Origin of the sequence: Streptomyces sp. NBC_00464, assembly GCF_036013915.1 — a bacterium.
In the GTDB taxonomy this organism is placed as follows: Bacteria; Actinomycetota; Actinomycetes; order Streptomycetales; family Streptomycetaceae; genus Streptomyces.
In genome coordinates, this window is record NZ_CP107899.1 from 2,410,702 (window position 1) to 2,466,784 (window position 56,083).

Sequence of the window (56,083 nt, forward strand, 5' to 3'; positions counted from 1 at the left end):
CGCCAGGTTGGTGAACCACACCCAGATCAGGAACACCACCAGCCCGGCGAGTGAGCCGTACAGCCTGCTGTAGGACCCGATGTACGTCGCGTACAGCGCGAATCCCGCCGAGGCGACCAGCCACAGCAGCGCTGCCAGCACCCCGCCCGGCAGCCCCTGCCGCATGCCGCGCGCGGAGGCCGGTCCGGTCCGGAAGAGGACCATGATCAGGCAGGCGACCAGGCAGAGCAGCACCGGCCACTTCAGCACCGCCCACACCGCGTCCTCCAGATGCGCGAGCCCGATCCGGTGCCCCAGCCAGCGGGCCAGCGGCCCGGAGAGCACGAGGGCGAACGCGCTGGTCATCAGGAGCAGCAGCAGCCCCATCGCGGAGACGACGATGATGTGGGCCTTGCGCAGGGCGGGCCGGGTGTCCGGCACCCCGTGCATCGCGTGCAGCGCCCGCCGGAACACGGCCAGATAGCTGGACGCGGACCAGACCGCGCTGACGGTCCCGGTCGCGACCAGCAGCCACACCGCGGTGCGCTGCTGGGTGGCGGCCTCCAGCGGCTGACGCAGCGCGGCACCGGACTCCGCCGGGGCGAAGGCGGTGATGTCGGCGATCAGCGCGTGCGTGGCGTGGGGATTGGCGAGCCCGATGACGGACACCGTCACCAGGAGTGCGGGGAGCAGCGCGAGGATGGCGTAGTACGTGAGGGCCGCCGCCCAGTCCGAGAGGTCGTCGTTCCACAGGGAGACGGGCGTCCGCCGCAGCGCGACGGGCCAGCTTCGCGGCGTCCCGGGGCGGCCGGGGCGCCCGGCTTCGGGACGGCTCGGCCCGGGACTGCCGGGGCGCCCGGCTTCCGGACGGCTCGTTTCGGGGCGGCCGTCCGTGCGGGGTGGTGCCCCGGCGGCGGTACCGCTGGTCTTGCTGAACACGGATGAGGCTCCGGGGAGGTAGGAGGTTCGGCACGGTCGGGTACCTCGCGCGCAATGCCGTGGGGACGCCGTGTACTGCCCATCCTCTTCTGCTCGCGTTGGCGCCCGGTACACCCGATTCCTCCAGATGGCGGGCGGGGGCGCCCACGGGGCGGGCCGGCCGCCTCTCACACCGTCTGAAAACTCTCCCGCGCCCAGGCCGCCAGCAGCCGCAGAGCGGTCTCGGAGGCGGAACCCTCCTCCACCGTGTACGCGATCAGCGCCTGGTCCGGGTCGTCGGGCAGCCGCAAGGTCTCGAACCCGAGGTCGAGGCGGCCCACGACGGGGTGGAGGTACGCGTACTGCCCGTGGGTCTTGTCCTTGAGCCGGTGCTCGGCCCAGACCTCACGGAACTCCGGGCTGCCGGCGCCGAGTTCGTCGATCAGCTCCGCCGTCGCCGGGTCGCCGGGGTGGCGGGCCGCGTCGAGGCGGAGGTAGGCGACGACGTCGGCCGCCTTGCCCCGCCAGTCCGCGTACAGGCTGCGCATCCCCTCGTCCTGGAACACCAGCCGGGCCTTGTTCCGCTGTCGTGGCGGGAGCGCGCCGAAGTCGGTGATCAGGGCCGCGGCCAGGCTGTTCCAGGCCAGCACGTCGGTGTTCCTGCCGACGATGTACGCCGGCACGTCACCGGCGGAGTCCAGGAGCCGGCGCAGCCCCGGCCGCACCTGCTGCGGCCCCGGTGTCCGTGCGTTCTGCCCGGGGCCCGGCCAGGGGCGGGCCAGCCGGTGCAGATGGTCACGCTCCACGGCGTCCAGTCGCAGCGCACGCGCGACGGCGTCCAGTACGGCCTCGGAGAAGTGGAGCGTACGCCCTTGCTCCAGCCGGACGTAGTGGTCCACGCTCACGCCGGCCAGCCTGGCCAGCTCCTCCCTGCGCAGTCCCGGAACCCGCCTGCGGCCCCCGTAGTCCGGCAGCCCCAGCTCCTCGGGTTGCAGCCGGGCCCTGCGGGACCGGAGGAACTCACCCAGTTCTGCGCGTCGGTCCAGTGCCATGGGCCCAGTATTCCCGCCCTGTCAAAGGAGTTCGCCCCCGCAGCCTGGTCATCCCGTGCCCAGGCACGGGCAGGCCCTGGGTGGCCCGGTCCCGGGCCGCCAGGGTGGGAGCACGACGAGGCGACCGGCCCCGTCCCCCCACCCCTGAGGAACACAGACCGTCATGACCTCCGCCCGTCTTCCCGGTGCCGCACTCGGCAGCACCGGCATGCACATCTCCCGCCTCGGCTTCGGCTCCTGGGCGATCGCCGGCTCCGGCTGGCAGTTCGGCTGGGGCCCCACCGACGACACCGAGTCCGTCGCGGCGATCCGTCACGCCGTCGACTCCGGCGTCAACTGGATCGACACCGCCGCCGTGTACGGCCTCGGCCACGCCGAGGAGCTGATCGGCAAGGCCCTGGCCGGCCTCCCGGAGACCGAACGCCCCTACGTGTTCACCAAGGCCGGGCTCGTCCGGGACCCTGCCGATCCCCAGGGCTCTCCGCGCCGCGTCATGAAGCCCGCGAGTGTGCGCCGCGAGGTGGAGGACTCCCTGCGGCGGCTCGGGACCGACCGCATCGACCTGTACCAGGTGCACTGGCCCGACACCGGCGAATCCCTGGAGTACGCGGGGGACGGGTCCGGGGCCGTGTCCCCCGACGCCACGCCGCTGGAGGAGTACTGGCAGGTCATGGCCGACCTGAAGGCGTCGGGGAAGGTCCGGGCCATCGGACTGTCGAACCACTCCCCCGAGCAGCTCGAAGCCGCCGAACGCATCGCACACGTCGACGTGATCCAGCCGCCGTTCTCCGCGGTCAACCGCTCGGCCGCCGCCGAGATCGCCTGGGCCCGCGCACACGGCATCGGGGTCATCGTCTACTCGCCGCTCCAGTCCGGTCTGCTGACCGGCACGTTCTCGGCGGCGCGCGTGGCAGCGCTGCCCGCGGACGACTGGCGCACCGCCCACCACGACTTCACCACGGGCCTGCCGGCCAATCTGCGGCTCGCCGAGGGCCTGCGCCCGGTGGCGGCCCGGCACGGCGCCACGGTCGCGGAGACCGCTCTCGCCTGGGCGCTGGCCTGGCCGGGCATCACGGGCGCGATCGTCGGCGCCCGTACACCTGCCCAGGTCGACGGCTGGTCCGGCGCGGGTTCCGTCCAGCTGACCCCGTCCGACCTGGACGAGATCGCCGCCGTCATCACCGCATCGGGCGCGGGCGCGGGCCCGGTCCGCCCGTGAACTCCCCCAGCCGGCCCACCGAGGAGCCCGTCACCATGTCCCTTGTCGTCATCGCCGAATGCCTGGCGCAGCCGGGCCTGGAGGACCGGCTGCGCACCGCTCTGGAAGCCATGATCGAACCGTCCATGGAGGAGCCGGGCTGTCTCGCGTACCGCCCCTATGCCGACCCCAACCGTCCCGCCCGCATGGTGATCGTGGAGGAGTGGACGGATGCGGCAGCCCTGGCCGAGCACTTCACCACCGCGCACTTCCGCCATGTGAAGCAGGTCCTGGACCTGGTCCTCGCCGAACCGATGACGATCCGGCGGCTGACCGGGGCCGGGGACGCCACGAGCTGACCGGGGCCCCGGATGCCACGAGCCGGGCAGGGCGCGGACGTCACGAGCCGGGCGGGGCGCGGACGCCACGAGCCGGGCGGGGCACGGATGCCACGGGCCGCGGGGCCCGAGCGCGGCCGGCCGGCCGGCAGCACGACGGATACTGGCACCGATGGCATCCGACCGCGCGACGCGCCTGCACCGACTCGCCCGTACGCTCACCGAACGGTTCGCCCTCGACGCCCACCGGCAGAGCCGGCGACAGCCCCACCGGCACGGCGTGGTCGAGGCCGAGTGGTCCGGTTCCGTACCCGCGTGGACGTTCGTGTGGACGGACGGGCCGACCGTCGCGCAGGTGCGGGCGGCCTGCCGGGAGGACGATCCGGAGGCGAGCGACGGCCTTCGGTACGTGCGCACGCTCTCGGAGGACACCGTCGCGCTCGGCGTCGTACGTCTGACGGTCTCCCCCGTCGACGGTACGGGCCGTCGCCCGCTCGTCCGTCCGGCCGACGTGGAGGCGCTGTTCCGGGACGAGCCGTTCCCGACGCCGAGCACGGAACGGGAGCGCGCCCTCGTGTACGCCGTGGTCTACGAGCTCCACGACGCCCACCGCAGCAACAGGTCCCGGCCCGAGGAGATCTGCGGTTTCGTCGGCCAGTACGGCCTGGCGATGTTCCTGCGCCGGTCCGGAACCGGGCTGACCCCCGTCGAAGTCCTGACCGCCCACTACGCGGCGACGCACGCCCACCCCGCGTGGCGTCACCGGTTGTCCCCGATGGACGCGGACGTGCTGGTCAGGGCGGTCCGGGCGGACCCGAGGGCATCGGCGGAACTCATCACCGCCGCCCTCGCCCTCCTGCCCGGCCTGCCCGCCGGGTTCGACGGGGCCGGGGACGAGCTCCGGGCCCGTCTTGCGCGTACGGCCCCTCCGGCATAGCTCCCGGCCGCTGCCCGCCCACCACTGTCACACCCTCGTCGTACGCTCGCGTCATGAGCGTCTCCCTCTACTACAACGCGCACCGCGCGACCCCGCTGACCGAGGCCGAGTCCGCCTCCGTCGACCGCGTTGTCGCCGCGCACATGGCCTCGTTCCCGTACGAAGACGAGGAAAGCCTGTACGTGTACGACGGGGCTTCCTCCGAGCCGTCGGAGATCGTCACCGGGTCCACCAAGATGCCTTTCGATCCAGGCCGGTTGATGCCCGTGATCGCCCATGTGCTGGATTCCGTGACGGAGTTGCGCCGGGCCCTGCCGGACGCCCGATGGCGCGTACACATGGACGATCTCGACGTCCCGTGGGACGAGGCCGAGGGATACGCCCTGCCCGGGATGCGCGACGCCGACCTGATCGCGGAGCTCGCGGCGGCCGGCGGCGAGGACGGGGCGGCGGGATGAGCGACGCGAGCAAGGGCGCGGGGGCGGCTCCGGACGCCGTGCAGCCCACGCCGGAGCAGCGGCGGCTCATCGAGTTCGGCGAGGCGCTGTACCGCCGCATCTCACCGGATGCCGGTCTGGGCCATGTACTGCTGCCCGACGACGATGCGGTGGCGGTCGTCCACCAGGTGCGGGGCGGCGGGACGATCCTCGTGGGGGCCGACCGGTCGGTGCTGTTCTCCGGATCGGCGCGCGACATCAGTGCCGCCCTGATCGACTTCCGGGCGGGCGTGCGCACGCCCGTGGAGCGATTCGGGTGAATAACGGCTCGGACCGGACCGAGGGGCCGCACTAGGGTGGGGCGGCAGGCGACGGGTCCGGGGGGCACGTGGAACAGCGGGTGCGCATACACAAGGCGAGGCTGGGCAGCAACGAGATCCGGGTGATCCGGCCCGCCCCGCCCCCGGCCCGGCTGGCGCTGCGCGACGAAGGCCATTGGCTGTCGATGCACGCGGACCGCAAGGGCTCCGAACAACTCGTCGCCCTGTGGTCCCTGGCCGCCCGGTCCGCCCGGTCACTGGTCCACCTGCCGATCCGGGCCAACGCGGCCCCGGACGGAGTCGTGAGCGACGGCGTCCCGGCCCCGCTGGACCTGGTCCTGCTCCATCACAGTCTCCAGTTCCCGACGGGTTCGTGGAAGGAGATACGGGCACGGCTCGGCACCGGCACACCACAGGTCGCGGAGACCCCGGACGACGACTTCCCCGACGAGAGCGCCATCGACCACCAGCGGCGGCTCCACCCCGCGCACCGGGACCACCTCCGCTTCGACATCGCAGCGGGCACCCTTTTCGTCGTGGGCAGTTCCACCGCGTTCCGCGAGCACGGCACGGCCCTGCGTGGCCTCGTCGAGGAGGCCCCTGCGCACATGCACCGCCGCCCGAACGCCGGCCACTGCTGCACCGACCTCAGAGCCGGTCCGTGGTCCCGGCCGCGGACGCGCCGGAACGTGCCGGCCCTCCTGCACGTCCAGTACTGCGCCGACTGGCGCGTGTGACGACGGGAAGCCAGGGCAGGGACCGCGCCCCGCCGGGCACCACAACGGAAGAGCCGGACCAGCATGACCACAGGCACGGGCGACGGGCACGGCGGAGGGGCGGAGGGCACCCGGTGGACAAGGCGAAATCCACAGGTACGTGCTACCCGATCAAGGCGTCGACCCTATTCTTCGGCAACACGGGCGATGTGCTCCTGGCCAACGAAACGACGCGGCCCAGCGGCCTGTAGTACGTGCGCCAGGTTCACGGGTTGGGCATCCGCGACGCCCCGGGGGCTGAGCCGGGCACGCGCGCGAGCCGTGCTGTCGGAGGCGGCTTGTACCCTGCACTCATTCGACGATCGGACGATCACGGGTACGTGCATACGGGCGCGGGGCGGGCGTCCAGGGGCGGGAGCGCGGGGATTTCGATGAGTGACACACCTCCGATACGAAGCCGCAGACCGGGCCTCCCGGTCGGTGCGCTCATCATCGCCGGGGTCCTCCTCGTCGCGATCGGGGCCGTCGGCGCCTGGCTCCAGCGCGACGCTCCCGGCCGGAGTGCGGAGCCGCGTACGGAGTTCACCGCGAAGAACCCGCCCGCCGGTCTGCCCAAGGCGCTCACCACCGGCCAGCAGCTCCACTGGTCCCGCTGCACCTCGCCGCCCACCGCGCGCACGGACTACGACTGCGCAACCATGAAGTCCCCCCTCGACTACCGGAAACCGGACGGCAGGACGATCGACGTCGCCCTGATCCGCCACAAGGCCACCGGCCCGAACGCCCGGCGCATCGGCTCGCTCCTCCTCAACTTCGGCGGCCCCGGCGTGTCCGGCGTGAGTGAACTGCCCGAACACCTCAGCCAGTACCAGCCGCTCCTGGACCGCTACGACCTGGTCTCCTTCGACCCGCGCGGCACCGGCGCGACCATCCCCGTGCACTGCGGGAAGACCGCGGACGACACCCGCTACGACGGGTCCGAGGCCTGCGCCAAGCATTCCGGGGCGCTGCTCCCGTACGTCGGGACCTCGCACACCGCGCGCGACCTCGACCTGATGCGCTACCTCCTCGGCGACGAGCGGCTGCACTACTTCGGCGTCTCGTACGGAACGGCACTCGGCGCGGCCTACGCCCACCTGTACCCGTCGCACGTCGGACGGCTCGTCCTCGAAGCGTCCGTCGATCCGACCGAGGACCTCGACGAGGAACAGGTGTCGCAGGTCAAGGCGGTCCAGGCGGCGTTCGACCGGTTCGCCGTGCACTGCGCGGCCCGTATCCGCAACTGCCCGACAGGCGACGGGCCCGCGGAGGCCGAGCAACGCATGGCGCGCCTGGCCGACCGGCTGGAGAAGAAGCCCGCCCCGGCCGGCGGCGGAAGGAAGATCGACGCCGACGACCTCGCGTACGCCGTCAGCGACCATCTCGACCTCGGCACGGACGGCTGGTCGCCCCTCGCCAAGGCCCTCACCGCGCTGATCGACCACAACGACGGCCGTCCGCTGAGCGAGCGCGCGGAAGACATCGGCTCCGCCGACCGCGCGGCGACCCCGCACACAAGCAATGTCGCCGCCCGGACCGCGATCACCTGCGCGGACTCCAGCCTGCGCCCCGGCTTCGAACGCCTCGACAGGGACGAGGCCCACGTCAGAGCCGCCTCACCCGTCTTCGGCGCGGCCTGGTCCAGCGGCGTCTACCTCTGCTACGACTGGCCGTTCGACGGCGAGCGCACCACGCCCCAGGTGAACGCCGACGGCGCGGCCCCCATCCTGGTGGTCGGTGGCACCGGCGACCCGATCACCCCGTACCCCGGCGCCCCACACATGGCCCGCGCCCTGGGCGACGGTGTGGGCGTGCTCCTGACGGCCGAGGAGGAGGGCCACGGCACGTACCCGCAGAACCGCTGCGTCACGAAGGCGGTCGACCAGTACCTCCTTACGGGCCGCACCCCGGCCCCGGGGACGGTGTGCCGGGGCAGCATGTCCTGAGGCCGTACGGATCCGCCGGGCGGCCGTCAGCACACCGGGCACGTCATTGAGTCAGGCACGAGGGGATCGCGGTGGACCGAAGAAAAGTGATCGGGATCGGGGTGGGGCTGGCGGTCCTACCCACGTGGTGGGCCCTGCGTCAGGTCACGAGCGGGACCAAGCGGGACTGGCACACCGACACCGCACCACTGGAGCGGGCGTTTCCGCTGCTGGGACCGCTCACCGACGCCAAGTGGGTGAGCAGCCGGGACAACGACCGGGGCATACCGTCGCCGGAGCTGGTGATCTCGGGCTTCGCCCGGCTGACACCGGGGAAGCTCGCCGAGCTGACTGCGGCCCACGCCTTCGTCTCCGAGGCGCCGGCCGATGGCCTCTCCTCGTGGTTCGAGAAGCCGCTCAAGGACGAGGGGCCGGAGAATCCGCAGTGGGTCCGGTCGCACGAGCTCGACCGCGACGGCAGCGGCTACTTCACCAAGCTCTGGTTCGACCGTCGCAGTGACACGGTCCGGTTCCGGGCACTCAACCCGTACGGCCAGCCCGGATACTGAGCCGTGATCCTTCTGCGGAATCGCCCCGGCTGCGAACGGAGGGCGGGAGTGGCACCGACGCCATCGGGATGTACGAGGACTGTCGATTGATGCGGGTGGTGGTGCTCCGTGCTGGAACGGAGCCGGCGCGGAACACCACCACTGCGCGTAGCGTGTCGAGGCATGACGCTGCTGGACCTGCCTCAGAACACGGCGCTGCTCGACCTGCTGCAGCAGCAGAGCGTTCCGCAGGAGGGCGGTTCCCCCGTCGACGGGGGGTGGGAGCTGCACACCCACCCCGATCTGGTCGAGAGACTTGAGGATCTTGCTCCCCAGTGGCCCGTCCTGGCGACGTTCGGTGTGCCGGTGCTTGCGGCCAAGGGCATCGCCGGGGTCGTCGCCTGGGGCACGGGCACGCTGCTGGTGCGCCTTCCCGAAGCGCCGGCCGAACCCCTGGAGCTCGCAAGGCCCTTCCCGCCCCTGACGGATCCGGGCCAGGGTTGGTACTCGCTCTGTGCCTGGCAGAGCGAACTGCCCTCGGCGGAGTCCAAGCGCCTGTTGACACTGCTGATCCAGCATGCGCTCTCGCATGCGGCAAGCCTGTCGGAGGACGACAGCATCGACTGGCAGGGGCGCCCGGTGCAGGCTCCCGGCATGCCTAGGGGCAAGACCCGGGGCAGAGGCCCCGGCAAGGACAACGGCAGACGACAGGGCGGCCACGGTCGGCGGCGCTGAGGCGCGGAGCGACTCCTGATCAACGGGTCGGTCCTGGCGGGATACTTCCTCCGGATCAGCGAGGCGCGTAGGCAGGCGACGGTCTACCGCATCAGGACTCGGAGCGAGACCGCGTCCAAAGCCCGATCACGACTCGATACCCGCCTCAGCGCCCTTCGTCCGGATCAGCGGAGAGATCGATGGTGAACGCCACCCGCTCGAGCCCGGGGCCGTCGTAGTCCGGCTTCACAGCGGAGGCCGTGAAGCCCAGCCGGGTGTGAAAGGCCTGCGACGCGGTGTTCTCCGGGCTGGTGATGCACTGCACGTAACGGCGCCCGTGCGACCGGGCGAGCGCGAAGAACGACCGGTAGAGGACCCGCCCGACGCCCTGCCCGTGCAGCACCGGGTCGACGCCCACGAAGTGCACATAGGCGGTGTCGGGCTCCGTCTGCGACAGGAAGCCGACCAGGAAGGCGGCAACCTCGCCATCGCCGCGTTCGACCAGAAAACTGGTGGTGGTGAAGTGCTGGAAGTACAGCCGGGGCAGCAACAACGCACGTTCGGTCGACCCCGCCTCCCCCTTGAGTCCGCCCCACCACGTGTCCAGCACGGCGAGCACACGGAGATGGTCCTCGTCGGCAAGGTGCCGGGCCGTCAGGCCGGCCGGAAGCTCATCGATCATCCGTACAGTCTGTCATCCCGCGCGAGGCGCGACGTGGGAACGGTTGCGCAACGACTCAAGAGCGCACACGACAAGTGGCGTGCAGCCGACCGCAGTTACGCCGGGCCGCAGTCGCGTCCGGAGCGCCTCCCCGCACCGCCACCGCCCTGCCGCGGAGCGGGACGCCGGACGGCACCCGGCGCCACCCGGCGGACGCACGTCGCCGCGGACTTATCCACAGGGCGGTCCGTCTCCGCGCCCGTTGCGGAATCGTGGCTCCATGACCACAGCAGGCAACACCCCACCCTCCCCGGAACCACCGGCACTCCGACGGACCGAGGCCGTGCCCGAACTGGCGGGCCTGGCACCGGGAGGCGTCCTCTTCACGGCCCGAGCCCTCGAAGCCGGCTGGACACGGAGGCAGCTGCACCATCGGCTGCGGCAAGGGCAATGGCAGCCGCTCGCCCACGGCGCCTGGGCTGCCCCGGGGCGCCGGATCGACTGGTTCACCCGGGCCTGGGCCGTACAGACACTCCAGCCGAACCTCGTGTGCAGCCACCGCACCGCAGCGGCTCTTCACCGCCTCGAACTTCTTCACGGCCCGGCCCAGGAGGTCTACGCCGAGGCCGAGTTCACCGACCCGCGCCCCGGCCCGTACCGCAGCCGCCCCGGTACCCGAATCCACCGTTCTCCCCTTACACCGGCCGACCGAACCGTGCGACGGAGCCTCCGCGTCACGTCCCCGGCCCGCACGGTGGGCGACCTGATGCGGCAACTCCCTCGCAACGAGGCGGTCGTGGTCGCGGACTCGGCCCTCTCCGCCCGCCGGGTGCACGGAGTCCGCCGCCCTCCCCTCCTCCCCCTCCGCGCACTCCACGCCGAACTCGCGCACCCTCGTCGCGGCGCCACCCGCGCCCGCACCCTGCTCCCGCTCCTCGACCCCGCCTCCGCCTCCCCCACCGAAACGGTCACTCGCCTCCTCTTCCACGACGCCGGTCTCCGCCCCGAGACCCAGGCACTCCTGCGCACCCCGACCGGCCTCTGCCTCCGCCCGGACTTCTTCTTCCGGGCCGAGGGCCTGGTGGTGGAGATCGAGGGCTACGCCTTCCACGGCACCCGCGAAGCGCACACCGAGGACCTCCGCCGCTTCAACGAGCTCCAGGGCTGCCCGGAGATCCGCCGCATCCTCCGCTTCACGGCAACGGACGTCTACCGCCACCCGAAACGCGTCCTCGCCGAGATCGTCACCGCCCTCCAAGCCCTCCGAGCCCTTCGCGTACCCGAAAGTTGGGAGTGAATTGGGCGCCCACGGGCACCTACAGGGCTGCCCGCACCGCAGCCATCGCGCCCATTCCTCTCCCAACTTGCCCTCGGAGCGGGAGTGCGTGCGGGAGTGGGTGCGGGATAGGGACGGTGTCTGGCACCGCGACTAGTACGGAGACCGGCGCCCGTACGTATGCGGCGGCGGCCCCGCTGTCGAGCCCCCGACGCCCCGGTCCCCGACGACGAGTCCCTGGGGACTGGGTAACGTCACCCCCGTGAATCTCAACCTCTTCCACGACGTGCCTGAGGGCCTCACCCAACGAGCCCGGTCGTTCGTTGGCTCGCATGGCGTCAAGGTCGATGTCCAGCCCGTCGAGGAACACCGGCAGTGGTGGCTTGGGCGAGATGTCCCAGCGGCAGTCATCGACCGTATGGCCGCCTATGAAGAGCAGTGGGGCGGGCTGGTGCTGCCACCCTCACCGCGGTACGACGGTGGACCCAGGTACCTCGAAGCCGACTCGCCCGAGGGCTCAGCCTCCGATGGGTGGCGGTTCGAAGCCGGAGTGCAGCGGACCGCCGTCCCGTACGCGTTCATGATCGGACCATCCGGCGAGTTCGGCATTCACGCAGGCAAGTGGGTGCCCCTCCATGCCACCGTCGCGGGCTGGGTGGAGTCGCTCGCGCTCACTCACCACGTGTCCGGGTGCGCACAGCAAATCGTCAAGGTCACAGGCGACGAGGTCGACGGCATCGTGCTGGACGGGTACAAGCCGGTGCGCGAAGTACAGGGCATGGCCGACACCTGGTGGCGATCGGCCGACTCACTTGTGGCGATCTATTCAGGGGAGGCCGAGGCTCTCTCCTTTCCGCGGATCCGCACGGCGTTGATCTACTCCGGCCTGGACGATTGGGGCTTGCGAGGAGGCGTCGAGGACAGCGACGACTGAGGACGCCAGGAGCGTTCGAGAGCCCCGCTGTCGTCGACCCGCTCGGCTACCTCTGCCGCGTTGGCGGCTCTGACGGATCCGGCCTGCGCACCAAGGGGCGGATCAAGGTCGAGCGATCAGCCGAAGCCGGTCCTTCGGCCCGCCCGAGGTCATGAGCCACAGTCGCGGATGACGGGTGGCGGGTGCCGCACCGTGCGAAGGGTCGCGTGGATCACCTCAACGAGGAAGAACCACCCAGGACTTGGTACCCCGCTGCGGCTGCGGTGCCTCGCACATGCCCCACTCGCCTCCCCAGTCGTCCGCGACCGCCGCAAGCAGCCAGAGCGCGCGTCGGCGGCGCGCCTCGCAGAGGGCGGTCAGGTCGGAATCGGGGTGGTGCGGATGCTGGTCCCAGACGAGGAGGCGGACCGCGTCGTCGCGGTGGCGCAGGGATACGTAGAGCTCCCGGCCGGGGCTCATCCGCGCGGTGACGGAGACGAGTTCGGTGACCGCGTACGTCACCGGCCAGACGTACGGGGCGAGCCCGTGCGCCTCCAGCGCGGCTGCGGTCGCCGCACGGGCGATGCGTGCGCTGCGGATGTCGCCGGGGAGGGTGAAGCTCAGGGCGAGCCCGGAGGCGGTGCGGCCCGAGCCGCCTTTCGGGCGGAGGTAGGGCTGCGGTGAGCGGGTTGGGGCGGACTGCGCGTACGCGTCCGGGAACGGCATCCGCGCTTCGGCGACGGCCGGGCAGAGTGCGGCGAGTGGAGATGAGTGCATGGCTGACTCCCCGTTACGGGTGGCGAGTTGGCGGTGTCTCTCTTCCTCGTGGGTGCGCACGGATGGCTCTCGCGTTTCGGACGACGAACAGTGGCCTGTCTCCCTGGCACGGACCCGCCCCTCCCAGGGAAGGAGGTTGCGGGCAGGGCCGTGCGATGCACTTCTTGCTCGGCTGTGCGTGAGCGGTGCGTTACTGAATGTAGTGTACGGCGGGTCATATTGGCCACCTCGTCTCGGAAATGTGCCCCTTGCGTGGTTCAAGAAGGCTGAGGCACGGCAGACTTCGCAGCGAAGGACACGGAAGGACTGGCATGGCATCGCGAATCGCGCCGACCGAACGTCAGAAGCGCCTGGGGCGCGAACTCCGGAAGATGCGCCTGACTGCCGGAGTTTCCGCCCAGGCCGCCGCAGGCATTCTCCGAGTCGACCGCTCCCGGCTCTCCAACATCGAGCAGGGCATCAGGGCCATCAGCGAGGAGCGCCTGCTCGCACTGGCTGACGCATGCGCCTGTCAGGATCAGGCATTTGTCGCGGCCCTGGCCCGGATGACGAGAACGACAGAGCGGGGCTGGTGGGAGCGGTACCGGGACTTGCTGCCTGCTGGATTGCTCGACATCTCGGAGCTGGAGGCCGGAGCGCTACGCATGCGCACCGCGCATTCGGTCCACATCCCGGGCATCCTCCAGACGAGCGATCATGCCTTGGCCGTCTTCCGCGTGGTCATCCCCGCACTCCCGGAACACGAAGCGGCCCTGCGGCTCGCTCATCGCGTGGAGCGGCAGAAGATCCTGGATGGCACGGCCTCACCCGAGTACATCGGCGTCATCCATGAAGCCGCTCTCCGTATGCAGTTCGGCGGGCGCAAGGTGGCTCGTGCGCAGCTTGAGCACTTGCTGGCCGCTTCCGAAAGCCCACGCATCACGCTGCGCGTCATCCCCTTCGAAGCGGGGGCGTTCCCCGGCGCGGGTCAGACGGTCAACTACGCAGAAGGGCCGGTACCTCAGCTGGACACTGTCCAGGTGGACAGCACGCACGGCCCCGAATTCCTGTACGAAGACTCACAGTTGAGCAAGTATCGTTCCCACCTTGACTGGATGGAACGGATCGCACTGCCGGAGGACAAGTCGCGGAACTTCATCCATGGCATCGCACGCCACCTCTGAGGGAGTCACCATGCAGGACGTCACGTGGGAAGAACCATTCTGCGGCGAAGGCGCCAGCTGCTACCGCTTCGGGACGGACCGCGAGGGCAACAGCTACATCGCCGTCGCGGGCACCGAGGACCACTACCTCACCGACAGCCGCGAATCGCTCCAGCAGATGATCCGCGACATCAAGGCCGGCAAGGCGGACCACCTGTTGTGAGACGAGGGCCTCAGGGCTGATCGGGTCCGGCAGCGTCCGTGTCCGCATCCTCCCGGACATTCCAGAACGACAGGAGTTCCGGCCACTGCGGGGCGGGACCGGTCAGCGGACCGGCCGCAGGCGCGCGCAGGGCCGCCAGGGTGAGGTCCAGGTAACGGGCCCGCAGTTCGTCCACCCGCTCCGGTGAGCCGGGCAGCCGGCTGCCCAGGAGCTGGAGCAGCAGCACCAGGTCGGCCAGGGTGACATCGGGTCGCAGGAAGCCCTCGTCGACGGCCCGGCGGACCAGTGCCCCCAGGGCGTGCTCCAGGCGGGCGGAGGCGGCGTCGACCTCGGGAGAGGAGGCGAAGCGGCCCCCGATGACGGGCAGCATGCTGACCTCGCCGCCCTGGGTCAGTGCGGCCCGCAGCGCACTGACCAGCGCGTCCCAGGGGCCGAGGCGCTCCGCCGCCCCCTCGACGAGAGCGGTCCACCGGTCGAGGCCGTCGACCTGGACGTGCCGGGCGAGGTCGTCCTTGGCGGGGTAGCGCCGGTAGAGGCTGCCCATGCCCACCCCCGCACGCTTGGCGATGACGGAGACGGGGGCGTCCCAGCCGAATTCGGCGAATGCGGCGCGGGCCGCACGCAGGACCCTGGCGTCGTTCGCCTCGGCCTGCACCTGGCGGCCACGCGGGCGGCCGGCGGGGGTTCGGGAGGGGGTGGGCATGGGATCCGGTTCTCCGCTTCTCTCGTCTCGTCGCGTACGGACGGGCCGTGCGCGCGACCGGGCCGCAGGGGCGGCGCGAGAGGTCGGCGCCTTGGGCCCGGCCCCGTATCCGCACCTACACGGCACCCGCCTTCGCGGTGTCGACCGCGCCGGTCGGGGCACCCGCGCTCTCGTACGGATGGACGCGCAGCGCCACCGTGAGCACGATACCGGCTACCCCGAGCCCGCCGGCCAGCCAGAACCCCTGGCCGAAGGCATCATCGGTGGGCAGGCCGGTGCTCGAGACGATCGACGACTGGAGCAGGACGGTGGCCAGCTGGCTGCCGATGGCACTGCCGATCGTGCGGACCACCGTGTTGAGGCTGTTGCCGGCTGCGAGGTCGCGACGGGGCACGATCTTCGCGACGAGCGAGGCGAGGGCCGCGAACCCGAACCCGGAACCGAAGCCGACCAGCACGAAGATCACTCCGATCTGGAGCACGCTGCCGTGCCAGACAGCCATCAGGACACCGCCTGCGGCCATGAGTGCCATGGCCGCGAACAGCGGGGCGCGGGCCCCGAAGCGGTGACTGAGCATCGGGCCGAGACGTCCCGCGATCATGGTGCCGATCGCGCCAGGCAGCAGGAGCAGACCGGCCTCGATCACGGACAGACCGTGCCCGTAGGGGGCACCGGCTGATTCCGGGGTCTGGAGCAGGGGCGGCAGCAGGACGTAGAACAGGAACGGGATCGCCCCGATGAGCAGCGTCGCGACGGTCGTGACGAACATCGGGCCGTGGCGCAGCAGCCGGATGTCGACCAGGGGCGCGGCACGACGCGTCTCGACCGTTCCGAGGGCGGCGAGCAGGACGGCGGCGAGGACGAAGAGCCCGATGACCCGGCCCGATCCCCAGCCCCAGGCGCTGCCCTGGGTGACGGCGAGCAGGAGCGCGGACATCGAGGCGGCGAGCAGGATGGCGCCCGGGAGGTCCAGGCGGGCAGGGGTGGCGGTGTGCCCGGTGCGCTGCCGCGAGGTCTCGGGGACGTACACGACCACGAGGAGCAGGGCTATCGCGATGAGCACGCTCTCGACGCCGAACATCCAGCGCCAGGACGCGCTGTCGATCAGCAGTCCACCGACGACCATGCCGAGCCCGGCGCCGCCGCCGATCATGGCCGAGGTGAGGCCGAAGGCGCTGACGGTCCGCTCGGGCGGCATCTTCTCGCGGATCAGGGTGAGCGCGAGCGGGAGCGTGGCCATGCTGATGCCTTCGAAGGCCCGCATCACGATGAGGAACGGCACTCCCGGGGCGAAGGCCGCACCGAGGGTGGACAGCAGGAAGACGCCGAGCGAGACGAGCATCATGCGCCGGTGACCGTACCGGTCGCCGAGCGATCCGACGACCGGCGTCAGGACGGCCGAGCCGAGCATGAACGCGGTGATGAGCCACCCCGCGGTGGAGGGGTCGGTGTCCAGCTCGCGCGTCAGGACCGGCAGCGCCGGAACGATCATCGTCTGCATCAGCGCGTACGAGCCGACGGAGACGAGCAGCGCGGTCAGGAGGGCACTGGGGCGCAGCGCGCCCCGGTGCCCCGTGGACGGCGGTACGGAATGAGACATGGCAGGCCTTCGGGCGGAGGAGGGCGGACGGTGGTACTCCGCCAACCTATCGGAGCGGAGCGCTCCGTTCAAAATGATTGGCTGCGTGCACCCTCACACCTCATGACGGGCAGCACGGGGACCGGCACGGTGCGTGAATGGCCCCAGGGCCTGCTCCGCCTCTCCACCGGGCCGGGAACGCCGCAGCGGCGGCACACCGTGTGTGCCGCCGCTGCGGGACTGCGCGACCGGCCCGAGGCCCTGCCGAGCGATGGAGCCGGTCAGCTCTTCGAGCCCTCCGCACGCGCGAAGGAGACCTCCACCCGACGGTTCTTCTTGCGGCCGTCCTCCGAGGAGTTGTCGGCGATCGGGTACTGCTCACCGTAGCCACGGATCTCGTACGAGATACCGGTGCCGGCCAAGGCCTTGTCCAGGACGTTGTGCACGGCCTCCGCGCGCTCCTTGGAGAGCACGTCGCCGTGGGCGGAGGAACCCAGGTTGTCGGTGAAGCCGAACACCCGGACCTTCTTGGCGTCCTGCTTCTTGATCTCCGTGGCAATCGCGTTGATACGGCCGTTGGCCGCCGAGCTCAGCTTCGCGCTGTCCTTGCCGAAGAGGACCTCGGCCTGAAGTGCGAACTTGATGTCCGAGTTGGTGTCCTCGCGGCGCTCCTCGCCGCCCATGTCCTCGATGACCGACTTGATGTCGAGGATCTTGGCGGGGGCGAGCGTCGCCCCCTCGGGGAGCTTGAGGTCCGAATCGTTCGCGTCGATCTTGACGGACGGATCCGCAGACGCTGAGGGATACGGGCTGTCGTCCGCGAATGCCTGCGGTACACCCACGGCTCCGAACGCGAGCACACCGGCCAGAACCGTGATCGCCATCCGGTCGGACACTCTGCGTGTGGTGGTGACGGTGCCGTTCATCAGGAGATCTCAATCGGCGCAGGGGCGAACCCGTGGAACAGGAGGTCGACCTTACTGGTGGTGTCCGGAGGGGACGGGAACTGAGCAAAGAACGTGATGGTCTTCCCCGTGTCGAGGAACGCGTTGAAGCCCGTGGTCGTCAGTGGACGGTTGTCCGTGTCCCTCAGGACGTAGTAGCGCTTCTTCCCCACCGAGTCGACCAGGGTCATGTCCGCCAGAGAACGGTCCTTGAGCGCAACGGCAACCTCCTTGCCGTTCCAGCCAATGGGGATGGTGTAGCTCTTGCCCGAGTTGTTCTTGAGCTGTCCGGTGACCGTGAGGAACCCACCACTGTCACGCTTGGCCGAGTTGATGGCCATCTCGATGCCGTCATCGTTCTTGGATGTCACCAGAACGGTGCTCGTGTCCGGGACGGTTTCCCCGCCGCCGTTGCCCTTGTCGGACTGGGACGGCGAGGTAGAGGCCTGGGACGCGGCGTCCTTCGGCTTCTCCCCGTCGTCACTGCCGCAGGCGGTCATCGAAAGCGCCAGAACAGCTGCCAGAACAGCAGCCCCCCCGGCGCGGCGCATGGTCCTCACGTGCGGATAGCTCATCGGTCCAGTTCCTTTGCGTTTGTCGTGGTCAGTCTTCGGCCAGGCGAACGTCGAAAAACAGGGTCATATCAGGCATGGCAGCCAGACCCTGGGGGCTGACCACCCACACAAGCCCGCTGACACAGCCGACCGTACCGATGGACGACGACGTAATGATCGGGTTCGGGACGAACTTGCATCCTCGATTGTCGAGGACTGCGACGGCCTCTGCCTCCGCCTGCTTCCCCTCAGTACCCGGTACAAGGTTCGCGCTCATTTGCTTTCTCGACTTCAGCTCGACCTCGTAGCCCCAGCGCATATCGCCAACGGGGTGACAGTCGACGTCGGTGGCGTCGTTCATGCGGCCAAACGCCTGCCCCATGGGACAGCCGTCCAACCCGACGTAGGGGGCGTTGAACACCTCGGTGTAGAAGCCCCTGTCCATGACGTGAGCCATCAGGTCCAACTTGAGCAGCTTCCGGGAGTCCTTGGCCGCTGCCAGAGCAGTGGCGTCGGCGGCAGTCTGAGCCCCGTTGCGCTTGACGTCAGCTTCACCGAACGCAAAGAAGACCAACGCAAGGAAGAGCAGGCCCGTCACCGCTGTGATGTACAGCGGTGCGGCCTGCCCTGCCTCGGACTTCACTCGACGGATCACCCGTTGAGAACCTGGTTGATCTTCTCGGTGAACTTCGCACCGATGGTCGAGCCGAGGTTCGTCTGCAGCAGCGCCACGACGATCGCCACCACGAGGATCGTGATGCCGACGTACTCGATCGCGCCCTGACCCTTGTCGCTGCGACGCTTGAGCGCGTCCACCGCGGTGTTCTTCCAGCCGTTGATGTAGGTCTGCGTGGTGGCGGCGGCCTTCAGGGTGATGTTCGACATGGTGTTCCCCTCCGAGTTCGGCCGACCGGGAATCGGCCGACGGTGCTGCGTACGTCTTCGTGTCGTTCGCGCTTCCGGCTTCCTCCTGGCCGGTCTCACTTTCGACATGAGAAACGTACGTCGGGGCAACACCCACTCGCATGGGCCTGCGGGCCCAACTCCGGGCCCATTCGGTCAGTTGGGCCTCAAAGCCCGCCCCGTTCTCAGCCATGCCTCGTCGACCCCCCGGACGACATGCGGTGCCAGACGGCGATGGCCTCGCCCCGGCTGCCGGCATTCAACTTGGCGAAGATGCGGTTGATGTGGTTCTTGACGGTCTTCTGGCTGATGAAGCAGGTGGCAGCGATCTGCTGATTGGTCATGCCCGACGCGATCAGGTCCATCACTTCCACCTCCCGTTCACTCAGCTCGGCCTGCACTCCCAGGGGGGCCACACCAGGCAGCCCTGAGGAAGAATGTCCCACAGATGATTGCGGAAGCGAAGCCTTTTGCGGGAATCCGTGCGCGTTCAACTCCCGGCTCACGCCCCCGGCCTGGTGGCTCACCCCTCCACCGGGACCCCACGGTCCGCGCGTGTCGTGTGCGGGTGCAGACACTTGCCCCGATGGGGCAACCGGGCGGTAGCCCGACCCGGTGAAGGCCGTACCCAGGCCTTCAGGCAACGGTCGGCCGTCCTGGCCGCCAGTCCCTCCACGTACCGACTCCAGCAATGCGCTGCTGGCCGAGTACGTGAAGTGGGCCCGGCCCTCCTTCGTATCGCGAACGGCGGCCACCAGCTCGTCCGCGGTGAACTCGCCGTGCACCAGGTACCCGCCGGCCCCCAGACGCAGCGCCTCGTGGACGATCTCGCTCTCCCGGCTGTACGTCATCATCAGCACCGGAGCCAGCCGCGCCAGGTGGGGCAGAGCCGAGATGCCGTCGACGCCGGGCATGCGTACGTCCAGCAGCACGACGTCCGGCCGGTGCCGCACCGCCATCTCGTACGCCTGACGGCCGTCACCCGCCTCCGCGACCACGTCTATGTCGTCGCGTCCGTGCAGGAGAACGGTCAGGCCCGCCCGTACGACCGGGTTGTCGTCGGCGACGACCACTCTGAGCGCACGTGTCGCAGGCATCGCTTCCTGGCTGGGCAAGGCCGGGAATCCACCGGGAGAATCAGGTGTGGGGACACCGGCTGTGGGGGGCGAACTGAGCGGGCTCGGATGCGAGGACGTGTGCTGCGAGACGTGCGGCTGCTGCGTCCACTGTTCTCCGGAACTGCGGGAAATCTCGTCCGACATGGCGCGGGCCTCCTCTCTCAAGGATGGGGACTGTGTGGGGGGTACTCAGGAGCGGATGTGCGGATTCAGTTGTGTGGTCGGACGGGTTGGCCGGGTACCTGCGTGAGCAACGGTGGGTATCCGGGAGGGGCGGCAGACGCAGGTGGCGCCAGGTTCATTGCGACCAGCGACAGGTCGAGGCGAACCTCGGTACCCCGTTCCGCCTGTCCCCTGCCGATCCGGATGCGGGCTCCGATGGAGGCGGCGCGCTCGACCATGCCGACGAGGCCGAAGTGCCCGGCCTTGCGCAGATCTGCCAGGGAAGTACCCCGGGGCAGGCCCTCGCCGTCGTCGTACACGCTGATGCGCACCACGTCGCGGACCAGCCCGGCGGAGACCTCCACATAGTTGGGACGGGCATGGCGCTGGGCGTTCTCCATCGCCTCGGTCGCGATGGTGAGGGCCTGACGGGCCACGGCATGCGGAATGGGCGGGACGGGTCCCTCGCCGAGTCGGCGAAAGACTGCCTTCACGGCGTGGCGGCGATCGAAGTCCGCAGTGCGTGCGGCCAGTTCGTCCACCACGTCCACTCCGCCGTCGAGACCCGACTCCCTGCGGAGGTCCGAGAGGAGTTCCCGGGACTCCGCTGCGGCCCGGCGAGCCGCGCGTGCGACGAGCTCCGCCTGGTGCTTGACCGTCAGCGGGTCCATGCGGTCGGCGGTGCTGGCCAGGCCGTCGGCTGCCATGGCCAGGCCGTGCAGGGTCTTGGCCACGGAGTCGTGCATCTCGCGGGCGAGGCGGGCGCGCTCCTCCTCGACCGCGCCGTTGACCGCGAGACGGGCCCGGGTCTCCGTCAGAGCCTGGGAGGCGGCGCCGAACCTCAGGAGGAGACCGCGCAACGAGCTGCCGACCGCACCGGCCATGATGCAGAGCCCCACCACAAGGAGGGCCGAGGCATCCGCATCGGCCTCCTCGCTGACTCCATAGGCTGCGGCAAGCAGCAAAGCCTGAAGCGCGGCAAAGATGGCGCCGCCCCGCCAGCCATAGACCAGGCCGGCGAGAAGCGGGGTGCAGACCGTGACGTACGAGAGTGTCGAACCGGGGCTCGCAGCGAACAGCAGCAGCGCGCCGAAGAGCATGTCCGCGGCCAGCAGCAGCGGATGACGCAACAGGACCGGACCGAAGCGCTCCCAGTCGCGCATCAGTACGTACGAGACCATCACGGTGACGAGGACCGCCGCTCCCACCAGCCAGCTACCCACCTCTTCGTGCACGCCGTCGAGGGCGAACGGGGTGGCCAGCAGGGTCATCGCCAGCCGGAAGCCGAAGAGTTGCCGGCACAACGCCTGCAGCGCGTTCAGCTGGATGGGCAGGGCCGGCACCTGGCCGGGGGTGCTCTCCGGCGTCTGTTCATCGGGGCCGCCCGTCAGGGCGGAGCGGCTCAGGCGTGTGCCCATCCGGTCCTCTCACCTCCTCGTCAGTTCAGGTCTCTTCCTCGTATGCGGATGAATCAACCGCCGAACACATCCCCGATGTTGACTTGAGACGCGTAGTAGAAGCCGACGACGATGAGGATCATCGTTCCGGGCAGCATGAAGCTGGTGACGATCAGCGTGGCCTTGGGAACGGCCTTCGCTGCCTTGCGTCGCGCGTTCTGGGAGTCGGTCCGACGCATGTCGTTGGCGATCTGGATCAGGGTGTCCACGATCGGAGCACCCAGCTCCTCCCCCTGCTGGAGGGCCGAGACGAACATCGACACCTGCTCCGACTCGTTCCGTTTGCGGAGCTGATCGAAGGCATCGCGGCGGCTGACACCCATGTCCATCTGGCGCAGGGTGATGCGGAGTTCGTCGGCCCACGGCCCCTGGTACTTCTCCGCGACCCGCTCAAGCGCCTGCCGAAATCCCAGTCCGGCCGAGACGACCACCGCGAGGACGTCGAGGAAGTCCGGGAGCGTCCGGTCGATGTCGTCCTTACGACGCGAGATGGCGGACCTGATGATCACGTCCGTCCAGAAGAGGCCGTAGACAAACAGGATGATGGCCAGAATGAGCTGTCCGTTCATGAGCATGGCCAGCGCCGCGAGCGTCCCGAGGCCGCCGTAGAAGGCGCGCCGCGCCGCGTAACGGTCGACCGTCATACCCGCGGGGTTGCCGGCCATGTCCAGCTTGCGTCGCACTTTGTCGACGCGCTTGGGGCCCATCATCGACAGGACTCGGGGCGCGTAGCGCATGCCCATGCGGTCCGCCAGGCCACCCGCGACCGTGGTGCGGCTGGCGCCGACCTCCAGCGCGAGTTCCATGTCGCCGGGGAGCTTGGCTTCTGCGCGATACATGCGGATGCCGTGGAACGCTCCGTAGACGGCGAGTCCGAAGACGGCCGCGATCAGAAGATCCATGATGTCCTCTCCTTGTTGATTGGGGCCGTCAAATCCGGACGCGAGTGAGTCGACTGATGAGGAAGAAGCCGAGAGCGTAGAGGCCGGCGGCGGCGAGGACGGCGATCCGGCCGGGCGTGGAGGCGGTCATGTCGTCCAGCGCGCCCGCCCGCATGCTGTTGATGATGAGCAGGAAGCCCAGTCCGAGGATCGGGACGGCGACCGCGGTCACCTTGACCTGGGACAGGAGCGTGGTGACTTCTCGCCGGGTCTCCTTGCGCTCCTCCAGCGTGCCCGTGAGGTTGCGCAGCGAGGAGACGATCGTGCCGCCCGCCCGGTTGGAGAGGATCAGGGTGGAGACCAGCACGGTCAGTTCGCGCGACGGAAGCCGCTCGACGAGCTCGTTCATCGCGTCGTCCAGCGAGTGGCCCACCGCCAGCCGGTCGGCCACCCGGCGCAGCTCCTCGTGCGCCGGCTCGTCGAGTTCGTCCACCGCCATGCTGATGGCCGTACGGAGTGCCAGGCCGGCCTGAGTTGCGTTGGCGAGGACGCGGGTCAGCTCGGGGAGCTGGTTGATGAATGCCTCGGTGCGCTTGGCGCGCTGGTAGTTGAGGAAGGCGTTGCCTCCCCACAGACCGATGAGCGCGGCGATGAGTCCGAAGAACGACGCGAAGATCGAGCCGACCACGAAGTAGAGGCCGAGCAGTGCCGCTACGACGTAGACGAAGTACTCGCCCGGTGTGAGGTCGAGGCCGGTCGCCGCGATCTTGCGTTCGATGCGCTTGCCCAGATCCGTCTGGCGCAGCCACCGGTCGACACCCCGGAAGCGACGGGTGCGGCCGCCTATGGTGAGCTGGCCCGTCTGGGACATCCGGTCGACCAGAATCTGCTGCTGAGCTCTGCCCGACGTGAAGATGTGCACGCCTATGACGGCGAACAGACCGGCGAGGAGCGTCACACCGATCGTCAGGAGCGGAAGATTATCCATGTCGGACGAGGCCTTCTGGGTGAGCGGCGGGCTGGGGACGTAACGGCGGCCGGCAAGGAGATCACGCGGCGGACTTGCGCATGCTCAGCTGCTCCTCCGCCTCGGCGACACCGAAGGCCGCGGGGACGGCCTCACTCGACATGTAGAGGCGGTCGGCCACTCGACGGGGCAGGGGGTAGTAGTCGAACTTTCCGTAAATGCGGCCGTCCGCGGCCATCGGCTGGGCGTTGAAGCGGCAGACGGAGACGATGCGGTAGTCCTCGCGTCCGTGCGAGTCCACGATCGCGATCTCGGTGATCCGACGGGAACCGTCGGCGTGACGGGTCAGCTGAACGATCACGTCGACGGCGCTGTTGATCTGGTCGTGGATCGCCACGAACGGGATCTCGACCTCGGACATGGAGCTCAGCGTCTGCAGACGCATCAGCGCGTCCTCGGCGTTGTTGGCGTGGACGGTGGCGAGCGAGCCGTCGTGACCGGTGGACATCGCCTGGAGCATGTCGAGGGTCTCGCCGCCTCGGACCTCACCGACGATGATGCGGTCGGGGCGCATACGCAGGGAGTTGCGGACGAGGTCGCGAATGCTGATCTGGCCCTTGCCCTCCACGTTGGAGGGGCGGCTCTCCAGCGTGATCACATGGGACTGCTGGAGCTGGAGCTCGGCGGAGTCCTCGATCGTGACGATGCGCTCGCCGTTCGGGATCAGCCCGGACAGCGCGTTGAGCAGCGTCGTCTTGCCGGTGCCGGTGGCCCCGGAGACGATCACGTTGAACTTGGCGCGGACCAGTCCGGCGAGCAGCATCAGCATGTGCTCGTCGAGCGAGCCGAGCCCGATCATCTCCTGGAGCGTGAACGCCTTGGGGAAGCGTCGGATGGTGAGGATCGGGCCCTTGAGGGAGAGCGGCGGGATGATCACGTTGACACGCTCGCCCGAGGGGAGTCGCGCGTCGACCATCGGATTCGCCTCGTCGACGCGGCGGTTGACCGTGGAGACGATGCGTTCGATGGTCTGCATCAGCTGTTCGTTGGACGAGAAGCGCATCGGGAGCAGTTCCAGGCGCCCGCGCCGCTCCACGTACACCTGCTCGTGTCCGTTGACCATGATTTCGCTGATGGAGGCGTCTTCGAGGAGCGGTTCCAGGATGCCGAGTCCGAGGGACTCGTCAACGACCCGGCGGATGAGCTGCGAGCGCTCCATCTGGGAGAGGACAGGGCCCTCGCGGCTGATGATGTGGCCCAGGACGCGTTCGAGCCGCGCCCGGCGCTCGGCCGCCGCGAGGGCGGACATCTCCGCGAGGTCGATCTCCTCCAGGAGCTTGGCGCGGTAGACCTGGACCAGTCGACTCTCTTCGCTCAGCCCGCGCGTCGGCTCGGGACCGGTAATGCGCGCCCGCAGGCTCATGTCCTCAACTCCCTGATGTGGTGCAGCGGTACTGGATCAGTCGCGCGGCATGGTGGCTGTCTTCGTGACCTTTCCGAACTTGAACATCGGCAGGAGAGAGGGGATGTCGATCCGCACCCGCACGGTCACGCTGTTCACACCTGAGGTCACGAGAATCCTGGGGTCGTCGTCCAGCCAGTCACTCAGGGAATCCCGGGCGACCGACCCGGCGCGCCCCACCTGGTACTTGTCCGAGCCCACCCGCGCCCCCGCCCGTGCGGCCGTGCCGGCCTGCTGGGCCGCGTATACCGCGATGCCGAGCTGAACCACGGCCAGGGATATGACGAGCAGGAGGGTGAGCACACCCACGTACTCGATGGCGGCCTGGCCCCGTCGGCCGTCCGAACGGGAGGCGGTCGTGCGTCCGGTGCCGGGCTGCCGCGCCCATGTGCGCCTCACCATCCCCACCCGCCCTTCTCCCTCTTGGCCTTGGCGTCGCCCGTCGCGTGCCACGGCACGTTGAACACCCCTGGGAAGATGAGGGGCACCTTGACCTCCACCTTCGCGGTGACCAGGTCGCCGCCGCCGGAGTTGCAGCGGATGACGTCGGTCTCCCAGGCGTCGGGCACGTCCTCGCGTACAGCCTGCTCGCATGCCTGCCATGAGCTGCCCTCAGCGACCGCTGCCGCCCTGACGCCCTTGTCCGCCGCGTTGCCCGCGAGCACCCACGTGTAACAGACCAGTCCGGCCTGCCACATCACCGCCAGCGTCACCAGGATCAACGGCAGCGTGCCGACGAACTCGATCGCCGTCTGGCCCCGGTCGCTCCGGGTGCGTCGGCGTCGCTCACCAGCGACGGCTGTCTCAGCCCTCGCGGTGTCCGGATCCGCCGGCGGCCGGCCCGTTCGTAGAAGATTCATAATTCAACGGTCCCCCTCGGTCTCTTCGCTTCACTGGTCACTGCGCTGGTCTCTTCGCTGATTGCGTCACTGATCGCATCACTGGCCGCGTCACTGCGTGCCCGGCCGCTCACTTCGTACGTCCCCGCCGCGCGCCGAACGAACCGCGGTCGCCCTTGAACTTGCCCTGCTTGTCGGCGCCTTCCGCGTTCTTCACCAGGCCGAGGTCCCCCGCCAGCCCCCACAGCGCCTGCTTCACCGTGGACTTGGCCTCCAGGTCCTGCATGCGGCCGGCGTCGACCACCGCCTGGAGTTCCTTGAAGTTCGCGGGGATGACGACCCGTGCCACCTTCGTGGCCGTGATCTTCTCGATCAGCGGTGGCTGGATCTCCGTGTTACGCGTGTAGCGGTTGACGACAGTGACCGTCTCCTCGGCCTTGCGGACCTGCAGGCGGTCCCAGAGCCGGACCATGCGCTTGGCCGCGCGGACGGTGATCACGTCCGGGGTGGTGACCAGCAGGGTCCGGTCCGCCATCTCGATGGCAGCGGCGTTGGCCGAGTTCATGTGCGTACCGCAGTCGATGATGACGACCTCGAAGCGGTGGCGCAGGGCGCCGATCGTCTGACGTACGACCCGGTCGCTGACGTCTTCGCCCCGCTCACCCTCGCCCGGTGCCAGCAGCAGGGCGATCCCGGTGTCGTGGCTGTACAGGGCGTCCTGGAGCACGCGTGGCGAGATGTCCTGGATGGTGGAGAGGTCGACGATCGACCGGCGGAACTGCACGTCCAGATAGGACGCCACGTCCCCGGACTGGAGGTCCAGGTCCGCCAGGGCGACGGTGTGGCCTGACGCCGCTGCGGCGAGGGCCAGTTGTACGGCCACCACCGTCGCGCCGACACCGCCCTTCGCGCCGCTGACGGTGACGACCGTGCCGCCGGGGCCGGTGAACATCTCGGCGCCCGCGCCGAGGTGGCGGCGGACTCCGACGGACCAGCCGGCGGCGGCCTGGACGCGCTGGGCCAGCTCCTCGTACGAGAGGGGCAGGCCGACCAGGCCGCGGGCGCCGGAGTCCATGGCCGCCGAGTAGAGCCCGGGGCTCATGTCGGCGGTGACGAGTACGACCCCGACCGCGGGAAAGCGCAGGGCCACCTCCCGGATCAGCTCAAGCGCCGGCACCGGGCCGATCCGCTCGTGCACGAGCACGACCTCGGGCAGCTCGTCCAGTGACTCGGCGGCGAGCCGGGCCAGTGTGTCGAGCAGGGAGGTCGAGTCGCCGAGCGGCGCCGCCGGCTCCGCGTCGGGGAGCTGGCTGAGCAGCGTGGTGATGGACCGGGCGGCGTCGGCGTCACCGACTGCCGGGAGGATTCGTGTGCTCATCCGGTCCTCACTTGTTCTTGTCTTCGTCGAGGTTGTAACTGCCCTCGCCGGGACGGAGGGTGGTCGGGCTGTCGTCGGGCAGCAGGGCCAGCCGTACGTGCTCCGCGAAGGACTCGGCGTAGGCGACGCGCTGGGCGTCGGTGGTGTCCAGGGCGAAGGTGATCGGCACGGCCTCGGTGGGGCCGCCGCGGTCGTCGCCCTTCGGGTCGAGCGAGGTCAGCTGGCCGACGTCGAGCACCTTGGCGTTGGGGACGATCACGCGCGAGGTGGGCTTGTCCTTGTCGGTCTGGCCCTCGAAGGTCGCGTAGATGTTGACCAGGTTGCCCGGCCGGATCTTGCCGGCGACACCGGTCGCGGCGTCGATCATGATGGCTATCTCCTGCTGACCGTTCTCCAGCTTGGGGCGCTTGACGAGCATGTCGTCCTGGAGCAGGGAGCCCTTGCGGAGGCTGGTGACGGCGATCTTGCCGGTCAGCACCGAGAGGTCGGTGACCGCGTTCTTGGACAGCCAGCGCTTCGGCATCTTGACCTTCTCGAACTGCCCCGGTTCCAGTGGCCGGTAGGGGGCTATGTCCGTCTTGACCTGGTAGGCAGTCACCTCCGGGCCGACCTTCGAGTTCACATCGCTGATGACCGAGAGCACGCCGGCGAACGCACCGAAGGCACAGAGGACCGAGAGGAGGAGAAGGATGACGCCGCGGCGTTGCCGTGAGTTCATGAGCGGAGCAACCTCGTTGGGAGACGTGGGCCGATGAGCGGAGTGAGGGACGGGCTGAGGGGCGGAGCGGGGTCGAGCCGTCGCAGGTCTCGCTGTGGCGTCGCCCGCGGGGACGGGCCGACGCCGTGCACTGTTCTCCGGGGGGTGGGTGCAGCAGGGGAGCCGCCGCCGTCGCGGTGGCTCACGACCCTTGGCGCATCGGTGTTCCTTGGCTCAGGACACCGGATCCGCGCGTTTGGTTCTCCGGCGGTTTCAGTGGGGCCGAGCAGAGACCACAGCGGTCACCGATGAGTTCATTTCCGCACCAGGTGCAGACCTCCCTGCGAACCGAGGAAACCAGCTGATAGAGCAGTGAAATATCGGGCAGAAAAGCGGCGAATTCGATCATCTTCGAAGTCCCCCACCAGGAAGGCGATTCCGCGGGCAACGGGGCCTCGTGCACCGCCTGCACGTCCCAGGCCGGGGCGACGGTGGCCGTGACCCAGTCGGATTGCAGCGACCCCTTCGCGACCAGCAGGTGGGTCCCGAATTCGGGTCCGGTGAGGTCCCCCGAGCCGATCTTGATCAGCTGGGGGTTGGGGTTGGCCATCACGCCGAACTGGGACCCGGGGACCCAGGACTTCGCGTGGGTCTTCAGGCTGACCGGCACCCGGTCGAGCTTGGTCACCGAGTTCAGGAGCGCACCGGAGTGGATGTAGTGGGAGAGCAGCCTCGCCGCGGAGGCGACGACCCCGGCGCTGAAGTCGCAGATGGACAACTGCCGCAACTGGCGGACCAGTACGGCAAGGCCCAGGGGGGGCAGATCCACCTTGAGCAGCGCAATACGGTCACTTTCCATCACCGCGCGGATCGCGTGCAGCCGCCGCTCATGGGTGGGCTTGATGCTGGCGGGATAGACCGCGATGACGTAGCCGTGCTGCTCCAGGAGCACGTGCATGTCGCTCACCGCCTGTTCGAGCGACTGCTCCTCGGGGGCGCGCAGAACCACCGCTGTGGGCGTCTGCTGATCGGCCGGGGACAGCACCAGATCAGCGCTTGTCACTGCTATTGCTGTCGGCACGCTGTTCCCCGTTCGGCTCCGGCCGCCGCATACCGCCGGCCGCAATCGCTCACGTCAGGTGCTCCTCACTCAGGCGCTCCTGCGTCAGCACTTTATCCACGTAATGCGAGGTAGAGAACACCTTCCAGGACCCAGTGCGGACGGGCCCACGAACCCCCACCGGGCGTTCGCGTGACAAATCGCCCCAAGTGACTAGTTGTTAAAGTCCGTACCATTTAATCGAATACCCATTCCCCACCAGGGTTATTCATGATCCTCATCAGTCTTTATGCACGTCAGAGGCGTGGGAGCGCATTCACGCGGCAGGCCACTGCGTTCCCGGTGGGCCCAATGTGAACTCTGGGCCCGGATTGGGGCCCCCGGGCCCAACGCGATCGACACCGATCGGCACCAATCGGCCCGGTCAGTGGGGCCGGTGGGGTCCGACGGGATCGCCGTCCGCACACCCTCGGGAGTCGTTCCCGACTCCCCCTCAGGAGCTAACGGCCGGGGCCCGGAACTCCGTCCGGAACCCCTTCCGCCGGACGCCGTTTGTGACGGTTCACTGCCAGAGGTCTTGACAACTTGATTGGTCTGGACCAGTTTTATCGCCCAGCGGTGGCCACCGTTCCTCGATTCCACACCCCGGCACCCCCGTGTCCGGCCCCGGCATCCCCGTGCCGTTCCCCGCCATCCCCGACTCCCCCACGGAGGCAGCAAGTGGAACGTTCCCCCGCAACGAGCCTGCCGATCCACCGCAGAAGACGGCACAGCCGCCCGCTCCTCGGATCCGCCATGGCCGTCCTCGCCGCGGGCGCGCTGACCCTCACCGGTCTCGTCAGCAGCGCATCGGCCGCCGACGTCAACGTCGCCAAGAACGCCGGCTTCGAATCCGGCCTCGCCAACTGGACCTGTTCCGGCGGCAGCGGTGCCACCGTCTCCTCCCCCGTGCACGGCGGCACCTCGGCGCTCAAGGCCACCCCGGCCGGCCAGGACAACGCCAAGTGCACCCAGACCGTGGCCGTGAAGCCCAACTCCACCTATGCGCTCAGCTCCTGGGTCCAGGGCGGCTACGCCTACCTGGGCGCCAGCGGCACCGGGACCACCGACGTGTCGACCTGGTCCCCCGGCTCCAGCAGCTGGACCCAGCTCTCCACCAGCTTCACGACCGGGCCCAGCACCACCTCCGTCACCGTGTACACGCACGGCTGGTACGGGCAGGCCGCCTACCTCGTCGACGACCTCTCGGTCACCGGCCCCGACGGCGGCGGTGGCACCGACCCCGCCCCGACGATCCCCGCGGCCCCCGGCGGTCTCGCCGTCGGCACGGCCACCTCGTCCTCCCTCGCCCTGTCCTGGAACGCCGTGTCCGGCGCGACCGGCTACACCGTCTACAAGGACGGCGCGAAGACCACCACCTCCACCGGGACCTCCGCGACGATCACGGGGCTGGCCGCCGACACCGCGTACCAGTTCGCGGTGACCGCCACCAACGCGGCCGGTGAGTCCGTCAAGTCCGCCACCGTCAGCGGCCGTACGGCGACCTCCGGCACGGGCAACCCGAACCCCGGCACCTCCGTGCCCAAGCACGCGGTCACCGGCTACTGGCAGAACTTCAACAACGGCGCGACCGTGCAGAAGCTCAGCGACGTGCCCGCGAACTACGACATCATCGCGGTCTCCTTCGCCGACGCCACGACCACGCCCGGCGCCGTCACCTTCAACCTGGACTCGGCGGGCCTGAACGGCTACACCGTCGACCAGTTCAAGGCCGACATCAAGGCGAAGCAGGCGGCCGGCAAGAACGTCATCATCTCGGTCGGCGGTGAGAAGGGGTCCGTCTCGGTCAACAGCGACGCCTCCGCCACCAACTTCGCCAACTCGCTCTACTCGCTCATCCAGGAGTACGGCTTCAACGGCGTCGACATCGACCTGGAGAACGGCCTCAACTCCACGTACATGACGAAGGCGCTGCGTTCGCTGTCGCAGAAGGCGGGCTCCGGCCTCGTCATCACGATGGCCCCGCAGACCATCGACATGCAGTCCACCTCGGGTGAGTACTTCAAGACGGCGCTCGGCATCAAGGACATCCTGACCGTCGTCAACATGCAGTACTACAACAGCGGTTCGATGCTCGGCTGCGACGGCAAGGTCTACTCGCAGGGCTCGGTCGACTTCCTCACCGCGCTCGCCTGCATCCAGCTGGAGGGCGGTCTCGACCCGTCGCAGGTCGGCCTCGGCGTCCCCGCCTCCACGAGTGGCGCGGGCAGCGGTTACGTGTCCCCCTCGGTCGTGAACGCGGCCCTGGACTGCCTCGCGAAGGGCACCGGCTGCGGCACCTTCAAGCCGTCGAAGACCTACCCGGGCCTGCGCGGCGCGATGACCTGGTCGACCAACTGGGACGCCAAGTCCGGCAACGCCTGGTCGAACGCGGTCGGCCCGCACGTCCACGCCCTGCCGTAACACCGCCCGGACCGGGTCCTGTTGATCCCGTCCGGCATCACTGACCAGCAGCGCCGCCGCTCCCCCGGTGGCGCTGCTGCATGTGCGGGGTGCGGCGGGCGTCCCGGGCCTGTATCGGACCCGCAACAGAGTGTCCGGGAGTTGCCGCAATCCATGGCTGTTCGGGGAGCCTCGTGGCACCGTTGCCCGGAGGGTGCGACAGGGGGAGTGACATGGCCGGGGCGCGGGTTCAGGCGCTGGGTGGGGACGATCCGGCGACGCTCGGACCGTACCGGCTGATCGGACGGCTCGCGTCCGGTGGCATGGGGCGGATCTATCTGGCCCGCAGCGGTGAGCGCGGCGGGCGGGCACTGGTCGCCGTGAAGACGCTGCTGGCCGAGGGGGACGTCGGCGACATCGACCGCCGTCGCTTCGCGCGCGAGGTGGCGGTCGCGCAGCGGGTCGCCAGCGCGTACACGGCGCGCGTCCGGGACGCCGACCCCGACGCGGAGCGGCCGTGGATGGCCATCGACTACATCGCAGCACCTCCGCTCTCCGAACTGATACGCAACTGCGGGGTGTTGCCCGCCTCCGCCGTACGGTGGATCGCCGCCGGGACCGCGGAGGCCCTGGTCACCCTGCACGGAGTGGGCATCGTCCACCGCGATGTGAAGCCGCAGAACGTGCTGCTGCCGCTGGACGGCCCCCGGGTCATCGACTTCGGCATCTCGCACGCCAGCGACCTCACGCTCACCGGCCTCACGCTCGGCACGATCGCCTTCACCTCGCCGGAGCAGGCGCGCGGCGAGGAGTCGACCGCCGCGTCCGACGTCTACTCCCTGGGCGCGACGCTCTTCATGCTCGCCACCGGACGGCCGCCCTACGGTACGGACGGCGACACCCTGCGGCTGCTGGCCCGCGTCCAGCGCGGCGAACTCGACCTCGGCGGGCTGCCGAAGGAGCTCGTGGCGACGATCCGGCCGTGCCTGTCCCTCGACCCGGACCGGCGCCCCGAACCGGCGGAGTTGCTCGCCCGATTCCGCGAGGCCCAGGCCGGTCTGCCGGCTTCGCACAGCGGCACCCGGTGGCTGCCGCCCCGGTGGACGGCGCTGATCGGCGCGTACGCGACCCAGGGCCTGGAACTGGCGAACGACCGGCGTACGAGCCGGTCGAACCCGGCGAGCCCGGTGCCCCCCACGCTCGTCCAGCGCACTCGCGTGGTGCCGCCCCCGCCCCCGACGCTCGTCTACCCGCCGGAGCGGCAGGCCCGCGCGGCCCGCGACCGGGCCCGCCGCGACCGGGCTCGGCCGGACCTGGCGGCCCTCTCGGAGCTCGCGGAGCGGCAGCGGGCCGAGCAGGCCGAGCAGGAACGCGCCGAACGGGAGCGCGCCGAGTCCGCCCGTATGGAGGCCGATCGAGTGGCCGCCCAGCGCCTGGAAGCCGCGCGCGCCCGGCGCGAGCGGGAGCGCGCGGCGCAGGAACACGAGCGTGCCGAGCGGGAGCGGGCGGCGCAGGAGCGGGCCGTACGGGAGCGTGCGGCAAGGGAGCGCGCCGCACGGGAGGCGGCCGAGCGCGCATCGCGGGAACAGGCCGAGCGGGAGGCCCGCAGGCGGGCCGAGCGGGAGGCGGCCCGTCGTGCGGCTCGGGCGCGTACGTCCTCACCCAGCACCGCCCCGCCCACCCCGGGCACCACGCGCCCGACACCCCCGCGTACCGGTTCCTCGGGCAGCTCATCGGGCCTGGGCTGGCTGATCGCGGTGGCTGCCGTCATCGCCCTGCTGGTCTGGCAGCCCTGGGAGACGACGGGTGACGACGGCGGCAGCGGTGGTGGTTCGTCCGCGGGCAGCAGTTCGGGCGCCGCATCGTCCGGCAGCGACCTCGACACGCACACGGACGACTCCGGCACCGACACCGGGAGCAGCACCGGCAGCGGATCCGGCAGCAGCACCGACAACTCCGGCAGCGAAACCGTGGACGACCCGACGCCGACGCCGACTCCCACTCCGACCCCCACCCCGGACGCCACCGACCGGGCGTTCGCCGCGGTGCGCGCCGGTGACTGTCTCAACGTGTACAACGACGGGCACAACGACATGAGCGCCGACCGCCCGGTCCGCGTGAGCTGCCGCGCCTCGAACGCGTACATGCACGTCAACCGCGTCAGCACCCTCTCCGGAGGCTCCAGCTCCTGCGACACCGGGGCGGGCTTCACCTGGTGGAGCAGGTCCGGTGACGACGGGGTCGACAGGACGCTCTGCCTCGACCGGGTGTACCAGGTGGGCCAGTGCTTCCCCGCGGACGTCACCGGGGCCACCAGCGCCGATCTGACGGTGGTCTGGGGCTGCAAGGCGTCGACCGTCCCCGTGGCCGGCCAGTCGATCCTGCGGATCACCGGGTTCTACCGGGCCCCGAAGGCGGGCGAGAACTGGACCTGCCCGTCCGGGGGCGGCGAGCGGTTCTGGTACTGGCCGGTGAACCAGGGCCGGAGCATCATCTGCGCGTCGGCGGCCTGAACCGGCCAGTACCCATCCGGACGAGAGGACCGAGAGGGACCGAGAAGCCCGAGCGGACCTGGAAGCCCGAGAGACCCTAGATCACCAGGCTGAGCAGCGCCGCCACGACGAACCCGGCCACCGACAGGACCGTTTCCAGGACCGTCCAGGACTTCAGGGTGTCGCGCTCGGAGATGCCGAAGTACTTCGACACCATCCAGAAGCCGCCGTCGTTGACGTGCGAGGCGATGATCGAACCGGCCGAGATCGCCATGATGATCAGCGCCAGGTGCGGCTGCGAGAAGTCCTGGTCCTCCACGAGCGGGACCACGATCCCGGCGGTGGTCACGATGGCGACCGTCGCCGAGCCCTGGGCGATGCGCAGCACCGCCGAGATCAGCCAGGCGAGCAGGATGACCGGCAGGCCGACGTCGTTGAACGTGTCGGCGAGCGCGTCCGCGATGCCGCTGCTCTTGAGGACGGCGCCGAAGATGCCGCCCGCGCCGACGACGAGCAGGATGTTGCCGACCGGCTTGAGGGACGAGGTCGACACGGATTCGAGGGACTTGCGGGACCAGCCGCGCCGGATGCCGAGCAGGTAGTAGGCGAGCAGCAGCGCGATCGTCAGGGCGACGAACGGGTTGCCGAAGAACTCGATGACGGAGCGGAGCGTCGAGGGGTCGAGCGCGATGGAGGAGAACGTCGCGGCGAGGATCAGCACCAGCGGGGTGCCGATGATCGCGAGGACGGTGGAGAGCGCGACGGGCGCCTCGTGCGGGGTGACCCCGGCGGCCCGCTGCTCGGCGACGACGGCGGCCTTGGCCTCCTCGGCGGCCTCGACCATGTCCTGCGGGACCTCGACGAAGATCCGCTTGCCGATCCAGGCGGCGTAGCCCCAGGCGGCCAGCACGGACGGGATGCCGACGACGGCGCCCATCAGGATGACCCAGCCGAGCGAGACGTGGAAGAGGCCGGCGGCGGCGACCGGGCCGGGGTGCGGCGGCAGGAACGCGTGGGTCATGGACAGGCCCGCCAGCAGCGGCATCGCGTACAGCAGGATCGACTTGCCGGAGCGCTTGGCTGCCGCGTACACGATCGGCGCGAGAACGAAGATGCCGACGTCGAAGAAGACCGGGATACCGAAGATCAGACCGGTCAGGCCCATGGCGAGCGGGGCGCGCTTCTCACCGAAGAGGTTCAGCAGCCGGGTGCTCAACACCTCGGCGCCACCGGAGACTTCGAGGATCGCGCCGAGCATCGTACCGAGGCCGATGATGATCGCGACATGGCCGAGGATGCCGCCCATGCCGGATTCGATGACGGAGACGGCGGCGGACTTCTGCACCGTACCGAAGAGCTCGGTCACGGAGAGGCCCGCGCCCAGGCCGACGGCTATGGAGACGGCGAGCAGGGCGACGAACGGTTGCAGCCTGACCTTGATGATCAGGAAGAGGAGGAGCGCGATACCGAGGACGGCGACGGTCAGCAGACCGGCCGTCCCGCCTATGAGGAGGAGGAGTCCACCGGTGTGGGGTGGCGTCTCGACCGGTGGGGGGCTGGCGGCGAGCAGCATGGGTAACTCCGTTGTCGTCCATGGGTTCTGGGTACGGCGCGCCCTGAGGGGGGAGCGCGGCACGGCGCCCCGGTGGGGTGGGGCGCCGTGACCGGCATGGTGGTGCGTTGGTGCGGGTGCGGCAAGGGGATCAGGCTCAGCCGAGGACCGCGAGGGCGTCGATCTCGATGAGCAGGCCCTTGGGCAGGCCGACGTAGACCGTCGTGCGGGCCGCGGGGGCCTCCTTCAGGTTCTGCTCGCCGAAGTAGGTGTTGTAGATCTCGTTCATCTCGGCGAAGTGGTCCACGTCCGTGAGGTAGACGCGCATCATCATCACGTCGTCCCAGCTCGCGCCGCCCTCCTCCAGGATCGCCTTGACGTTGGCGAAGGTCTGAAGGGTCTGCTCGCGCAGGGTCGGACCGGCCGGGGTGGGGGCCTGGCCCTCGACGGCGGGCAGGAAGCCGACCTGGCCGGCGACCTGGAGGATGTTCCCCTTCCGCACGCCGTGCGAGAACTTCGCGGGCGGGGCGGTGTGGGTGCTCGGGGTGAGCGGGGTCTTCACGGTCTTGGCGGTGCTGTCGGTCATCGCTGATCAGACTTTCTTGGGTCGGTTGGTGCCGGAGTACTCCCGGCTGATGGTGTCGGCGGTGCGACGGACCAGGGGGAGCAGGGTGAGGAGTTCCTCGGCCGTGACGACCACGTTCGGTGCGGAGACCGACATCGCGGCGACGACGCGCCCGTCGGCGCCGCGAATGGGGGCGCCGATGCAGTTGATGGACTCCTCGTGGCCGCCGAGGTCGGTGGCCCATCCCTGTTCGCGCACGGTGGCGAGCTCCTTGAGGAAGGCGCCGGGGCCGGGGGTCGAACGGGACGTGTACATGGGGTAGTCGAGCTTCTCCGCGATGGCGCGCCGCTCCGTCTCGGAGAGGTCGGCGAGCAGGAGCTTGGCGACGGCGGCGACGGTGATCGCGACGGGCTTGCCGATGCGGGAGTACATCCGGACCGGGTAGCGGCTCTCGACCTTGTCGATGTAGAGGACCTCGTTCTCCTCGTACACGGCGAGGTGGACGGTGTGCCCGCAGTTCGCGTTGAGCTCGACAAGGTGCGCGTGGGCGATCTCCCGTACGTCGAGGTTCTCGACGGCCTCCTGGGCGAGCGCGAAGAGCCGCGCGCCGAGGCGGTAGCGCTGGTCCTGCTGGCGGTAGACGAGCCCGTGCTCGTGGAGCGTACGGAGCAGGCGCAGGGCCGTGGACTTGTGGACGCCGAGCCGCTCGGCGACCTGTCCGAGGTCGGCGGGTCCCTGCGCGAGCAGCGGCAGGATGCTCAGCGCCCGGTCGACGGTCTGACTCATGCGCGTGCCTCGCTGCCCTCGGCCCGGCGTTCGCCGGTGACGCCCCTCTTGTCGGGTCGCTCGCTGCGCTCGCTCATGTCTTGCGTACCTCCGTGTCGTCCCCCGTCCACCCGGGGCCGAGACGCAGTCTCCCCCAGTCGGTGTCGTCGAGGGCCGCGAGGCGGTCGGCCCGGGCGCGGGCGGGCGGGTCGGTGAGGTCGCCGGGGACGGTGAGGACGGCGGCGGCCATCAGGTGGCCGTGCCGGGCCCGGTCGCGGACGGGCAGTCCGCGCAGGGTGGCGGAGAGGAACCCGGCGGCGAAGGCGTCACCGGCGCCGACGGGGGCGACGACATCGACGCGGAGGGCGGGGACGTCGGTGACCACTTCAGCCCCTGGGGGTCCCCCCGGACGAAGTCTGGGGGAGATTGAGGAGCGGGGTCCGGGGCGGAGCCCCGGTTCGGGAAGGGGCGGGGTGGGGCGAGAAAAGACCGTCGCGCCCTCCGCACCCCGCTTCACGACCACCACCGCCGGTTCCGGAAGAGCCGCACGAATCGCGTCGGCGCCCTTCACCCCCCATGCCTCCTCCGCCTCGTCCTCCCCGACGAAGACGAGGTCGGCGCGGCGGGCCAGGTCCAGCAGGACGCCGGGGGACGCGTCGGCGCCGCGCCACAGCCCGGGGCGGTGGTTGACGTCGAAGGAGACGAGCGGGCGTCCGGGGCGCGGGGCCGTCAGCTCGTGCAGCAGCGCCAGGCAGTCGGCGGAGAGCGCCGCCGTGATGCCGGACAGGTGCAGGACCCGGCCGGCGAGCAGTGCCTCGTGCGGGACGTTCGCGGGGGACATCGCGGAGGCAGCGGACCCGGCCCGGTAGTACGCCACCTCGTGGACGTCGGTGCCGCGGTCCGTCGCCGTACGGAAGTAGATGCCCGTGGGCCGGGCGGGATCGCGCCGCACGGCGGAGGTGTCGACCCCGTACGCGGAGATCGCGTCGACGAGGTGGTCGCCGAAGCCGTCCGCCCCGACCCGGCTCACCCAGGCCGCGCGGTGCCCGGCCGCGGCGAGGGCGCAGGCCACGTTGGACTCGGCGCCGCCGATGCCGCGGCCGAAGGACGGCACGTCGGCGAGGCGCCCGGGCTGCGAGGGCAGGAACGTCACCATGGACTCGCCGAGGCACACGACATCGGTGGTCGCGTCGGCGTCGGTCCTGGCCGGGGTTCCGGACACTCGGGCTCCTCGGGATCGGGCGGGCGGGCGCCACCGGGTCGGCATTGACCGGGTGTCGGCTCGGATGTTAGACAGCCCTGAGCGATATACGCAATGGGTGTTGCATATGTTGCAACGACAGCGCAGTGATCTACCGTCTGACTTCGCACGATCTCGCACGATCTCGCATGGCTTCGCACGACTTCGACCGAGGAGGCACCCCCCATGGCCGCCGAACCCCCCGTTGCCGGACTCGCCGAGTTCTCCGGACTCTCCGGACTCTCCGGACTCTCCGGACTCTCCGGACCCACCGACCACTCCGGAGTCGCCGGAGTCGCCGGAGTCGCCGGGCTCTCCGGACTCGCCGACGAGCGGGTCGACCACCGGTTCAAGGCGCTCCCGCCCGACGCGGCCGGCCTGACCGTCGGCGGCCTGGCCGCCGAGCGGCGCAACCTCTTCACCGGCGGGTTCACCACCCCGGTGCTCGCCCTGTCGGCCGAGTCCGTCGAGCACAACCTCGCCCTGCTGGAGACGTACGCACAGCGCCACGGCCTCGCGTTCGCCCCGCACGGCAAGACCTCGATGTCCCCGCAGCTCTTCGCCCGCCAGTTGGAGCACGGCGCATGGGGCATCTCCGCGGCGGTGCCCCACCAGGCGCGGGTCTACCGGGCGTTCGGGATCCAGCGGATCTTCCTCGCCAATGAACTCGTCGACGCGGTGGCGCTGCGCTGGCTCGCGGGCGAGCTCGACGCCGACCCGGACTTCCGCTTCATCTGTTACGTCGACTCGGTGCGGGGCGTCGAGCTGATGGACGAGGCCCTGAGCGCGGCGGGCGCCTCCCGCCCGGTGGACGTCGTCGTGGAGCTCGGCGCGGGCGAGGGCGCCCGCACGGGTGCCCGCACCGAGGCCGAGTGCGCCGCGGTCGCCGACGCGGTGGCCGCCGCCGGGACGCTGCGTCTGGTGGGCGTGGCCGGTTACGAGGGCGAGGTGCCGGACGCGAACGGCGAGCGGGTGCGGGACTGGCTGCGCCGGCTCGTCGCACTGGCCGCGGACTTCGACGCGGCGGGACGGTTCGCCGCGTCGGCCGACGATGAGCCGATCGTGATCAGTGCGGGCGGCAGCGCGTGGTTCGACGCGGTCGCGGACGTGTTCGCGGAGATCCCCGAACTCTCCTCCCCCGTACTCAAGCTGCTCCGCTCGGGGGCGTACGTCTCGCACGACGACGGGCACTACCGCCACCTCACCCCCTTCAACCGGGTCCCCGAGGAAGGCGCGCTGCAGCCCGCCTTCCGGCTCTGGGCGCAGGTCGTGTCGCGTCCGTCGGCCGGGCAGGCGTTCCTGAACGCGGGCAAGCGGGACGCCGCCTACGACCTCGACCTTCCTCGGGCGCAGGCCGTGCGGTCCGGGCGCGACGGCTCGGTGCGGGCGGCGGCCGGGATCGAGATCACCGGCCTGTCGGACCAGCACACGTGGGTACGGACGGACGACGGGGCCGAGCTGGAGGTCGGGGACTGGGTGGGGATGGGGCTCTCGCACCCCTGCACCAGCTTCGACAAGTGGCAGCTGATTCCGCTGGTGGATGCGGACGGGACGGTCACGGACTACATCCGCACGTTCTTCTGAGCCCCACCGATGAGCGCGGGCCGGGGCAGTCCCCCGGCCGGCCCCGAAAGGCACACCCCATGGACCTGGTCATCCGCGACGCCCGCGTCATCGACGGCACCGCCACCCCCTCCTACCGCGCCGACGTGGCCCTCGTCGACGGCCGCATCGCGGAGATCCACCGCGAGGACTCCCCCGGCCCCCGCCCCACCGCCGCCCGGACCCTGGAAGCCGACGGCCTCGCCCTCTCCCCCGGCTTCGTCGACATGCACGCCCACAGCGACCTCGCCCTGCTGCGCGACCCCGACCACAGCGCGAAGGCGGCCCAGGGCGTCACCCTCGAAGTACTCGGCCAGGACGGGCTGTCGTACGCCCCCGTCGACGACCGCACCCTCGCCGAGGTGCGCCGCTCCATCACCGGGTGGAACGGCGACGGGAGCGACATCGACTTCGACTGGCGCACCGTCGGCGAGTACCTCGACCGGCTCGACCGCAACTTCGGCGGCCGGGGCATCGCGGTGAACGCCGCCTATCTGATCCCGCAGGGCACCGTCCGCATGTACGCGGTCGGCTGGGACGACCGGCCCGCCACCGACGCCGAACTGACCCGGATGAAGCAACTCGTCGCGCAGTCCATGGCCGAGGGCGCCGTCGGCATGTCCTCCGGACTCACCTACACCCCGGGCATGTACGCGGACGACGCCGAACTCACCGCCCTGTGCCGGGTGGTGGCCGAGCACGACGGCTACTACTGCCCGCACCACCGCTCGTACGGCGCCGGCGCACTGGAGGCGTACGAGGAGATGGTGCGGCTCACCCGCACCGCGGGCTGCGCCCTTCATCTCGCCCACGCCACCATGAACTTCGGCGTGAACGAGGGGCGCGCCCCGGAGCTCCTCGACCTCCTGGACCGCGCGCTCGACGCGGGCGCCGACATCTCCCTCGACACCTACCCGTACACCCCGGGCTGCACCACCCTGGTCGCCATGCTGCCCAGCTGGGCGAGCGAGGGCGGCCCGGAGTCGATCCTGACGCGCCTGGCCGACGACGCGACGGCGGCGAGGATCCGCCACGACCTGGAGGTCGTGGGCTCGGACGGCTGCCACGGGGTGCCGATCGAGTGGGACACCATCGAGATCTCCGGCGTCAGCGTGCCGGACCTCGCCGCGTACGTCGGCCGTACGGTCGCCGAGTCGGCACACCTGCGGGGCGAGGAGCCCTGGGTGACCGCGCGGCGGCTGCTGCGGGACGACCGGCTGGGGACGACGATCCTCCAGCACGTGGGCCACGAGGAGAACGTCCGGCAGATCATGCGCCACCGCGTCCACACCGGCGGCAGCGACGGAATCCTCCAGGGCGACAAGCCGCACCCCCGGGCGTACGGCACGTTCCCGCAGTATCTCGGCCGGTACGTGAGGGAGTTGGGCATCCTCTCCCTGGAGGAGTGCGTCGCCCACCTCACCTCCCGCCCGGCGGCCCGCCTGCGGCTGCCGGACCGCGGTTACGTACGCGAGGGCTACCGCGCCGACCTGGTGCTCTTCGACCCGTCTACGGTGGCGGCGGGCTCGACGTTCGACGCACCCCGCACCCTGCCGACCGGTATCCCGCACGTACTGATCGACGGCCGTTTCGTCATCGAGGACGGGAAGCGGACCCAGGTGCTGGCGGGTCGCTCGGTACGGTCCGGCACGGCGGCCGGCGCCGGGGCGCGGTAGTTTCCCGCCTCCCTGCCGGGGCAACCGGCTGGACATGAATATCTCTGCGACAGCCCGGAGAAGTCACGGAAAGGCGAGACGGGCGAGCAACAGTTCGGCCGTCGAGGCAGGCGGCAGGGCGGGATTCGTGGCCCGCGGAGTGATCTATGCCCTGGTCGGCGTCCTCGCGCTGCGTATCGCGTTCGGCGGGGGCGGGGGCGGCGAGAAGCAGGCGGACCGGGGCGGTGCGCTCGCGGAGATCGCGCAGAAGCCCTTCGGCTCCGTCCTGCTGTGGGTCCTGGGGGTCGCCCTGGTGGGCATGGCCCTGTGGCGGCTGTCCGAGGCGGCGTTCGGGGCCGCGGGCCCGGACGGGCGCAAGGCGACCAAGCGCCTGGCCTCGGCGGGGCGCGCCGTCTTCTACGCCTTCGTGTCGTACTCGGTCCTGATGTTCGCGGCGGGCGACCGGGGCAGCGGCAGCGGTTCCGGCGACGCGCAGTCGAAGGACGTCACCGCACAGGTGCTCGGCATGCCGGGCGGGCGCTGGCTGGTGGGGGCGGCAGGCGCGGTCGTCGCCGGCGCGGGGCTGTGGATCGCCGGCCGTGCCGCGCTCAGGAAGTTTCACAAGCATCTGCGTCTCGGCGAGATGTCGCCCGCGGTGCGACGCACGGTGGACGTGACCGGAGTCTTCGGCGGCGTCTCGCGCGGACTGGTCTTCGCGGTGGCGGGCGGATTCGCCGTGGCCGCCGCGGTGAAGGCCCGCTCGGGCGAGGCGAAGGGGATGGACGACACCCTGCGCTCCTTCAGCACGACGCCGGCCGGTCCGTGGCTGCTGGGCCTGATCGCGGTGGGCCTGATGGCGTTCGGCCTGTTCTCCTGGGCGAACGCCCGCTGGCGCAGGATCTGACACGAAACAGCGGACGAGGGTGGGGCGGACGAACCGCCCCACCCTCGTCTGCGTCACGGCTTGGGCAGTGCACAGCCTTCACGGTCGAGGTCGAAGACGTTGCCGGTTCCGATGCAGGGCACGATGCCGTAGGTCTCCTGGGCGTAGTTGATGCCCTCGCGGACGGTCACCTGCCCGTTCTCGTCGACCTCGCACGGGTTGTTGTCCGTGCACTCCTGCCCGTCCTCGTTGCCGGTGTTGTTGACGGCGACGACCTTGCCGGTGGCGTTGTCGATCACCGGTGAGCCGGACGTGCCGCCGATGGTCTGGCAGGCGGAGGTGTAGCGGACCGAGTCCTTCCAGGTCCACTCCCCCTCCTTGAGGCGGTAGACGAACCCGTCGACGTTGCAGCTGTACGTGCGCTTCCAGTACCCGGACACGACGGTGATCGCGGTGCCCTGCACCGGGTGCGCGGTGTTGAGCTCCAGCGCCTTGATGCCGTAGGTGCTTTCGATCTGGGCGTACGTGGAGGTGAGTTGGTACACCGAAATGTCGGTGTCCGTCATCGTCCCGTACGCGATCTTGCTCGCCCGCAGCGTGCCGACGCCGCTGCCCGCGGAGTTCAGCAGGGTGAAGCTGCGGGTGGACGGCTGGTTGAACACGACCTCACCGGGGCCGGGGAAGCCGGACTCCATGCAGTGGCCGTTGGAGAGCACGAGCGCGGGATCGCCCGGCTGGGAGTCGGGCGTACGGACGACCGATCCCGAACAGTTGCTGAGCGCCACGGTCCCGGCGAAGTTGACCGCCTTGGGCCTGATCTTCGCCTGGACGGCCGCGTGGCCGGATGACGCCGCGTCGGCCGCGGCGCGGCCCGCCGACGCTGCCGCCCTGACCGTGCTGGGCGCTGTCGCGTCGTGGCTTGTGGCCGCTGCCGCGGGCGCGGTGCCGGCTCCGAGGAGCAGCACCGCGAAGAGCGCACCGACGAGAGGCTTTTTCATGTGGGGGTCCCCTCAAGTGACCTGCGCAGAGCGTGAGAAGCCTCTGCGACCGAAGTTCTTCCGGTTTTGACATGCGCATGGTGGCGCACTGAGGGGAACCCCACAAGGGGCGAATTCAGGTCACCAGGCCCTGGCGGTATGCGTAGACGACCGCCTGGACACGGTCACGGAGCCCGAGCTTGGCGAGGATGCGTGACACGAAGGTCTTGACTGTCTCCTGACTGATCAGGAGGGTCACGGCGATCTCGCTGTTGGAGAAGCCGTCCGCGATGAGGCGCAGAACCTCCAGTTCACGCGGGGTCAGCGGGATGTCGTGCGGGGTGTCGCCGGTCGGCCTGATCCGGGCGGCGTAGCGGCCCACGAGCCGCCGCGTCACCTCCGGGTCCAGCAGGGCGGCGCCCGTCTGCACGGTCCGGATTCCGTTCAGCAGGTGGGCCGGCGGCGCGTCCTTGAGCAGAAAGCCGCTCGCCCCGGCGCGCAGTGCCTCGTAGACGTACTCGTCCAGGTTGAACGTGGTCACCACGAGCACCTTGGCGGGATGCGGCACGCCGGCACCGGCCAGCAGCCGGGTGGCCTCGATGCCGTCGAGCACGGGCATGCGGATGTCCATCACCACGACGTCCGGGCGCAGCCGGCCGGCCAGCTCGACCGCGGTCAGCCCGTCCCCGCACTCGCCCGCCACTTCGAGGTCGGGCTGGGCGTCGATGATCGTGGCCAGTCCGGTGCGGACCAGGATCTGGTCGTCGCACACGAGGACACGGATGGGCGCACTCATGCGGAGCTCCCCGCGGGTATGCGGGCCCGCACGACGAAGCCGCCGCCCGTCCGCGGGCCGGCGCTGAACTCGCCGCCCAGGACGTCGACCCGCTCGCGCAGACCGGCGAGGCCCCGCCCGCTGCCGCCCGGCACCCGGGCCCGCGCGCCCGAACCGTCGGTGCTGACCTCCACGGCGATCTCCCTTTCACTGTGCCGCACATGGACCGAAGTGAGGCTTCCCTGAGCGTATTTGAGGGCGTTCGTCAGCGATTCCTGCACGATCCGGTAGGCCACGAGATCGGCACTGCCGGTCGACTCCGCCGGGGTGCCCTCCTCGGTGAACTCCACGGTCTGCCCGGCCCGGCGGGTCTGTTCGACCAGCGGGAGCAGCTTGCCGACGGTCGGCTTCCGGGCCTCGGCGCCGTGATCGGGGTTGAGGAGGTCGAGCAGATGCCGCAGGTCGGTGATGGCCCGCCGGCCGGTGTCGGTGACGTTGGTCAGGGTCTGGTCCAGGCGTTCGGGCGCGGCGGTCAGATAGCGCGCCGCCTCTGCCTGCACCACCATCGCCGTGACGTGATGGGTCACGACGTCGTGGAGCTCCCGGGCGATGCGGGTGCGCTCGGCGGCGCGCGTGTCCTCGGCGACGCGGCTGCGGCGTTCGGCCTCCGCCCTGCGGGTGGATCGCAGCCAGGCCCCGCCTCCCCAGGCGCAGGCCAGCACCAGGTAGAACGTCACGAACTCGATGGGCGGTTCGCCGGTCCCGAACCTGAGGAGCACGAGCGACAACGGCACGTACGCCGCGGAGAGCAGAAGCACGACGGCCCGCCGGTGCCGTTCCAGATGCGATCCCGCGCTCAGCAGCGCGATGGGCAGAGCCGCGCCCGCGACCAGGTGGTAGCCGCGGAGCTGGTCCAGGGCGAAGCCGAGTGACACCAGGGCGACACAGACCGCGGGCCACCGCCGGCGCAGGGCGAGCGGGAGGCATTCGAGGGCCAGGGCCAGGGCGGCCGGCGGGTCGAAGGAGTGGGCGGGCATCCCACCGAACTGCGTCCCCCGGCTGTGGAGCACCGGCACGAGCGACGCCACGAGGAGGAGCAGCCCGAGCGGGAGATCGCGCAGGGCGACGTCGAGTCGGCGCCACTGCTCGGGAAGGCGCGGGAGACTGGTCACCGGGGAACTGTAGTGGTGACCTCGCTGCGGACGGCCCGCCTGCGACGGGGGACCACATGGCCGCGCCGGTGGGCCAGCCACATGAACACGGCGGTCAGCACCATGCCGAACACCACCGAGTACACGCTGCCTTCGGGGCCGAAGGCGCCGCCGGTGATCAGGCGTGGGCCCGAAGTCACGGAGTCCAGCAGTCCCTGCTGGGTGTCGTTGCCCGAGACCTCCGTACTGAAGATGCCGGACGCGGCGAAGTTCCACCCGAAGTGCACACCGATGGGCAGCCACAGCGTACGGGTGGCCGCGTACGCGGCGGCGAGCATGCCGCCGGCCTCGATCGCGATGGCGGCGGCGCCCCAGAGGTCGGCGTCCGGGTTGGACAGATGCGCCAGACCGAACAGCGCGGCCGTCAGCGCCAACGCGATCCAGGTGCCCGCGCGCTCCTCGACGAGCCGGAACAGCACCCCGCGGAACAGCAGTTCCTCCGTCACGGCGGCCGCGGCCATGAAGCCGATCAGTCCGACCGCACCCGTGACGGTTCCCAGCCCGTCGACCTCGTAGTGGCCGAGGAGGGCGATGTTCGCGATGACGGTCCCGAACAGCGCGACGCCGATCAGCACTCCACGGCCGACACCCGCCCCCGCGCCCTCCCGGGACAGCTCGGTGACCGGGCGGTGCTCGGTCCGGCCCACCACCCACCGGTAGACGGGCACGGCGAGCACCGCCGTCAGAAGGCCGAGAACCAGCGTGAGCCACGGATTGCCGTCCACCGCGGCAACGCACTGGCCGCCGATCATCGCGACCGCGGCGACGGCGACAAGCTGCCAGACCACTCTCATGAGAACTCCTCAGGGGACCCGCGGACGGTGCGCCGCGTCTTCGCTTCGACGCTACGGATCCGGCGGACAGGAGTCGTCACCGCACGGTGGACACCTGCGTGTAGCTCGCACGGGGGACGGCCCGTGGCCCAGGGCCTGTCCAACGCGCCCTGAGCCAAAAGCCGTTCGGCCGAGTCGCCGGCTCCGGACCTCTCAGGCCGCCGCGACCCGCTCCACCGGGATCCACAGCTGTGCGTCCGCCTGCGCCCCGTCGGGCGAGACGTGGACACGAAGGATCTCCGGCCCCGGCCGGCTCCGGTACGGGTTGGACGGGAACCACTCCGTGAAGACGTCGCGCCACAGGTACTGGAGCGCCTGCGGGAAGGCGCCCGAACTGTCGAAGACGGCCCACGTGCCCGCCGCCACCGGGAGTGCGTCCATGTCCTCGGGGACGGACGCCGAGCTCACCACCCCGTGGTAGTAGTCCAGTTCGGTGCCCTCGGCCCGGCTGTCGGCGAGATCGTCGCTCACCTGGACGATTCCCTCCGGCTCCTGGTCGGACAGGCTCTTGATGCGTTCCACGGTCTCCTTGCTGAGGCTCCGGATGAACGTGGCGATGGCCGGGTTCACCCCCTCGTGCACCAGTGGAACGCGTGCCTTCCTGCCCACCACACGGAACTCCTCCTTCTCCACGATCCGGTATCGCATGCTGCTGGTCCCTTCGACGACGAGGCGGAAGGACATCCGGGGCTGGGACCGCAGCGCGGCCCCGTTACGCCTGGCCTCACCCGGACCGACACCGTGCACGGCCCGGAACGCACGGGCGAACGCCTCACCCGAGGCGTAGCCGTACCGCACCGCGACATCCAGCAGCGTCCGCTCACCGGCCAGCACCTCGGCGCCCGCGACCGTGAGCCGCCTGCGCCGGATGTACTCCGACAGCGGCATCCCGGCGAGTGCGGAGAACATCCGCCGCAGGTGGTACTCCGAGGTCATCGCGATCCTGGCCGCCTCGGCGACATCGATGTGGCCGTCGAGGCGGTGCTCGACGTACTCCATGGCCTCGTTCAGCCGCTCCAGCACCCGGGCCTCCTTCCCTTTCGTCCACCACGCTAGGAAGGAACCACCCTGCCCCACCCGACATCCTGTGCCCGGTCCGGTCGGGTGGGGGCACCGAAGCGTGCCAGGCAGTGCCAGACCCGCTTCAGCGACTGGGGGTCGTGACGGCCGGTGCGGGCGGCGTCACCGATGATCCGCGGATCGAGGACCCCGTCCTCGGCGATCTCCGCCCCGAGGACGACGAACTCCTCACCCCGGTAGTCGCCGTGCCGGCGCAGCTCCTCGACGGCCAGCCGGAATCCGCCGTGCCATTCGGTACGGAACGGCAGGGCGCGGGCCGCCGCCTCCACCGCGGTGCCGCGGTAGCAGGGGTCGAGGACCAGGGCCTCGACATGCCGGTCCAGCAGGACCGGGCCGTGGATCTGGGCCTCGATGTAGTCGTCCAGGGCGTCCCGGTCGTCGGACTCGGCCAGCTCGATCAGGTGCGTCCCGGCCGCGACGCCGAAGTCGGCGGGCTCGGCGGCGCTGTCCGGGTAGCAGAAGGTCGCACGCGGCATGGCCTCGGCGGTGAGCCTGAGGTGCGCCGAGCCGAATCTGGGTGCTGCTCCGACGGTGGAGCGCCGGAAGTTCAACGCCCCGTACACCGGACGCTGTTCGCCCGGTACCCCGTCATAGGCACCGCCGAATATCCGGCTCTCCCAGCGCCACCGGTCCCCGCCCGGATGCGCCGTGAGGCCGCCGTTGCTGGTGCCGGTCACGAACTGCGAGCGGTAGACGCCGTCCCGCTCCAGAGCGTCCAGCACGGTCCGGCCCGCCGTCTCGCGGTCGGGGTGGAAGTTCAGTGTCAGCCGAAGCGCGGTGTCGAGCGGCCGCCCCGAGGACAGGGCGGCGACATGGCTCAGCGCCCGGTCCGGGGGAGAGAGGGCCGGGCCGGCCTGCGGTGCCCGGCCGCCCGCCCGCGCCGCCTTCAGTACGTCGTAGCCGATGAAGTCGAACATCCGCTGTCCGGCTGCCAGTTCACCCGTCTCGCCGGTGAATCGGTGGGCCCCGACGCCGAAGCCCGCGTCCGGGTCGGACAGCCACAGCCGCTCGAAGCCGCGCTCCTCGAACCAGTCGCAGACCAGCGGCACCCGGTCGGGTGCGTGGCGGTTACGCGTCCAGACGACCGTGCCGCCCGTCCGGCACAACCGGGTGCAGGTGTCGACGGTGCGCTCGATGTCGGCGTCGACGATGTTGCCGAACACACCGCAGACCAGGACGAGATCGGCCGGTGCCAGGTCGAGGTAGTGCTCGGTGAGCGAGGCGTCGCCCGTCACCACCTCCACCTGCGACAGCCCTGCCCGGTGGGCCGACTCCTGCGCGTATGCCGTGTTCCCGGGGTCGAGCTCCACCAGCAGGGCCCGGACGTCGTCGCGCCGGGGGTGGCCCGCCAGCACCTCCACGAGGTCGCGGCCCTGGCCCGCGCACACGCTGACCACCCGCAGCGGGCCGGGCGGTGCGGCGTCCAGGGCGTCCTGGATCCGGTCCTGGACGGCGCGCAGCCGCCGGGCCAGCCATGAGTCGGGGGAATCGTATGCGTCGTGCCACTCCTGCCAGTCCATGGCGGGGACCCTACGACGAGGGCAACCGGCCCGTCATACGAGTTACAGCGGGCGGTTGTCATACCCGGCTGCCAGACTTCCGTCATGACCGATGCAGTGAAGGGCCCCGCGAGCTATTTCCCGTCGATCGAGGAGAAGTACGGCCGTCCGGTCGCGGAGTGGAAGGAACTCGTCCGCGCCTCGCCGCTGACGAAGCACACGGAGATCGTGGGCTGGCTCAAGTCCGAGCACGGGATGGGGCACGGTCACGCCAACGCGCTGGTCGCCCACACCCTCGCCGAGGACAAGAACAAGTAGACCCGGGGACCAGGACCGCGGCGCGCCGTGGCGCATCTCACCAGCCCCGGTCCGTCACGTCCCCGTTCCACCGCATTCCAAGCCCCGGCCGGGCCCGCGCCCCGGGTTCCCACGGCCCGGGGGCACGGGCACATGGCGATGGAAGCCGGGGCGACGGGCTGACGGACCCGGGTGGGTCAACGGCCGGGGAAAGGCCGGGCGGCTCGCGAAACACAGTCGTAAGCTCGCAGACATGCAGGTCATCCAGTCCACGAAGCTCGCCAATGTCTGTTACGAAATCCGGGGCCCCGTGCTCGAAGAGGCGATGCGGCTGGAAGCAGCAGGTCATCGCATCCTCAAGCTGAACACCGGCAACCCTGCCGCGTTCGGTTTCGAGTGCCCGCCCGAGATCCTCGAAGACGTCCTGCGCAACCTCTCCGGGGCGCACGGTTACGGCGACGCGAAGGGGCTGCTGTCCGCGCGTCGGGCGGTGATGCAGCACTACCAGACCAAGGGCATCGACCTCGATGTCGAGGACGTCTACCTGGGCAACGGCGTCTCCGAGCTGATCCAGATGTCGATGCAGGCACTGCTCGACGACGGCGACGAGGTACTCGTACCGGCTCCGGACTATCCGCTGTGGACCGCGTCCGTCTCACTCGCCGGCGGCACGGCCGTGCACTACCGGTGCGACGAGCAGTCGGACTGGATGCCGGACCTGGCCGACATCGAGCGGAAGATCACCGACCGCACGAAGGCGATGGTGATCATCAATCCGAACAACCCGACGGGCGCCGTCTACGACGACGAGATGCTGCGCGGGCTGACGGAGATCGCCCGGCGTCACAACCTGGTGGTCTGCTCCGACGAGATCTACGACCGGATCCTGTACGACGGAGCGACGCACACCCCGACCGCCGCGATCGCCCCCGATCTGATGGTGCTCACCTTCAACGGGCTGTCGAAGAACTACCGGGTGGCCGGATTCCGCTCGGGCTGGATGGCGGTCTGCGGGCCGAAGGCGCACGCCTCCTCGTACATCGAGGGGCTGACGATCCTGGCCAACATGCGGCTGTGCGCCAACATGCCCTCGCAGCACGCCGTGGCCACCGCGCTCGGCGGGCGGCAGTCGATCAACGACCTGGTGCTGCCGGGCGGCCGGATCCTGGAGCAGCGGGACGTGGCGTACGACCTGCTCACACAGATTCCGGGCGTGACCTGCGTGAAGCCGAAGGGGGCGCTGTATCTCTTCCCCCGGCTCGACCCCAAGGTCTACAAGATCAAGGACGACCGGCAGATGGTCCTGGACCTGCTGCGCGCCGAGAAGATCATGGTGGTGCAGGGAACGGGGTTCAACTGGCCGGATCCCGATCACTTCCGGGTCGTGACGCTGCCGTCGACGAAGGACCTGACGGACGCGATCGGCCGGATCGCCCGCTTCCTGGACGGGTACGGACAGGTGTGACCCGCGGACAAACCCTCGAACATGAACAACTTTAGACTGGATCCAAGCTAGGATGGTCCTCACAGCACCACCAGGAGGCCATCCATGTACGAACCGATCCGCACCAAATCGGTCCACACACCGGCCGACCACGCCGACGACTTCCCGCACCGCACCCGCGAGGAGGAGCTGGACATCCAGCTCGCCGGACACCTGGCCGCCCTGCTGGCGGTCACCGACGAGCTGGGGCTGGGCGAGGCGGGCGACCGCATCGCCGAACAGGTCGCCCGCCTGCGCGGCGCACCGCCCGCCCGGCACGCCGGCCTGAGCGACGCGCCCGCGACCGCCCTGCACCGCCGCGCCCACACCCTCGCGGGCCGGGCCCTGGTGGTGGCGGCGTCCCGCGCGGACACCGTGGTCGCGATCCTCTCGGCCGAGCGTATGGACGCCCACACCGCCGCTGCCGCCGCCGAATCCCCCGCCGCCCCGTCGCGGCTGGTCGGCGCCCTCTGACGGCCCCGGTCCACGTGCCGTAGAGGCGCGTGGACCGGGTGCCACACACGTTCACGGCCGGTTCCGCAGTGACGCGGAACCGGCCGTGTGCGTATGTCAGTGACTGCAGCGGGTTCGCAAGGCCCGTGGATCAGTGCCTGCCGCGGGTGGTCCGGAAGCGAACCATGGCGAGGCCGGCCAGCAGCAACAGCGCTGCCGCGATGCCGATCCCCACGGTGGCGCTGCCCGTGTCGGCGAGGTCACCCGGCCCGCCGGGCTTCCCGTGGTGCGTGGGGTGCGGTCCCGGGCTCCAGGTCGGACCGTCCGAGTGCGTCCAGGTGGGCGTCGGGGTCGGACGCGGCGAGTGCGTCCACGTCGGGGTCGGACGCGGCGAGTGCGTCCACGTCGGGGTCGGACGCGGGGAGTGCGTCCACGTCGGGGTCGGGGTGGGGCTCGGGCTCGGGATCGTCACCGGGACCTCCACCTCGCAGGGGAGGTCGGGCGCGCCCTCCGTCGCACAGCGTGCACCCGGGGTGTCCGAGGTCACCGCGTTGCGCAGGACCGCGTCGCCGGTGTCGGGGTCATCGACCGTCACCGTGTAGGTGATCGTCGCGGTGTCACCGGGGGCCAGGTTCCCGGACCAGTCGAGCGTGTTGCCGGTGACCTGCGCCGTGCCGGTGCTCGCGGTCGGGCCGGCGGTGAGCGCGGCATCGTCGAGCACGCCGGACAGGTCGTCGGTGACGTGGGCCGGGCTCAGCGTGGTCTCACCCGTGTTGGTGGCGCTGATGGTGTAGGTGACCGTGTCGCCCTGTTCGGCGGTCTGTGGATCGGCGCTCTTGGAGATCTCCAGCGACTGCTCCATCTCCTTGACGGGCACGGAGGCGGAGGACTCGTTCGAGGTCACGTCGTCGCCGTCGTGGTCGCCCTGAGCCGTCGCCGTGTTGGTGAAGGTGTCATCGGTGACGTCGGCCTCGGTCAGGACATGGGTTCCCTCGCACACCATGGACGAGGTGCTCGAGCCCATCGGCCCGAGGGTGTCCCTCGGGCAGGTCACATCGGTCACGGACGGATCGACGACATGGACGTCCGTGAGCTCCGAGGTGCCGGTGTTGGTGACCAGGAACTCGTAGTGGACCGTGTCGCCGACCTCGAACGGCTCGGTCGCGGCGTTGTCCGGGGGTGCGACCGTCTTGACCAGGTTCAGCTGGTCGAGGGTGGTGACGGAGCTCGCCTGGAGCGCACGGATCAGATGGGTGTCGATGCTTCCTCCGGTGGATCCGGAGAAGCCGAACTTGTACGTGGGCGGCGCGTCGGCCGTCATCTGCGTCGACAGCACGGGCTGGAATCCGGCGCCGTCGTCGAAGTCGATCTCGACAGCCACGGTCGGCCGGGTGTCCGGGCTGACCGTGATGTGCACCGTGCGCTTGGCGGGCAGCGGGTCGGTGCCCTGGTACCGGAGACTACCGGGCAGTGTGGAGACGAAGCCCGATGCCTGGGTGTCGTCCGGCGCGATGGTGGAGTCGAGGTAGCAGTAGCCGTCGTCACCCTGCCCCGGGCCGCGCAGGGTGAGGGTGTTCGTCACCGGGAGCTCGCTGGTGACCGGGGACCGCTGGGAGTCGGGGCAGCCGTTGCCGCGCAGTTCCGCGTCGTTGGCGAAGTTGCCGTAGGCGTCGAGACCCACGCCGAGGTAGCCGCCGTCGACTCCCGGATCCAGGTTGCGCTGGGCGTAGCCGAGCGAGCCGCCGTCCGCGCCCGCCTCGGTCAGGTCCACCGACCCGTCCACCAGGAAGAAGCCGATTCCGTCGGCGCCGGAGTCGTTGGTGCCGTACTGGTACTGCTCGAAGGTGACGTCGAGGCCACCGTTGCCCGGCAGCGGCCGGTTGTAGAGCATTCCGCCGACCCGGTAGTTGGCGTGGTCGGTGAGCTGGAGCCAGCCGGGCGTCCCGCCCGGCGTGGGCACGGGCGGGGTCGTCTGAGTGGCCGGGTCGTCGCACGGTCCCACCTGGGACTCGTCGGCGGGCGGTTCCGCCGAGGCGCCGGTCAGACACGCGTTGTCCAGGGGCACGAAGCCGGGGTCGGACACCGAGGTACCGGTGAAGGTCTCGTCGAGCAGCACCGACTCGCCCACCCGCGGAGCAGGCGGTGCCGCGGCCGTCGGCACCGCGGTCAGGAGCAGACCCAGGGCCGTTCCGGCGGACGCGGTGACAGCGAACACCGGAGCGCGTCGCAGGCGTTCATATCTTTTCATGATATTACGGTAAAAACTCCGCACAGAGGTCCTGGTGCGCACGCCACCGACACGCCGCAGCTGCGGCCGAATGGCGGCCCCCGGTCCGCCCGCCTCAGGGCGTGGCGGACGCGGACGCCCGGGCGGCCAGGGCGGTCGACAGGAACGTCACGTCGGAGACCACGCACTGCGGCCGGCCCCGCACCGGGACCGGCCCGGCAATCTCCCTGGTGACGGTCGCACCCACCGCCAGGTCCTTGAGGACCACGGTGCGTCTGCCTGCCGGCTCGCTCCTGCCCTCGCCGCCGTCCTTGCCCCACGGGTCCCGGAACCTGAGGTACACGGTGTAGCTCCCACGCCGCTTCGCCTGGCTCGTCACCCGCACCTCGGCCACGGGGCCGCCGGTGACCGCGTCGCGCCGGCAGGAGGCGACACTCACGTCCCAGGACGGGAAGCGCATGTCCTTGTGGTTCTCCTGCCACACATAGACGAAGCCCACCACGAGCACGACCGGCGACAGGACCAGCAGCGAGGCCAACACCGCGATCAGGATCACCACCCGGCGCGGCGTGCGGGTGGGGCGGCGCGGCATGCCGGTGTGCTGGTCCGGGTACGGCGGTATGCCGGACAACGTCATGGCCCCCCACAACCCCCGCACCCCCCGGCACGGCCAGGTCCAACGTAGGCCGTGGCACACCCCTCCCACAGCTCCGGCCGGTCACAACCCGACTACGAACAGCTCACGGCCGGAAACGGGAGAGGCCCCCGGAACCGTCAGGTTCCGGGGGCCTCTCCAGGGACGTGTTCGTGCACGTCCCTACCGCGGCAGGCCGTTGACCCCACAGGTCAGGGCGGATGTCGGGAGCCCGGCCGCGGAGATCGGGGAGACGAGCGGGCGGTCAGCCCAGGCGCTGGACCAGGGCCCGGTACTCGTCCCACAGTTCCTTCGGCGTGTGGTCACCGAAGGTGTTGAGGTGCTCGGGGACCAGCGCCGCCTCCTCGCGCCAGACCTCCTTGTCGACCTTGAGCAGGAAGTCCAGGTCGGACTCGGAGAGGTCCAGGCCCTCGGTGTCGATGGAGCCCTTCGCCGGCAGGATGCCGATCGGGGTCTCGACGCCCTCGGCCTTGCCCTCCAGGCGCTCGACGATCCACTTCAGGACGCGGCTGTTCTCGCCGAAGCCGGGCCAGACGAACTTGCCCGCGTCGTTCTTGCGGAACCAGTTCACGTAGTAGATCTTCGGGAGCTTCGACTGGTCCGGCTTGTCCGCGCCGACCTTCAGCCAGTGGTTCATGTAGTCGCCCATGTTGTAGCCGCAGAACGGCAGCATGGCGAACGGGTCGCGGCGCAGCTCGCCGACCTTGCCCTCGGCGGCGGCGGTCTTCTCGGAGGCGACGTTGGCTCCGAGGAAGACGCCGTGCTGCCAGTTGAAGGACTCGGTGACCAGCGGGACGGCCGAGGCGCGGCGGCCGCCGAAGAGGATGGCCGAGATCGGCACGCCCTTCGGGTCCTCCCACTCGGGCGCGATGATCGGGCACTGGCCGGCCGGGACGGTGAAGCGGGCGTTGGGGTGGGCGGCGGGCGTGCCGGACTCGGGGGTCCAGTCGTTGCCCTTCCAGTCCGTGAGGTGCTTGGGGAGCTCCTCGGTCATGCCCTCCCACCAGACGTCGCCGTCGTCGGTGAGCGCGACGTTGGTGAAGACGGAGTTGCCCCACATGGTCTTCATGGCGTTGGCGTTGGTGTGCTCGCCGGTGCCGGGCGCGACGCCGAAGAAGCCGGCCTCGGGGTTGATCGCGTAGAGGCGGCCGTCCTCGCCGAACCGCATCCAGGCGATGTCGTCGCCGATGGTCTCGACGGTCCAGCCGGAGATCGTGGGCTCCAGCATGGCGAGGTTGGTCTTGCCGCAGGCGCTCGGGAACGCGGCGGCGACGTACTTCGACTCACCGCGCGGCGGGGTGAGCTTCAGGATCAGCATGTGCTCGGCGAGCCAGCCCTCGTCGCGCGCCATGACGGAGGCGATGCGCAGCGCGTAGCACTTCTTGCCGAGCAGGGCGTTGCCGCCGTAGCCGGAGCCGTAGGACCAGATCTCGCGGTCCTCGGGGAAGTGCGAGATGTACTTGGTGGAGTTGCAGGGCCACGGGACGTCCTCCTGGCCCTCCTCCAGGGGTGCGCCGAGCGTGTGGACGGCCTTGACGAAGAAGCCGTCGGTGCCGAGCTCGTCGAGGACGGCCTGGCCCATGCGCGTCATGGTGCGCATCGAGACGGCGACGTACGCGGAGTCGGTGATCTCGACGCCGATGGCGGAGAGCGGCGAGCCGACGGGGCCCATACAGAAGGGCACGACGTACATGGTGCGGCCGCGCATCGAGCCGCGGAAGACGCCCTTGTCCCCCACGAAGATCTCCCGCATCTCGGCGGGGTCCTTCCAGTGGTTCGTCGGACCGGCGTCCTCCTCCTTCGCGGAGCAGATGAACGTCCGGGTCTCGACGCGGGCGACATCGCTCGGGTCGGAGGCGGCGTAGTACGAGTTCGGGCGCTTGATCTCGTCGAGTTTGGTGAACGTGCCCTTGGCGACGAGCTCCCCGCACAGGCGCTCGTACTCGGCCTCGGAGCCGTCGCACCAGACGACTCGGTCCGGTTCGGTCAGGGCTGCGATCTCGTCGACCCAGGAAACGAGCTCCTGGTGGTTGGTGGGAACAGTGAGGGGAGCCGCGATGTCGCGCGCCACGATCGCTCCTTGATGAGGGTGTCTGTCTGGTAGGTGCCCCGTGGGGGCTGCGACCCGGATGCTTCTACCCCTTCGAATTTCCCTGGCGCTCATCCGGTGCCGACCGCACTCATTTGATCATCCGACCGTTCCGCCCATATGTCCAGGGGGCCGCCCACGTGAGCATCGCCACTCATATCCGGTACCTACGGTGGCGTAGGTACGATGCGGGAATGACTGCTGCCGCCGCCGCCGCGCCCGAACCCGTTGGGCTGGAACCAGCCGGAACCGCCGATGCCGAGCTGAAGCCACGCATGCGCGGCTGGCTGCACGCGGGAATGTTCCCGGCCGTCCTGATCGCGGGCATCGTGCTCATCGCGCTCACGGACAGCAGTCGCGGCCGGATCGCCTGCGGGATCTACATCCTGACGGCGTGCCTGCTGTTCGGCGTGAGCGCGGTCTACCACCGCGGTACGTGGGGGCCGCGCGGCGAGGCCGTGCTGCGCAGGCTCGACCACGCGAACATCTTC

Annotated in this window: 55 protein-coding genes and 1 pseudogene (2 of these 56 running past the window's edge); 22 read left to right on the forward strand and 34 right to left on the reverse strand. The window is 70.3% G+C overall.

All coding sequences use genetic code 11. From position 1 onward, the window contains the following. Positions 1–918: the 5' portion of a YihY/virulence factor BrkB family protein gene (locus OG912_RS10415; RefSeq protein ID WP_327709106.1), read on the reverse strand. It extends 72 nt beyond the left edge of the window; 918 of the gene's 990 nt are visible here — the first part of the coding sequence; it begins with the start codon at positions 916–918; the stop codon falls past the left edge of the window. 167 nt (positions 919–1,085) lie between these two features. After that, positions 1,086–1,949 (reverse strand): helix-turn-helix transcriptional regulator, encoded by an 864-nt coding sequence (locus tag OG912_RS10420; RefSeq protein ID WP_327709107.1) that lies wholly within the window; start codon positions 1,947–1,949, stop codon positions 1,086–1,088. Between the two features lie 163 nt (positions 1,950–2,112). Here OG912_RS10420 and OG912_RS10425 point away from each other — a divergent pair, with 163 nt between their 5' ends. The 9 genes from OG912_RS10425 to OG912_RS10465 all read left to right on the forward strand — a co-directional run bounded on the left by OG912_RS10425 (position 2,113) and on the right by OG912_RS10465 (position 9,142). Then, a complete protein-coding gene (locus OG912_RS10425; protein ID WP_327709108.1) occupies positions 2,113–3,168 on the forward strand; it encodes an aldo/keto reductase in 1,056 nt (351 codons plus the stop codon). Positions 3,169–3,203: 35 nt separating this feature from the next. After that, a complete protein-coding gene (locus tag OG912_RS10430; protein ID WP_327709109.1) occupies positions 3,204–3,506 on the forward strand; it encodes a putative quinol monooxygenase in 303 nt (100 codons plus the stop codon). Between the two features lie 151 nt (positions 3,507–3,657). Further along, positions 3,658–4,422: a hypothetical protein gene (locus tag OG912_RS10435; protein ID WP_327709110.1), complete on the forward strand. Its 765-nt coding sequence runs from the start codon at positions 3,658–3,660 to the stop codon at positions 4,420–4,422. 53 nt (positions 4,423–4,475) lie between these two features. Next, on the forward strand, positions 4,476–4,880 hold the full coding sequence (locus tag OG912_RS10440; protein WP_327709111.1) for a hypothetical protein: 405 nt from the start codon (positions 4,476–4,478) through the stop codon (positions 4,878–4,880). Further along, positions 4,877–5,179, forward strand: a complete 303-nt coding sequence (locus tag OG912_RS10445) for a hypothetical protein (protein WP_327709112.1) — start codon at positions 4,877–4,879, stop codon at positions 5,177–5,179. Before OG912_RS10440 ends, OG912_RS10445 begins: the two co-directional genes overlap by 4 nt. 80 nt (positions 5,180–5,259) lie before the next feature. Next, the gene (locus tag OG912_RS10450) at positions 5,260–5,916 is read left to right on the forward strand and encodes a hypothetical protein (RefSeq protein WP_326738428.1); all 657 of its coding nucleotides are present in this window, start codon (positions 5,260–5,262) and stop codon (positions 5,914–5,916) included. Positions 5,917–6,326: 410 nt separating this feature from the next. Then, the gene (locus tag OG912_RS10455; protein WP_327709113.1) at positions 6,327–7,880 is read left to right on the forward strand and encodes an alpha/beta hydrolase; all 1,554 of its coding nucleotides are present in this window, start codon (positions 6,327–6,329) and stop codon (positions 7,878–7,880) included. 71 nt (positions 7,881–7,951) lie between these two features. Beyond that, entirely contained in the window at positions 7,952–8,428 is a 477-nt protein-coding gene (locus tag OG912_RS10460) for a hypothetical protein (RefSeq protein WP_327709114.1), read from the forward strand. Positions 8,429–8,590: 162 nt separating this feature from the next. Beyond that, complete coding sequence (locus tag OG912_RS10465; protein WP_327709115.1) at positions 8,591–9,142, forward strand: hypothetical protein; 552 nt, start codon at positions 8,591–8,593, stop codon at positions 9,140–9,142. 145 nt (positions 9,143–9,287) lie between these two features. Here the strand turns inward: OG912_RS10465 and OG912_RS10470 are convergent, their stop codons facing one another. Continuing rightward, a complete protein-coding gene (locus OG912_RS10470) occupies positions 9,288–9,803 on the reverse strand; it encodes a GNAT family N-acetyltransferase (RefSeq protein ID WP_327709116.1) in 516 nt (171 codons plus the stop codon). A 259-nt stretch (positions 9,804–10,062) separates the two neighbouring features. Between OG912_RS10470 and OG912_RS10475 the strand changes: the two genes are divergently transcribed. Together OG912_RS10475 and OG912_RS10480 are read left to right on the forward strand one after the other, a co-directional pair. Beyond that, positions 10,063–11,079 carry a hypothetical protein gene (locus OG912_RS10475; protein ID WP_327709117.1) on the forward strand — a complete coding sequence of 339 codons (1,017 nt, stop codon included), beginning with the start codon at positions 10,063–10,065 and terminating at the stop codon, positions 11,077–11,079. Between the two features lie 241 nt (positions 11,080–11,320). After that, complete coding sequence (locus tag OG912_RS10480; protein ID WP_327709118.1) at positions 11,321–11,992, forward strand: hypothetical protein; 672 nt, start codon at positions 11,321–11,323, stop codon at positions 11,990–11,992. A gap of 216 nt (positions 11,993–12,208) precedes the next feature. On the opposite strand, the gene OG912_RS10485 is transcribed toward OG912_RS10480, so the two are convergent. Next, a complete protein-coding gene (locus tag OG912_RS10485) occupies positions 12,209–12,748 on the reverse strand; it encodes an ATP-binding protein (protein ID WP_327709119.1) in 540 nt (179 codons plus the stop codon). A gap of 311 nt (positions 12,749–13,059) precedes the next feature. On the opposite strand from OG912_RS10485, the gene OG912_RS10490 reads away from it, so the two are divergent. Together OG912_RS10490 and OG912_RS10495 are read left to right on the forward strand one after the other, a co-directional pair. Then, the gene (locus tag OG912_RS10490; protein WP_327709120.1) at positions 13,060–13,911 is read left to right on the forward strand and encodes a helix-turn-helix domain-containing protein; all 852 of its coding nucleotides are present in this window, start codon (positions 13,060–13,062) and stop codon (positions 13,909–13,911) included. Positions 13,912–13,921: 10 nt separating this feature from the next. Further along, entirely contained in the window at positions 13,922–14,113 is a 192-nt protein-coding gene (locus OG912_RS10495; protein ID WP_327709121.1) for a hypothetical protein, read from the forward strand. Positions 14,114–14,123: 10 nt separating this feature from the next. Here the strand turns inward: OG912_RS10495 and OG912_RS10500 are convergent, their stop codons facing one another. The 16 genes from OG912_RS10500 to OG912_RS10575 all read right to left on the reverse strand — a co-directional run bounded on the left by OG912_RS10500 (position 14,124) and on the right by OG912_RS10575 (position 28,820). Then, entirely contained in the window at positions 14,124–14,816 is a 693-nt protein-coding gene (locus tag OG912_RS10500) for a TetR/AcrR family transcriptional regulator (RefSeq protein ID WP_327709122.1), read from the reverse strand. Between the two features lie 115 nt (positions 14,817–14,931). Beyond that, positions 14,932–16,416: an MFS transporter gene (locus OG912_RS10505; protein WP_327709124.1), complete on the reverse strand. Its 1,485-nt coding sequence runs from the start codon at positions 16,414–16,416 to the stop codon at positions 14,932–14,934. Between the two features lie 260 nt (positions 16,417–16,676). Beyond that, positions 16,677–17,321, reverse strand: coding sequence for an OmpA family protein (locus tag OG912_RS10510; RefSeq protein ID WP_327709125.1), 645 nt, complete (start codon positions 17,319–17,321; stop codon positions 16,677–16,679). Further along, positions 17,321–17,914, reverse strand: a complete 594-nt coding sequence (locus OG912_RS10515; protein ID WP_327709126.1) for a hypothetical protein — start codon at positions 17,912–17,914, stop codon at positions 17,321–17,323. The genes OG912_RS10510 and OG912_RS10515 overlap by 1 nt, the downstream gene beginning before the upstream one ends. A gap of 28 nt (positions 17,915–17,942) precedes the next feature. Then, a complete protein-coding gene (locus tag OG912_RS10520; protein ID WP_327709127.1) occupies positions 17,943–18,536 on the reverse strand; it encodes a pilus assembly protein TadG-related protein in 594 nt (197 codons plus the stop codon). Between the two features lie 8 nt (positions 18,537–18,544). Next, positions 18,545–18,778: a hypothetical protein gene (locus tag OG912_RS10525; protein WP_326738412.1), complete on the reverse strand. Its 234-nt coding sequence runs from the start codon at positions 18,776–18,778 to the stop codon at positions 18,545–18,547. Between the two features lie 203 nt (positions 18,779–18,981). Beyond that, positions 18,982–20,058 (reverse strand): response regulator transcription factor, encoded by a 1,077-nt coding sequence (locus tag OG912_RS10530; protein WP_327709128.1) that lies wholly within the window; start codon positions 20,056–20,058, stop codon positions 18,982–18,984. Between the two features lie 65 nt (positions 20,059–20,123). Continuing rightward, positions 20,124–21,494: a sensor histidine kinase gene (locus tag OG912_RS10535; RefSeq protein WP_327709129.1), complete on the reverse strand. Its 1,371-nt coding sequence runs from the start codon at positions 21,492–21,494 to the stop codon at positions 20,124–20,126. 53 nt (positions 21,495–21,547) lie between these two features. Continuing rightward, the gene (locus OG912_RS10540) at positions 21,548–22,435 is read right to left on the reverse strand and encodes a DUF5936 domain-containing protein (protein WP_327709130.1); all 888 of its coding nucleotides are present in this window, start codon (positions 22,433–22,435) and stop codon (positions 21,548–21,550) included. 28 nt (positions 22,436–22,463) lie between these two features. Continuing rightward, positions 22,464–23,402, reverse strand: a complete 939-nt coding sequence (locus OG912_RS10545; protein WP_327709131.1) for a type II secretion system F family protein — start codon at positions 23,400–23,402, stop codon at positions 22,464–22,466. A 61-nt stretch (positions 23,403–23,463) separates the two neighbouring features. After that, positions 23,464–24,804, reverse strand: a complete 1,341-nt coding sequence (locus OG912_RS10550; protein ID WP_326738407.1) for a CpaF family protein — start codon at positions 24,802–24,804, stop codon at positions 23,464–23,466. 36 nt (positions 24,805–24,840) lie between these two features. Continuing rightward, the gene (locus OG912_RS10555; RefSeq protein ID WP_327709132.1) at positions 24,841–25,245 is read right to left on the reverse strand and encodes a TadE family protein; all 405 of its coding nucleotides are present in this window, start codon (positions 25,243–25,245) and stop codon (positions 24,841–24,843) included. After that, positions 25,239–25,703: a TadE family protein gene (locus OG912_RS10560; protein ID WP_327709133.1), complete on the reverse strand. Its 465-nt coding sequence runs from the start codon at positions 25,701–25,703 to the stop codon at positions 25,239–25,241. Before OG912_RS10560 ends, OG912_RS10555 begins: the two co-directional genes overlap by 7 nt. A 109-nt stretch (positions 25,704–25,812) precedes the next feature. Further along, the gene (locus tag OG912_RS10565) at positions 25,813–27,060 is read right to left on the reverse strand and encodes an AAA family ATPase (RefSeq protein ID WP_326738404.1); all 1,248 of its coding nucleotides are present in this window, start codon (positions 27,058–27,060) and stop codon (positions 25,813–25,815) included. Between the two features lie 7 nt (positions 27,061–27,067). Beyond that, the gene (gene cpaB / locus OG912_RS10570; protein WP_326738403.1) at positions 27,068–27,778 is read right to left on the reverse strand and encodes a Flp pilus assembly protein CpaB; all 711 of its coding nucleotides are present in this window, start codon (positions 27,776–27,778) and stop codon (positions 27,068–27,070) included. Between the two features lie 181 nt (positions 27,779–27,959). Next, on the reverse strand, positions 27,960–28,820 hold the full coding sequence (locus OG912_RS10575; RefSeq protein WP_327709134.1) for a hypothetical protein: 861 nt from the start codon (positions 28,818–28,820) through the stop codon (positions 27,960–27,962). Positions 28,821–29,612: 792 nt separating this feature from the next. Here OG912_RS10575 and OG912_RS10580 point away from each other — a divergent pair. After that, positions 29,613–31,280, forward strand: coding sequence for a chitinase (locus tag OG912_RS10580; RefSeq protein WP_327713388.1), 1,668 nt, complete (start codon positions 29,613–29,615; stop codon positions 31,278–31,280). A gap of 212 nt (positions 31,281–31,492) precedes the next feature. Continuing rightward, complete coding sequence (locus OG912_RS10585) at positions 31,493–33,772, forward strand: serine/threonine-protein kinase (RefSeq protein ID WP_327709135.1); 2,280 nt, start codon at positions 31,493–31,495, stop codon at positions 33,770–33,772. 76 nt (positions 33,773–33,848) lie between these two features. Here OG912_RS10585 and OG912_RS10590 read toward each other — a convergent pair whose 3' ends face one another. From OG912_RS10590 to OG912_RS10605, 4 genes are all read right to left on the reverse strand, one after another. Beyond that, complete coding sequence (locus OG912_RS10590; RefSeq protein WP_327709136.1) at positions 33,849–35,324, reverse strand: GntP family permease; 1,476 nt, start codon at positions 35,322–35,324, stop codon at positions 33,849–33,851. A 136-nt stretch (positions 35,325–35,460) separates the two neighbouring features. Beyond that, on the reverse strand, positions 35,461–35,889 hold the full coding sequence (locus tag OG912_RS10595; RefSeq protein ID WP_327709137.1) for a RidA family protein: 429 nt from the start codon (positions 35,887–35,889) through the stop codon (positions 35,461–35,463). A 6-nt stretch (positions 35,890–35,895) separates the two neighbouring features. Then, entirely contained in the window at positions 35,896–36,654 is a 759-nt protein-coding gene (locus OG912_RS10600; RefSeq protein ID WP_326738398.1) for an IclR family transcriptional regulator, read from the reverse strand. Between the two features lie 73 nt (positions 36,655–36,727). Next, positions 36,728–37,855 (reverse strand): sugar kinase, encoded by a 1,128-nt coding sequence (locus OG912_RS10605; RefSeq protein WP_327709138.1) that lies wholly within the window; start codon positions 37,853–37,855, stop codon positions 36,728–36,730. A gap of 204 nt (positions 37,856–38,059) precedes the next feature. Between OG912_RS10605 and OG912_RS10610 the strand changes: the two genes are divergently transcribed. The 3 genes from OG912_RS10610 to OG912_RS10620 are packed head-to-tail and all read left to right on the forward strand — an operon-like array spanning position 38,060 to position 42,034. Beyond that, on the forward strand, positions 38,060–39,457 hold the full coding sequence (locus OG912_RS10610) for an amino acid deaminase (protein WP_327709139.1): 1,398 nt from the start codon (positions 38,060–38,062) through the stop codon (positions 39,455–39,457). 59 nt (positions 39,458–39,516) lie between these two features. Beyond that, positions 39,517–41,151, forward strand: coding sequence for an N-acyl-D-amino-acid deacylase family protein (locus OG912_RS10615; protein WP_327709140.1), 1,635 nt, complete (start codon positions 39,517–39,519; stop codon positions 41,149–41,151). Positions 41,152–41,185: 34 nt separating this feature from the next. Further along, entirely contained in the window at positions 41,186–42,034 is an 849-nt protein-coding gene (locus tag OG912_RS10620; RefSeq protein WP_327709141.1) for a DUF1206 domain-containing protein, read from the forward strand. A gap of 53 nt (positions 42,035–42,087) precedes the next feature. Here the strand turns inward: OG912_RS10620 and OG912_RS10625 are convergent, their stop codons facing one another. From OG912_RS10625 to OG912_RS10655, 7 genes and pseudogenes are all read right to left on the reverse strand, one after another. Further along, positions 42,088–43,011, reverse strand: a complete 924-nt coding sequence (locus tag OG912_RS10625) for a S1 family peptidase (protein WP_327709142.1) — start codon at positions 43,009–43,011, stop codon at positions 42,088–42,090. A gap of 115 nt (positions 43,012–43,126) precedes the next feature. Continuing rightward, a complete protein-coding gene (locus tag OG912_RS10630; RefSeq protein WP_327709143.1) occupies positions 43,127–43,786 on the reverse strand; it encodes a response regulator transcription factor in 660 nt (219 codons plus the stop codon). Next, on the reverse strand, positions 43,783–44,937 hold the full coding sequence (locus tag OG912_RS10635; RefSeq protein ID WP_327709144.1) for a sensor histidine kinase: 1,155 nt from the start codon (positions 44,935–44,937) through the stop codon (positions 43,783–43,785). Before OG912_RS10635 ends, OG912_RS10630 begins: the two co-directional genes overlap by 4 nt. Further along, the gene (locus OG912_RS10640) at positions 44,934–45,770 is read right to left on the reverse strand and encodes a CPBP family intramembrane glutamic endopeptidase (RefSeq protein WP_327709145.1); all 837 of its coding nucleotides are present in this window, start codon (positions 45,768–45,770) and stop codon (positions 44,934–44,936) included. The genes OG912_RS10635 and OG912_RS10640 overlap by 4 nt, the downstream gene beginning before the upstream one ends. Positions 45,771–45,962: 192 nt before the next feature. Continuing rightward, entirely contained in the window at positions 45,963–46,832 is an 870-nt protein-coding gene (locus OG912_RS10645) for an AraC family transcriptional regulator (RefSeq protein WP_327709146.1), read from the reverse strand. A gap of 29 nt (positions 46,833–46,861) precedes the next feature. Beyond that, positions 46,862–47,710 (reverse strand): DUF3626 domain-containing protein, encoded by an 849-nt coding sequence (locus OG912_RS10650; RefSeq protein ID WP_327713389.1) that lies wholly within the window; start codon positions 47,708–47,710, stop codon positions 46,862–46,864. Between the two features lie 246 nt (positions 47,711–47,956). After that, positions 47,957–48,409 (reverse strand): annotated as a pseudogene (locus tag OG912_RS10655) (methyltransferase domain-containing protein); the annotation flags it as partial. 84 nt (positions 48,410–48,493) lie between these two features. Between OG912_RS10655 and OG912_RS10660 the strand changes: the two are divergent. The 3 genes from OG912_RS10660 to OG912_RS10670 all read left to right on the forward strand — a co-directional run bounded on the left by OG912_RS10660 (position 48,494) and on the right by OG912_RS10670 (position 50,642). Next, positions 48,494–48,706 carry a DUF4287 domain-containing protein gene (locus tag OG912_RS10660; RefSeq protein ID WP_327709147.1) on the forward strand — a complete coding sequence of 71 codons (213 nt, stop codon included), beginning with the start codon at positions 48,494–48,496 and terminating at the stop codon, positions 48,704–48,706. Positions 48,707–48,938: 232 nt separating this feature from the next. Next, positions 48,939–50,150, forward strand: coding sequence for a pyridoxal phosphate-dependent aminotransferase (locus tag OG912_RS10665; RefSeq protein WP_327709148.1), 1,212 nt, complete (start codon positions 48,939–48,941; stop codon positions 50,148–50,150). Positions 50,151–50,234: 84 nt separating this feature from the next. Further along, positions 50,235–50,642: an SCO4983 family protein gene (locus OG912_RS10670; RefSeq protein WP_327709149.1), complete on the forward strand. Its 408-nt coding sequence runs from the start codon at positions 50,235–50,237 to the stop codon at positions 50,640–50,642. Between the two features lie 130 nt (positions 50,643–50,772). Here OG912_RS10670 and OG912_RS10675 read toward each other — a convergent pair whose 3' ends face one another. The 3 genes from OG912_RS10675 to OG912_RS10685 all read right to left on the reverse strand — a co-directional run bounded on the left by OG912_RS10675 (position 50,773) and on the right by OG912_RS10685 (position 55,574). After that, complete coding sequence (locus OG912_RS10675; RefSeq protein ID WP_327709150.1) at positions 50,773–52,869, reverse strand: DUF7507 domain-containing protein; 2,097 nt, start codon at positions 52,867–52,869, stop codon at positions 50,773–50,775. A 94-nt stretch (positions 52,870–52,963) separates the two neighbouring features. Beyond that, positions 52,964–53,485 carry a hypothetical protein gene (locus OG912_RS10680; RefSeq protein ID WP_327709151.1) on the reverse strand — a complete coding sequence of 174 codons (522 nt, stop codon included), beginning with the start codon at positions 53,483–53,485 and terminating at the stop codon, positions 52,964–52,966. A 262-nt stretch (positions 53,486–53,747) separates the two neighbouring features. Next, the gene (locus OG912_RS10685; RefSeq protein WP_326738382.1) at positions 53,748–55,574 is read right to left on the reverse strand and encodes a phosphoenolpyruvate carboxykinase (GTP); all 1,827 of its coding nucleotides are present in this window, start codon (positions 55,572–55,574) and stop codon (positions 53,748–53,750) included. A gap of 212 nt (positions 55,575–55,786) precedes the next feature. Here OG912_RS10685 and trhA point away from each other — a divergent pair, with 212 nt between their 5' ends. Beyond that, on the forward strand, positions 55,787–56,083 hold the start of the coding sequence (gene trhA, locus OG912_RS10690) for a PAQR family membrane homeostasis protein TrhA (protein ID WP_326738381.1). It continues 405 nt past the right edge of the window; only the first 297 of its 702 coding nucleotides appear in the window; its start codon is at positions 55,787–55,789; its stop codon lies beyond the right edge, outside the window.

Coding starts and splice junctions, on each gene's coding strand:
- OG912_RS10420 (WP_327709107.1), bottom strand. CDS start 1,949: ATGGCACTGGACCGACGCGCAGAACTGGGTGAGTTCCTCCGGTCCCGC.
- OG912_RS10425 (WP_327709108.1), top strand. CDS start 2,113: ATGACCTCCGCCCGTCTTCCCGGTGCCGCACTCGGCAGCACCGGCATG.
- OG912_RS10430 (WP_327709109.1), top strand. CDS start 3,204: ATGTCCCTTGTCGTCATCGCCGAATGCCTGGCGCAGCCGGGCCTGGAG.
- OG912_RS10435 (WP_327709110.1), top strand. CDS start 3,658: ATGGCATCCGACCGCGCGACGCGCCTGCACCGACTCGCCCGTACGCTC.
- OG912_RS10440 (WP_327709111.1), top strand. CDS start 4,476: ATGAGCGTCTCCCTCTACTACAACGCGCACCGCGCGACCCCGCTGACC.
- OG912_RS10445 (WP_327709112.1), top strand. CDS start 4,877: ATGAGCGACGCGAGCAAGGGCGCGGGGGCGGCTCCGGACGCCGTGCAG.
- OG912_RS10455 (WP_327709113.1), top strand. CDS start 6,327: ATGAGTGACACACCTCCGATACGAAGCCGCAGACCGGGCCTCCCGGTC.
- OG912_RS10465 (WP_327709115.1), top strand. CDS start 8,591: ATGACGCTGCTGGACCTGCCTCAGAACACGGCGCTGCTCGACCTGCTG.
- OG912_RS10470 (WP_327709116.1), bottom strand. CDS start 9,803: ATGATCGATGAGCTTCCGGCCGGCCTGACGGCCCGGCACCTTGCCGAC.
- OG912_RS10475 (WP_327709117.1), top strand. CDS start 10,063: ATGACCACAGCAGGCAACACCCCACCCTCCCCGGAACCACCGGCACTC.
- OG912_RS10485 (WP_327709119.1), bottom strand. CDS start 12,748: ATGCACTCATCTCCACTCGCCGCACTCTGCCCGGCCGTCGCCGAAGCG.
- OG912_RS10490 (WP_327709120.1), top strand. CDS start 13,060: ATGGCATCGCGAATCGCGCCGACCGAACGTCAGAAGCGCCTGGGGCGC.
- OG912_RS10495 (WP_327709121.1), top strand. CDS start 13,922: ATGCAGGACGTCACGTGGGAAGAACCATTCTGCGGCGAAGGCGCCAGC.
- OG912_RS10500 (WP_327709122.1), bottom strand. CDS start 14,816: ATGCCCACCCCCTCCCGAACCCCCGCCGGCCGCCCGCGTGGCCGCCAG.
- OG912_RS10505 (WP_327709124.1), bottom strand. CDS start 16,416: ATGTCTCATTCCGTACCGCCGTCCACGGGGCACCGGGGCGCGCTGCGC.
- OG912_RS10510 (WP_327709125.1), bottom strand. CDS start 17,321: ATGAACGGCACCGTCACCACCACACGCAGAGTGTCCGACCGGATGGCG.
- OG912_RS10515 (WP_327709126.1), bottom strand. CDS start 17,914: ATGAGCTATCCGCACGTGAGGACCATGCGCCGCGCCGGGGGGGCTGCT.
- OG912_RS10525 (WP_326738412.1), bottom strand. CDS start 18,778: ATGTCGAACATCACCCTGAAGGCCGCCGCCACCACGCAGACCTACATC.
- OG912_RS10530 (WP_327709128.1), bottom strand. CDS start 20,058: ATGTCGGACGAGATTTCCCGCAGTTCCGGAGAACAGTGGACGCAGCAG.
- OG912_RS10535 (WP_327709129.1), bottom strand. CDS start 21,494: ATGGGCACACGCCTGAGCCGCTCCGCCCTGACGGGCGGCCCCGATGAA.
- OG912_RS10540 (WP_327709130.1), bottom strand. CDS start 22,435: ATGGATCTTCTGATCGCGGCCGTCTTCGGACTCGCCGTCTACGGAGCG.
- OG912_RS10545 (WP_327709131.1), bottom strand. CDS start 23,402: ATGGATAATCTTCCGCTCCTGACGATCGGTGTGACGCTCCTCGCCGGT.
- OG912_RS10550 (WP_326738407.1), bottom strand. CDS start 24,804: ATGAGCCTGCGGGCGCGCATTACCGGTCCCGAGCCGACGCGCGGGCTG.
- OG912_RS10555 (WP_327709132.1), bottom strand. CDS start 25,245: ATGGTGAGGCGCACATGGGCGCGGCAGCCCGGCACCGGACGCACGACC.
- OG912_RS10560 (WP_327709133.1), bottom strand. CDS start 25,703: ATGAATCTTCTACGAACGGGCCGGCCGCCGGCGGATCCGGACACCGCG.
- OG912_RS10565 (WP_326738404.1), bottom strand. CDS start 27,060: ATGAGCACACGAATCCTCCCGGCAGTCGGTGACGCCGACGCCGCCCGG.
- cpaB (WP_326738403.1), bottom strand. CDS start 27,778: ATGAACTCACGGCAACGCCGCGGCGTCATCCTTCTCCTCCTCTCGGTC.
- OG912_RS10580 (WP_327713388.1), top strand. CDS start 29,613: ATGGCCGTCCTCGCCGCGGGCGCGCTGACCCTCACCGGTCTCGTCAGC.
- OG912_RS10585 (WP_327709135.1), top strand. CDS start 31,493: ATGGCCGGGGCGCGGGTTCAGGCGCTGGGTGGGGACGATCCGGCGACG.
- OG912_RS10590 (WP_327709136.1), bottom strand. CDS start 35,324: ATGCTGCTCGCCGCCAGCCCCCCACCGGTCGAGACGCCACCCCACACC.
- OG912_RS10595 (WP_327709137.1), bottom strand. CDS start 35,889: ATGACCGACAGCACCGCCAAGACCGTGAAGACCCCGCTCACCCCGAGC.
- OG912_RS10600 (WP_326738398.1), bottom strand. CDS start 36,654: ATGAGTCAGACCGTCGACCGGGCGCTGAGCATCCTGCCGCTGCTCGCG.
- OG912_RS10610 (WP_327709139.1), top strand. CDS start 38,060: ATGGCCGCCGAACCCCCCGTTGCCGGACTCGCCGAGTTCTCCGGACTC.
- OG912_RS10615 (WP_327709140.1), top strand. CDS start 39,517: ATGGACCTGGTCATCCGCGACGCCCGCGTCATCGACGGCACCGCCACC.
- OG912_RS10620 (WP_327709141.1), top strand. CDS start 41,186: ATGAATATCTCTGCGACAGCCCGGAGAAGTCACGGAAAGGCGAGACGG.
- OG912_RS10625 (WP_327709142.1), bottom strand. CDS start 43,011: ATGAAAAAGCCTCTCGTCGGTGCGCTCTTCGCGGTGCTGCTCCTCGGA.
- OG912_RS10630 (WP_327709143.1), bottom strand. CDS start 43,786: ATGAGTGCGCCCATCCGTGTCCTCGTGTGCGACGACCAGATCCTGGTC.
- OG912_RS10640 (WP_327709145.1), bottom strand. CDS start 45,770: ATGAGAGTGGTCTGGCAGCTTGTCGCCGTCGCCGCGGTCGCGATGATC.
- OG912_RS10660 (WP_327709147.1), top strand. CDS start 48,494: ATGACCGATGCAGTGAAGGGCCCCGCGAGCTATTTCCCGTCGATCGAG.
- OG912_RS10665 (WP_327709148.1), top strand. CDS start 48,939: ATGCAGGTCATCCAGTCCACGAAGCTCGCCAATGTCTGTTACGAAATC.
- OG912_RS10670 (WP_327709149.1), top strand. CDS start 50,235: ATGTACGAACCGATCCGCACCAAATCGGTCCACACACCGGCCGACCAC.
- OG912_RS10675 (WP_327709150.1), bottom strand. CDS start 52,869: ATGAAAAGATATGAACGCCTGCGACGCGCTCCGGTGTTCGCTGTCACC.
- OG912_RS10680 (WP_327709151.1), bottom strand. CDS start 53,485: ATGACGTTGTCCGGCATACCGCCGTACCCGGACCAGCACACCGGCATG.